This window comes from Nocardioides deserti (assembly GCF_014266025.1).
Lineage (GTDB): Bacteria > Actinomycetota > Actinomycetes > Propionibacteriales > Nocardioidaceae > Nocardioides > Nocardioides deserti.
In genome coordinates this window covers 171,618-229,288 of record NZ_JACMYC010000006.1, presented here as the reverse complement: position 1 = coordinate 229,288, position 57,671 = coordinate 171,618, and the positions used below count along the sequence as shown (strand labels likewise).

Annotated in this window: 52 protein-coding genes (2 of these 52 cut by a window edge); 30 read left to right on the top strand and 22 right to left on the bottom strand. The window is 73.8% G+C overall.

Annotated features, from left to right (window positions below):
• Positions 1-104 carry the 5' portion of an ABC transporter ATP-binding protein gene (locus H7344_RS12685; protein ID WP_229707105.1) on the bottom strand. Its footprint begins 640 nt before the window's first position, so only the first 104 of its 744 coding nucleotides appear in the window; the start codon lies at positions 102-104; the stop codon falls past the left edge of the window.
• Positions 105-393: 289 nt separating this feature from the next.
• Between H7344_RS12685 and H7344_RS12680 the strand changes: the two genes are divergently transcribed.
• Both H7344_RS12680 and H7344_RS12675 read left to right on the top strand, forming a co-directional pair.
• Entirely contained in the window at positions 394-1,626 is a 1,233-nt protein-coding gene (locus H7344_RS12680; protein ID WP_186346393.1) for a PucR family transcriptional regulator, read from the top strand.
• Between the two features lie 10 nt (positions 1,627-1,636).
• Complete coding sequence (locus H7344_RS12675; protein WP_229707104.1) at positions 1,637-2,542, top strand: ribonuclease Z; 906 nt, start codon at positions 1,637-1,639, stop codon at positions 2,540-2,542.
• Between the two features lie 253 nt (positions 2,543-2,795).
• Here H7344_RS12675 and H7344_RS12670 read toward each other — a convergent pair whose 3' ends face one another.
• The 6 genes from H7344_RS12670 to H7344_RS12645 form a co-directional block, all read right to left on the bottom strand.
• Positions 2,796-3,017: a hypothetical protein gene (locus H7344_RS12670; protein ID WP_186346391.1), complete on the bottom strand. Its 222-nt coding sequence runs from the start codon at positions 3,015-3,017 to the stop codon at positions 2,796-2,798.
• Positions 3,018-3,104: 87 nt separating this feature from the next.
• A complete protein-coding gene (locus H7344_RS12665) occupies positions 3,105-3,566 on the bottom strand; it encodes a hypothetical protein (protein ID WP_186346390.1) in 462 nt (153 codons plus the stop codon).
• 2 nt (positions 3,567-3,568) lie between these two features.
• Entirely contained in the window at positions 3,569-4,513 is a 945-nt protein-coding gene (locus tag H7344_RS12660) for an alpha/beta hydrolase (RefSeq protein ID WP_186346389.1), read from the bottom strand.
• A 43-nt stretch (positions 4,514-4,556) separates the two neighbouring features.
• Entirely contained in the window at positions 4,557-5,708 is a 1,152-nt protein-coding gene (locus H7344_RS12655) for an acyl-CoA dehydrogenase family protein (protein ID WP_186346388.1), read from the bottom strand.
• A 30-nt stretch (positions 5,709-5,738) separates the two neighbouring features.
• A complete protein-coding gene (locus H7344_RS12650) occupies positions 5,739-6,701 on the bottom strand; it encodes a phosphatase PAP2 family protein (RefSeq protein WP_186346387.1) in 963 nt (320 codons plus the stop codon).
• Positions 6,702-6,826: 125 nt separating this feature from the next.
• Complete coding sequence (locus H7344_RS12645; RefSeq protein WP_186346386.1) at positions 6,827-7,996, bottom strand: alpha/beta hydrolase family protein; 1,170 nt, start codon at positions 7,994-7,996, stop codon at positions 6,827-6,829.
• An 83-nt stretch (positions 7,997-8,079) separates the two neighbouring features.
• On the opposite strand from H7344_RS12645, the gene H7344_RS12640 reads away from it, so the two are divergent.
• On the top strand, positions 8,080-9,777 hold the full coding sequence (locus tag H7344_RS12640; RefSeq protein ID WP_186346385.1) for an ABC-F family ATP-binding cassette domain-containing protein: 1,698 nt from the start codon (positions 8,080-8,082) through the stop codon (positions 9,775-9,777).
• A complete protein-coding gene (locus H7344_RS12635; protein ID WP_186346384.1) occupies positions 9,774-10,823 on the top strand; it encodes a GNAT family N-acetyltransferase in 1,050 nt (349 codons plus the stop codon). Before H7344_RS12640 ends, H7344_RS12635 begins: the two co-directional genes overlap by 4 nt.
• Positions 10,824-10,854: 31 nt before the next feature.
• On the opposite strand, the gene H7344_RS12630 is transcribed toward H7344_RS12635, so the two are convergent.
• The gene (locus H7344_RS12630) at positions 10,855-12,177 is read right to left on the bottom strand and encodes a S1C family serine protease (protein WP_186346383.1); all 1,323 of its coding nucleotides are present in this window, start codon (positions 12,175-12,177) and stop codon (positions 10,855-10,857) included.
• Positions 12,178-12,278: 101 nt separating this feature from the next.
• Between H7344_RS12630 and H7344_RS12625 the strand changes: the two genes are divergently transcribed.
• Positions 12,279-13,892, top strand: coding sequence for a long-chain-fatty-acid--CoA ligase (locus H7344_RS12625; protein ID WP_186346382.1), 1,614 nt, complete (start codon positions 12,279-12,281; stop codon positions 13,890-13,892).
• Between the two features lie 322 nt (positions 13,893-14,214).
• Here H7344_RS12625 and H7344_RS12620 read toward each other — a convergent pair whose 3' ends face one another.
• Together H7344_RS12620 and H7344_RS12615 are read right to left on the bottom strand one after the other, a co-directional pair.
• Entirely contained in the window at positions 14,215-14,910 is a 696-nt protein-coding gene (locus H7344_RS12620) for an HAD family hydrolase (protein WP_229707103.1), read from the bottom strand.
• A complete protein-coding gene (locus H7344_RS12615; RefSeq protein ID WP_186346381.1) occupies positions 14,901-16,190 on the bottom strand; it encodes a citrate synthase in 1,290 nt (429 codons plus the stop codon). The genes H7344_RS12620 and H7344_RS12615 overlap by 10 nt, the downstream gene beginning before the upstream one ends.
• Before the next feature lie 333 nt (positions 16,191-16,523).
• On the opposite strand from H7344_RS12615, the gene rplM reads away from it, so the two are divergent.
• From rplM to H7344_RS12595, 4 genes are read left to right on the top strand one after another with little or no spacing between them, the layout of a single operon-like run.
• Positions 16,524-16,967: a 50S ribosomal protein L13 gene (gene rplM, locus H7344_RS12610; protein ID WP_186346380.1), complete on the top strand. Its 444-nt coding sequence runs from the start codon at positions 16,524-16,526 to the stop codon at positions 16,965-16,967.
• A gap of 36 nt (positions 16,968-17,003) precedes the next feature.
• The gene (gene rpsI, locus H7344_RS12605; protein ID WP_229707102.1) at positions 17,004-17,513 is read left to right on the top strand and encodes a 30S ribosomal protein S9; all 510 of its coding nucleotides are present in this window, start codon (positions 17,004-17,006) and stop codon (positions 17,511-17,513) included.
• 8 nt (positions 17,514-17,521) lie between these two features.
• Positions 17,522-18,865 carry a phosphoglucosamine mutase gene (glmM, locus tag H7344_RS12600; protein ID WP_186346379.1) on the top strand — a complete coding sequence of 448 codons (1,344 nt, stop codon included), beginning with the start codon at positions 17,522-17,524 and terminating at the stop codon, positions 18,863-18,865.
• 11 nt (positions 18,866-18,876) lie between these two features.
• The gene (locus H7344_RS12595) at positions 18,877-19,887 is read left to right on the top strand and encodes a GNAT family N-acetyltransferase (protein WP_186346378.1); all 1,011 of its coding nucleotides are present in this window, start codon (positions 18,877-18,879) and stop codon (positions 19,885-19,887) included.
• A gap of 1 nt (position 19,888) precedes the next feature.
• Here the strand turns inward: H7344_RS12595 and coaA are convergent, their stop codons facing one another.
• The gene (gene coaA / locus H7344_RS12590) at positions 19,889-20,866 is read right to left on the bottom strand and encodes a type I pantothenate kinase (RefSeq protein WP_222130591.1); all 978 of its coding nucleotides are present in this window, start codon (positions 20,864-20,866) and stop codon (positions 19,889-19,891) included.
• Between the two features lie 98 nt (positions 20,867-20,964).
• Here coaA and glmS point away from each other — a divergent pair, with 98 nt between their 5' ends.
• Entirely contained in the window at positions 20,965-22,809 is a 1,845-nt protein-coding gene (glmS, locus tag H7344_RS12585; RefSeq protein WP_186346376.1) for a glutamine--fructose-6-phosphate transaminase (isomerizing), read from the top strand.
• 58 nt (positions 22,810-22,867) lie between these two features.
• Positions 22,868-23,221, top strand: a complete 354-nt coding sequence (locus tag H7344_RS12580; RefSeq protein WP_186346375.1) for a holo-ACP synthase — start codon at positions 22,868-22,870, stop codon at positions 23,219-23,221.
• Positions 23,222-23,305: 84 nt separating this feature from the next.
• Here H7344_RS12580 and H7344_RS12575 read toward each other — a convergent pair whose 3' ends face one another.
• Positions 23,306-24,232 (bottom strand): hypothetical protein, encoded by a 927-nt coding sequence (locus tag H7344_RS12575; RefSeq protein ID WP_186346374.1) that lies wholly within the window; start codon positions 24,230-24,232, stop codon positions 23,306-23,308.
• A 303-nt stretch (positions 24,233-24,535) separates the two neighbouring features.
• Here H7344_RS12575 and H7344_RS12570 point away from each other — a divergent pair, with 303 nt between their 5' ends.
• Genes H7344_RS12570 through H7344_RS12545 form a run of 6 tightly spaced genes read left to right on the top strand, consistent with a single transcriptional unit; the run spans position 24,536 to position 30,259 of the window.
• Positions 24,536-25,912: an NAD(P)H-hydrate dehydratase gene (locus H7344_RS12570; protein WP_186346373.1), complete on the top strand. Its 1,377-nt coding sequence runs from the start codon at positions 24,536-24,538 to the stop codon at positions 25,910-25,912.
• A 39-nt stretch (positions 25,913-25,951) separates the two neighbouring features.
• Positions 25,952-27,097 (top strand): alanine racemase, encoded by a 1,146-nt coding sequence (gene alr, locus H7344_RS12565; RefSeq protein ID WP_186346372.1) that lies wholly within the window; start codon positions 25,952-25,954, stop codon positions 27,095-27,097.
• Positions 27,094-28,176, top strand: coding sequence for an alpha/beta fold hydrolase (locus H7344_RS12560; RefSeq protein WP_186346371.1), 1,083 nt, complete (start codon positions 27,094-27,096; stop codon positions 28,174-28,176). The genes alr and H7344_RS12560 overlap by 4 nt, the downstream gene beginning before the upstream one ends.
• Complete coding sequence (gene tsaE / locus H7344_RS12555) at positions 28,173-29,135, top strand: tRNA (adenosine(37)-N6)-threonylcarbamoyltransferase complex ATPase subunit type 1 TsaE (protein WP_186346370.1); 963 nt, start codon at positions 28,173-28,175, stop codon at positions 29,133-29,135. The genes H7344_RS12560 and tsaE overlap by 4 nt, the downstream gene beginning before the upstream one ends.
• On the top strand, positions 29,132-29,773 hold the full coding sequence (tsaB, locus tag H7344_RS12550) for a tRNA (adenosine(37)-N6)-threonylcarbamoyltransferase complex dimerization subunit type 1 TsaB (protein ID WP_186346369.1): 642 nt from the start codon (positions 29,132-29,134) through the stop codon (positions 29,771-29,773). The genes tsaE and tsaB overlap by 4 nt, the downstream gene beginning before the upstream one ends.
• A 24-nt stretch (positions 29,774-29,797) precedes the next feature.
• The gene (locus tag H7344_RS12545; RefSeq protein WP_186346368.1) at positions 29,798-30,259 is read left to right on the top strand and encodes a GNAT family N-acetyltransferase; all 462 of its coding nucleotides are present in this window, start codon (positions 29,798-29,800) and stop codon (positions 30,257-30,259) included.
• Here H7344_RS12545 and H7344_RS21215 read toward each other — a convergent pair.
• Positions 30,243-30,956: a GNAT family N-acetyltransferase gene (locus H7344_RS21215; protein WP_186346367.1), complete on the bottom strand. Its 714-nt coding sequence runs from the start codon at positions 30,954-30,956 to the stop codon at positions 30,243-30,245. The genes H7344_RS12545 and H7344_RS21215 overlap by 17 nt on opposite strands.
• A gap of 32 nt (positions 30,957-30,988) precedes the next feature.
• Between H7344_RS21215 and tsaD the strand changes: the two genes are divergently transcribed.
• Positions 30,989-32,044, top strand: coding sequence for a tRNA (adenosine(37)-N6)-threonylcarbamoyltransferase complex transferase subunit TsaD (gene tsaD, locus H7344_RS12535; RefSeq protein ID WP_186346366.1), 1,056 nt, complete (start codon positions 30,989-30,991; stop codon positions 32,042-32,044).
• Between the two features lie 99 nt (positions 32,045-32,143).
• On the opposite strand, the gene H7344_RS12530 is transcribed toward tsaD, so the two are convergent.
• The 3 genes from H7344_RS12530 to H7344_RS12520 form a co-directional block, all read right to left on the bottom strand.
• Positions 32,144-34,330 (bottom strand): MMPL family transporter, encoded by a 2,187-nt coding sequence (locus H7344_RS12530; RefSeq protein ID WP_186346365.1) that lies wholly within the window; start codon positions 34,328-34,330, stop codon positions 32,144-32,146.
• 75 nt (positions 34,331-34,405) lie between these two features.
• The gene (locus tag H7344_RS12525; RefSeq protein WP_186346364.1) at positions 34,406-35,542 is read right to left on the bottom strand and encodes a hypothetical protein; all 1,137 of its coding nucleotides are present in this window, start codon (positions 35,540-35,542) and stop codon (positions 34,406-34,408) included.
• Positions 35,539-36,093, bottom strand: coding sequence for a SigE family RNA polymerase sigma factor (locus tag H7344_RS12520; RefSeq protein WP_186346363.1), 555 nt, complete (start codon positions 36,091-36,093; stop codon positions 35,539-35,541). Before H7344_RS12520 ends, H7344_RS12525 begins: the two co-directional genes overlap by 4 nt.
• Before the next feature lie 163 nt (positions 36,094-36,256).
• Between H7344_RS12520 and H7344_RS12515 the strand changes: the two genes are divergently transcribed.
• The 3 genes from H7344_RS12515 (at position 36,257) to H7344_RS12505 (ending at position 39,119) form a co-directional block, all read left to right on the top strand.
• Positions 36,257-37,357: an S-(hydroxymethyl)mycothiol dehydrogenase gene (locus H7344_RS12515; protein ID WP_186346362.1), complete on the top strand. Its 1,101-nt coding sequence runs from the start codon at positions 36,257-36,259 to the stop codon at positions 37,355-37,357.
• The gene (locus tag H7344_RS12510; RefSeq protein ID WP_186346361.1) at positions 37,354-37,977 is read left to right on the top strand and encodes an MBL fold metallo-hydrolase; all 624 of its coding nucleotides are present in this window, start codon (positions 37,354-37,356) and stop codon (positions 37,975-37,977) included. The genes H7344_RS12515 and H7344_RS12510 overlap by 4 nt, the downstream gene beginning before the upstream one ends.
• A gap of 77 nt (positions 37,978-38,054) precedes the next feature.
• Entirely contained in the window at positions 38,055-39,119 is a 1,065-nt protein-coding gene (locus H7344_RS12505; protein WP_260989502.1) for a cobalamin B12-binding domain-containing protein, read from the top strand.
• A gap of 13 nt (positions 39,120-39,132) precedes the next feature.
• Here H7344_RS12505 and H7344_RS12500 read toward each other — a convergent pair whose 3' ends face one another.
• Positions 39,133-40,308 (bottom strand): class I SAM-dependent methyltransferase, encoded by a 1,176-nt coding sequence (locus tag H7344_RS12500; protein WP_186346359.1) that lies wholly within the window; start codon positions 40,306-40,308, stop codon positions 39,133-39,135.
• Between the two features lie 196 nt (positions 40,309-40,504).
• Between H7344_RS12500 and groES the strand changes: the two genes are divergently transcribed.
• Both groES and groL read left to right on the top strand, forming a co-directional pair.
• Positions 40,505-40,801 (top strand): co-chaperone GroES, encoded by a 297-nt coding sequence (gene groES, locus H7344_RS12495; RefSeq protein WP_166195350.1) that lies wholly within the window; start codon positions 40,505-40,507, stop codon positions 40,799-40,801.
• A gap of 92 nt (positions 40,802-40,893) precedes the next feature.
• Positions 40,894-42,516, top strand: a complete 1,623-nt coding sequence (gene groL / locus H7344_RS12490) for a chaperonin GroEL (protein WP_186346358.1) — start codon at positions 40,894-40,896, stop codon at positions 42,514-42,516.
• Between the two features lie 183 nt (positions 42,517-42,699).
• Here the strand turns inward: groL and H7344_RS12485 are convergent, their stop codons facing one another.
• From H7344_RS12485 to H7344_RS12475, 3 genes are read right to left on the bottom strand one after another with little or no spacing between them, the layout of a single operon-like run.
• A complete protein-coding gene (locus tag H7344_RS12485; protein ID WP_186346357.1) occupies positions 42,700-43,962 on the bottom strand; it encodes a hypothetical protein in 1,263 nt (420 codons plus the stop codon).
• Entirely contained in the window at positions 43,956-44,480 is a 525-nt protein-coding gene (locus H7344_RS12480) for a SigE family RNA polymerase sigma factor (protein WP_186346356.1), read from the bottom strand. Before H7344_RS12480 ends, H7344_RS12485 begins: the two co-directional genes overlap by 7 nt.
• Positions 44,481-44,532: 52 nt before the next feature.
• Entirely contained in the window at positions 44,533-46,044 is a 1,512-nt protein-coding gene (locus H7344_RS12475; RefSeq protein WP_186346355.1) for a glycosyltransferase family 39 protein, read from the bottom strand.
• Between the two features lie 97 nt (positions 46,045-46,141).
• Between H7344_RS12475 and H7344_RS12470 the strand changes: the two genes are divergently transcribed.
• Positions 46,142-47,047, top strand: coding sequence for a GNAT family N-acetyltransferase (locus H7344_RS12470; RefSeq protein ID WP_186346354.1), 906 nt, complete (start codon positions 46,142-46,144; stop codon positions 47,045-47,047).
• Positions 47,048-47,319: 272 nt separating this feature from the next.
• Positions 47,320-48,822 carry an IMP dehydrogenase gene (gene guaB / locus H7344_RS12465; RefSeq protein ID WP_186346353.1) on the top strand — a complete coding sequence of 501 codons (1,503 nt, stop codon included), beginning with the start codon at positions 47,320-47,322 and terminating at the stop codon, positions 48,820-48,822.
• Here the strand turns inward: guaB and H7344_RS12460 are convergent.
• Both H7344_RS12460 and H7344_RS12455 read right to left on the bottom strand, forming a co-directional pair.
• Entirely contained in the window at positions 48,807-50,084 is a 1,278-nt protein-coding gene (locus tag H7344_RS12460) for a hypothetical protein (RefSeq protein WP_186346352.1), read from the bottom strand. The two genes, guaB and H7344_RS12460, sit on opposite strands and share 16 nt — an antisense overlap.
• A complete protein-coding gene (locus tag H7344_RS12455) occupies positions 50,081-50,659 on the bottom strand; it encodes a SigE family RNA polymerase sigma factor (protein ID WP_186346351.1) in 579 nt (192 codons plus the stop codon). Before H7344_RS12455 ends, H7344_RS12460 begins: the two co-directional genes overlap by 4 nt.
• A 70-nt stretch (positions 50,660-50,729) precedes the next feature.
• Between H7344_RS12455 and H7344_RS12450 the strand changes: the two genes are divergently transcribed.
• From H7344_RS12450 to glpD, 5 genes are all read left to right on the top strand, one after another.
• Positions 50,730-51,836: a GuaB3 family IMP dehydrogenase-related protein gene (locus tag H7344_RS12450; protein ID WP_186346350.1), complete on the top strand. Its 1,107-nt coding sequence runs from the start codon at positions 50,730-50,732 to the stop codon at positions 51,834-51,836.
• Between the two features lie 26 nt (positions 51,837-51,862).
• Positions 51,863-52,321, top strand: coding sequence for a ribonuclease HI (gene rnhA / locus H7344_RS12445; RefSeq protein WP_186346349.1), 459 nt, complete (start codon positions 51,863-51,865; stop codon positions 52,319-52,321).
• Complete coding sequence (locus tag H7344_RS12440; RefSeq protein WP_186346348.1) at positions 52,318-53,142, top strand: carbon-nitrogen hydrolase family protein; 825 nt, start codon at positions 52,318-52,320, stop codon at positions 53,140-53,142. Before rnhA ends, H7344_RS12440 begins: the two co-directional genes overlap by 4 nt.
• A gap of 107 nt (positions 53,143-53,249) precedes the next feature.
• Entirely contained in the window at positions 53,250-56,024 is a 2,775-nt protein-coding gene (locus tag H7344_RS12435) for an alpha-amylase family glycosyl hydrolase (protein ID WP_186346347.1), read from the top strand.
• Positions 56,021-57,671, top strand: the 5' portion of a protein-coding gene (glpD, locus tag H7344_RS12430) for a glycerol-3-phosphate dehydrogenase (protein ID WP_186346346.1). The gene runs 95 nt beyond the window's last position; only the first 1,651 of its 1,746 coding nucleotides appear in the window; the start codon lies at positions 56,021-56,023; its stop codon lies beyond the right edge, outside the window. Before H7344_RS12435 ends, glpD begins: the two co-directional genes overlap by 4 nt.

The following is a 57,671-nucleotide window of genomic DNA, read 5'->3' as shown; positions in this document are numbered from 1 at the left end:
GTCTTGCCGGCGCCGTTCGGGCCGATGACGCCGTGGACCGTGCCGGGCGCGACCGCGAGGTCGACGCCGGTGAGGGCCTTGACGCCGCCGAAGGTGACCGTCACACCGCGCAGCGCCAGGGCCGTGGACCCGGTGACGGCACCGGTGGCGGCCGGGCTGCCTCCGGGGCTGCCTGTGGGGCTGCCTGTGGGTCTGTCGGGGCTGCTCGGAGACGGCGGCAACGGACCTCCCGGACGGACACCCCAAGGCGGGTCCTCGGGGTGTGACGCGCACCACCTTGGTGCCCGCGCACAGGATGCGCATTGGGCGCGACGCACAGATTCGGTTGGACGGGCCGCCCCGAACCTCGGTCGGGGCTGGTGCTCTTTGTGCGGGGAGTGCGAACGTGCCTTCATGCGCTCCGCCCACCCGACCGCCGGCGCGACGCCGGACGCGCCTGCGGCCGACGCCGCGGCGCAGGCGTGGGCGCTGCTCCTCGACCAGTCGGACACGATCGCGGACAGCATCACGCTGGCGCTCTTCGAGCGGGACGCGCACCTCTACGAGCGGATCGGCCCCGAGCTGCGCGTCGACGTCAGGGAGAGCACCCGCGTGCACATCCGTCGCGGTCTCGAGGTGCTGTCGGGACAGCGGCCGTCGGGCAACCAGACCGCGACCGACGTCTGGCGCGAGACCGGCCGGCGGCGCGCGCGGCAGGGCGTGCCGCTGGAGCTGGTGCTCAACGCCTACATGCTCGGCGCGCGGGTGCTGTGGGAGGCGCTCATCGCCCGCTCGGCGACCGCGCCCGAGGGCCTGGTCGACGACCGGGTGCTGCTCGCCGCCGGCGGCACGGTGTGGTCGAACCTCGACGTCCAGAACGCCGTCCTCATCGAGGCCTACCGCCGCGAGGCCGCCCGCCTCCAGCGCCACGACCTGCAACGCCAGCAGTCGGTGCTCGACGGGCTGCTCGAGGGCCGGGGTGCGGACCCGGACTTCGCCGAGGAGGCGCGCACGGTGCTCGACCTCGGCGCCGAGGACGCCGTCGCCTGCGTGGTCGCGCTCTACGACGACCCGCCGGACTCCCTCGGCCCCGCCGAGGACCGGCTCGACCGGCTCGGCGTCGTCGCCCGCTGGCACGTCCGCGCGGGGATCTACTTCGGCCTGCTGGCCGGGCCGCTGCCCGACGAGCCGGGGATCGCGGAGCTGTTCGAGCCGTACGCCGCCGGGCGGATGGGCGTGGCCGCGGCGCCCGACGGCCTCGCCGGCTTCGCCACGGCGTTCCAGCTGGCGTGCCGCGCCGCCGAGACGCTCCCGCGCGCCGGCCGCGGCGTCGTACCCGTCACCGAGCGGCTGCCCGAGGTCCTGCTCGCCGGCAGCCCCCAGGTCGCTCCACTGCTGCTCGCCCGCACCCTCGGCCCGATCCTCAACCAGCCCGAGGCGCAGGCCCGGACCCTGCTCGACACCCTCGCGGCGCTGCTGCGCCACGGCGGCTCGCCCACGCACGCGGCCGAGGAGATCTACTGCCACCGCAACACCGTGATCTACCGCCTCAAGCAGATCGAGCAGCTCACCGGCCGCTCGCTCGCCGACCCGCGCGACAAGCTGCTGCTCGAGCTCGCGATGATGGCGTGCGGTTCGGCCGGCTGAGCAGGTGAGCGTGCGCGAGCTGGTCGTGCTCGGCACCGCCTCGATGGTGCCGACGCGCACGCGCGCCCACCAGGCGGCGGCGCTGCGATGGGACGACGAGGTGGTCCTGCTCGACCCGGGGGAGGGGACGCAGCGCCAGCTGACCTTCGCCGGCCTCGGCGCGGCGAGCATCACCCGCATCTGCCTGACCCACCTGCACGGCGACCACTGCCTCGGCCTCCCGGGCGTGCTGCAGCGGATGGTCGTCGACGGGGTGACCCGGCCGGTCGACCTGTACTTCCCGGCGTCCGGGCTGCCCTACGTCGAGCGGCTGCTCGACGCGAGCGCCGCGGTCGCCACGCCCGACGTGCGGCTCCACCCCGTGTCGGCGGCCGGTCCGGTCGACGACTGGGGCGGGCTCGTGCTGAGTGCCGGCGAGCTCGACCACCGGGTCGAGACCTACGGCTGGCGGTTACAGGAGCCGGACGGCCGCCGGATGCTGCCCGAGGCGCTCGCCGCCCGCGGGATCACCGGCCCCGCTGTCGGCGAGCTGCAGCGGGCCGGGTCGCTCGTCGTGGACGGCCGCCGCGTGGCGCTCGAGGAGGTGAGCGAGCACCGGCCCGGACAGTCGTTCGCGTTCGTCATGGACACGCGGTGGTGCGACGGCGCCCTCGACCTGGCCGCCGGAGTCGACCTGCTCGTCAGCGAGGCGACGTACCTCGACGGCGAGGAGGAGCTCGCCGCCCGCTACGCCCACCTCACCGCCGGCCAGGCCGGCCGCCTCGCCGCCGAGGCCGGCGCCCGCCGGCTCGTCCTCACCCACTACTCCGCCCGTCATCCCGATGAGGAGCTCTTCGCCCGCGACGCCGGTCGTCACCACCCCGACGTCCACGCCGCCCGCGACCTCGACGTCGTCGCCGTGCCGACCCGGCGGTAGTCCGCCGTCGGCGGGCCGGCCGTGGTTCGGGGCCGGGGTCGTGTGCCCCGCCACGCGCCCCGGCTCGTCCTCCGGCACACGACCGCGACTCTGGGCGGAACACTTCGGCGCAATTGCGCGGTTTCAGCGGCTGACCGGGCCTGTTGCGCGACATCCCGGCGCAATTGAACGATCGTCGACGCCGCAGCCCTTGCACGACGACCCGCCAGCGCGCGGGGACGGGCAGGACCTGGCGCGGCGCCCGCGACGCCGGTCAGAGGCCGGAGCCGCCGCCGTGCATGCCGCGGGCGACCGCGTCGGCGGTCGCCTGGGAGACGGCCGGGTCCGCGGTCACGTCGCGGCCGGCCTTGCCGGGCAGGCGCGTGGTGGTGCCGTCGGCGAGCTGCTTCTTCAGCCGGCTCGACCGGCGCCAGTCGTAGACGAGCACGGCGACGACTGCGAACGCGAGGACCGAGAGAACCAGGACGAGCGTCATCGTGCCTCCGCGTGCGGGTGGGGGTGGTGCCGATGTCCAGGAGTCTCTCCTGCCGCGGACTGACCGAAACGGCAAGCTGCCGTTGGACTAGTCGTCAGCCGGGACCTCGTCGCCCGCGTCGTCGCCCGCGTCGTCGCCCGTGTCGTCGCCCGTGTCGTCGACAGTGACGGCTTCCTGGGCCGCGCGCCTCCGCTCGATGGCGGCGATCGCGAGCAGGGCGGCGGCGGAGGCCGCGGAGACGACGAGGCGGGACCGGCGCAGGCCGTGGTCGGTGAGCCAGCGGTGGAAGGCGACGTCGGCGCGTTCCCAACGCGGCATGGTCCGCCAGGTCAGCCCGGCGACGGCGGCGGCGGAGAGCCACTGGACGGCGGGTGGCGCGTGCAGCTCCGGGTCGCGAAGCCCGTCCAGGGTGGAGGCGGAGGTGGTGGCGGTGAGCCCGAGGCGGTACGCCGTGAGGGCGCGCGGCGAGAGGGTGGTCGGGTCGACCAGCCCGAGCGCGCTGGGCGCGACCGCGAGCACCACGTCGCGGGCGGAGAGTGCGGCAGCCACGGTCAACGCACCGCCCCGCCGTGCAGCACCTTCCGGAAGAGCGCGCAGGTCTCCTCGACGGCGGCCTGGGCCGCGGTCGAGTGGCGGCCCATGTCGACGAAGCCGTGGATGAGGCCCGGGAAGACCCGGTGCTCGACGGCGACACCGGCCTCGGACAGCGCCCGGGCGTAGGCGTCGCCGTCGTCGCGCAGCGGGTCGAGCTCGGCGGTGACGACGACCGCGGGGGCGAGCCCGTCGAGGCGGCCGTGCAGCGGGGAGAGCCGCGGGTCGCCGAGGGCGGAGGGGTCGCCGACGTACTGCGCACCGAACCAGTCCATCGTCGGGCGGTCGAGGAAGTAGCCCTCGGCGTTCTCGGTGTGCGAGGGGTAGGAGCCGCCCATGTCGGTGACGGGGTAGACGAGCAGCTGCGCGGCGAGCGGGCGGTCCTCGTCGCGGAACGCCTGCGCGACGACGGCGGACAGGTTGCCGCCGGCGGAGTCCCCGGCGACGGCCATCCGGTCGTCACCGCCCAGGTCGGCCAGCGAGTCCGAGACCCAGCGGGCGGCGGCGAGCGCGTCGTCCACCGCGGCGGGGAAGGGGTGCTCCGGGGCGAGCCGGTAGTCGACGGAGACGACGACGGCGTCGCAGAGGGTGGCGATCGTCCGGCACGTCAGGTCGTGGGTGTCGAGGTCGCCGATGACGAAGCCGCCGCCGTGGAAGAACGCCACGGTGGGTAGCGGGCCGGCGGCCGCGGGCCGGTAGACCCGCGCGGCCAGCGACCCCGCGGCGCCCGGGACGGTGATGTCCTCGACCGCGTCGACGGCCGGCACGGAGGCCGGGTCGCGCAGGTCGACGGTGAGCACCCGGAAGCCCCGGCGCGCGTCCTCGGGCGTCTGCTCGTACATGGGCGGGCTGCCGGAGCCAGCCATGAGCTGGAGCAGCACGTCGAGCTGGGGGTCGATCGGCACGGAGGATCCTCCTGGGAAGGGGCGAGGGACGGAGCGGTACGGGTCAGACGAAGGCGCTGATGCCGGTCTCGGCGCGCCCGATGAGCAGCTTCTGCACCTGGCTGGTGCCTTCGTAGAGGGTCATGACGCGGGCGTCGCGGAGGTACTTCGCGGGCGGGTACTCGTCGACGTACCCCGACCCGCCGTGCACCTGGATCGCGTTGTTGGCGGCCCGGACCGCGGCCTCGGAGGCGAAGAGCTTGGCCTTGGACGCCGCGACGCCGAACGGCTGCTCGCGGTCGATCAGGTCCGCGCACCGCCACACGAGCAGGCGGGCGGCGTCGGCGTCGAGCGAGATGTCGGCGATGAGGTCCTGCACGAGCTGGAAGCCCGCGATCGGCCGGCCGAACTGGGTGCGGGTGGTGGCGTAGGAGACCGCGGACTCCAGGCAGCCCTGCACGATGCCGACGCAGCCGGCGGCGACCGAGACACGCCCTTTGTCGAGGGTGGTCATCGCGATCTTGAAGCCCTGCCCCTCCTCGCCGAGGCGGGCGGAGGCGGGGACGCGGACGTCGTCGAGGAACAGCTCCGCGGTCGCCTGGCCCCGCAGCCCGAGCTTGCCCTTGATCTCGCGGGCCTCGAAGCCCGGCGCGTCGGTCGGCACGAGGAACGCCGTGACCCCGCGCGGCCCCGGCCCGCCGGTGCGCGCGAAGACGAGCGCGACCTGCGCCCAGGTGCCGTTGGTGATGAACAGCTTGCGGCCGGTGATGACGTAGTCGTCGCCGTCGCGCACCGCCCGCGAGGTGAGGTTGCCGGCGTCGGAGCCGGTGTCGGGCTCGGTCAGCCCGAAGCAGCCGAGCACCTCGGCGGACGCGATGCGCGGCAGCCACTCCTGCTTCTGCTCCTCGGTGCCGGCGGCGAGGATCGACTTGCCGACCAGGCCGTTCGAGACCGACACGATCCCGCGCAGGGCGGAGTCGGCGCGGCCGAGCTCCTCCATCGCGAGGACGTAGGTGAGGTAGTCGCCGCCCAGGCCGCCGTACTCCTCGGGGATGGTCAGCCCGAAGAACCCGATCTCGGCCATCGCCGGGATGATCGCGGTGTCGACGGCCTCGCGGCGGTCCCACTCGATCCGGTGCGGCACGGCCTCGCGCTCGAGGAACTCCCGCGCGAGGGCCCGGAAGCCCTCCTGCTCGTCGGTGAGGCTGAGGTCCATGCGGTCATCCTGCCCGGAGGTCGGTGGCGGTCAGGTGACCGGCGCGCGGTCCTGGCGCCGCTCCCACCAGCCGCAGCCGGCGAGCACCAGCCCGGCGAGCGCGGCGCCGGCGACGACGTCGATGACGTAGTGCTCGGCGAAGTAGACGAGCGCGAGCGACATCGCGAGGGGGTACGCCGCGAGCATCCACCGCCAGCGGGTCCGCAGGCGGAGGATCCCGTAGCCGGCGACGAGGAACGCGATCCCCGCGTGCAGCGACGGCATCGCGGCGACCGGGTTGCCGACGCCCTGCAGCACCAGGTCGAAGCGGCCGAGCCCGAGGTCGGCCCAGCCGCGACTGGTGATCCGGGTGACCTCGCCCATGTAGCCGTCGCGCGAGGCCATCCACGGGGGCGCCATCGGGTAGAGGATGTAGACGACCAGCGCACCGAAGTTGATCGCCAGGTAGCGGCGCATCCACCGCACCCACTCCGGCCGGCTGCGCAGCCACAGCACCGCGGCCAGCGTCAGGCCGGTGACGAAGTGCGAGGCGTAGACGGTCGTGAGCGCCACGTCGAACCACCGCGGCGGCAGGTCCCGCGTGCACGGGTCGCCGCACCACGCCGCCTGGAGGTGCTCGGTCGGCGTCGTCCCGCCGCCGAGCCACTCGTCGACGCGGATCGGCATCGTGATGTGGACCGGCAGGCCGAGCTCGTCGGTGAGGCCGCGGCTGTAGAAGTAGATGACCAGCCCGACCACCGGCGGCCACCAGTCCCGCAGGAACTGGAGGTGGTGGCGCCGTGGCTCCTGCACGTTCCAGGCGATCGTGGCCAGCCACAGCCACAGGAAGACCTGGACGGTGTCGTTCGGGATGCCGAGCAGCTGCGACCACACCGCCAGCGCCACGGCGTACGCCGTCATGGCGGCGACGCGCGGACCTCGCCGCGTGCGCCGCGCGGGCGCGGGCCCGGGGTCGGTCGTGGAGCGCTCCTCCTGCTCCTCGACCTGCGTCACGCGCCTCATCCTAAAGAAGGGTCTCGACGCTGTCCCGCCCTTACGGGTGGGACGTGTGCGACAGGTGGGGTGCAGCCTCTGCGCGGCGTGGGTCGGCCGGACCCACCCGGCTGGAGGGCTACCTGCTACTGCGCGCTGCGGCTGTCGGTGACGACGCCGGGCCAGGCCTCGACGAGCCCGTCGAGGGCGGGGGCGGTCTGGTCGGGGCCGAGGACCGAGCGCAGCTGGGCGACGACGACGTGCCGGACGGCCGGCCAGGCGTCGACGGACGCGAGCTCGGGGTCGATGCAGCCGTCGGAGGCGAGCCGCACGAGGTTCGCGGGGATCGGCACGCCGAGCAGCTCGGCGACCGAGAGCAGGCCGGCGTCGCCGTCGCCGACCTCGCACAGGTCGCTGAACGCGAGGTGGCCGGCGCCGCCGAGGACGACGATGCGCTTGGGCGCCGACATGGCGACGTACGCCTGCTCCATCCGCTCCTGGGGAACGATCTCGTCGGCGCCGCCGACGAGCAGCACCCCCGGCTGGGCGGGCACCTCGGTGGCGCCCTCGTCGAGCGCCCCGGTCGCGGCGCCGGCCATGCCGACCCAGGTGTCGACGCGGGCATCGGCGACGGCGAGGTTCTCGACCGCGCGGCCGCCGGCGGAGTGGCCGACCGCGCCGACGCGGGTCATGTCGACGCGCTTGTGCAGCCAGCTCTTCTTCGTGCGCGACGTGGTGCCGAGCAGCGTGATCGTGTCGCGCAGGTCCTGCACGTCGGTGGTGGTGCCGGCCTTGCCGCCGAGCACGGTGGTCATCGTGCGGCTGCGGTGGTCCGGCGCCGCGACGACGTACCCCCACGACGCCAGCGCCGCGGTCAGGAACGTCGACTGCTGGCGGAAGCCGGCGAACCCGTGGCTGAAGACCACGAGCGGGAAGCCGCGCCGCGCGATCGGTGCGCGCCGCACGCCGCCGCTGGGGTGGGTGACGGTGGCGCCGGCGGGGACGAGGCCCAACAGGTTGGGCGGGAGGTACTCGACGATGTCGTAGGTGCCCTCCGGCCTCCCCGCGACGTCGGCCGGACGGGTCGGGTACCAGACCTCGACCAGCGCACCCGACCGCAGCCGCATGGAGCGCTGGCCGACGCCGTACGGCCCGTCCTCCGCGTACGCCGTGGGGCTCGGGGCGGCCTCGTCGGCAGTGGCGGGCGCGGGGCCGGCGGGAGCCGCCGGGGCGGGGCCGGACAGCACGCCGAGGGCGAGGGCGGCGGCCGAGGCGGTGGTCGCGAGGACGCGCGTCGCGCGGGTGAGGCGGGTCACGTCCCGCACCGTAGGGGTCGGCGCGCGCCGGCGCAGGCAAAACGAGTCGCCCTCGGGCGCGGAGCAGCGGACAATCACCGTCCGTGGGACACGTGGACGTCGCCGGAGTGCGCTACGAGCTGCCGGACGGGCGGGTGCTGCTCGACGACGTGTCGTTCCGCGTCGGCGAGGGGCAGAAGGTCGCGCTCGTCGGCGCCAACGGCGCGGGCAAGACGACGCTGCTGCGGATCGTCACCGGCGAGCTCCAGCCGCACGCCGGGGTCGTGACGCGCAGCGGCGGCCTCGGCGTCATGCGCCAGCACGTCGCGCACGGCTCGACCAGCGTCGCCGACCTGATGCTGAGTGTCTCCCCGCCGCGGGTCCGCGGGGCCGCGGCGGAGGTCGACCGGCTCGAGCTGGCGCTGATGGAGACCGACGACGAGCGGACGCAGATGGCCTACGCGACGGCGTTGGCGGAGTACGCCGACGCCGGCGGCTACGACGTCGAGGTCACCTGGGACGTGTGCACGACGGCCGCGCTCGGGCTGCCGTACGACCGCGCGAAGTACCGCGAGCTGACCACCCTCTCCGGCGGTGAGCAGAAGCGGCTCGTCCTGGAGTTCCTGCTGCGCGGACCCGACCAGGTGCTGCTCCTCGACGAGCCCGACAACTACCTCGACGTGCCCGGCAAGATCTGGCTCGAGGAGCGGATCCGGGAGTCGGACAAGACCGTGCTGATGATCAGCCACGACCGCGAGCTGCTCAGCAACACCGCGACCCGGGTCGTCACCGTCGAGCTGGCGAGCGGCGGCCCGGGCGTCGGCAACTCGGTGTGGACGCACGCGGGCGGCTTCGCGTCGTACCACCAGGCGCGCACGGACCGGTTCGCGCGCTTCGAGGAGATGCGCAAGCGCTGGGACGAGGAGCACGCCAAGCTCAGGGCGCTCGTGCTCCGGCTCAAGGTCAAGGCGGAGTACAACGACGGGATGTCGAGCCAGTACCGCGCTGCGCAGACCCGGCTGCGGAAGTTCGAGGAGGCCGGCCCGCCGACCGAGCAGCCGCGCGAGCAGCAGGTCGCGATGCGGCTCAAGGGCGGCCGCACCGGCAAGCGCGCGGTCGTCTGCGAGCAGCTGGAGCTCACCGGGCTGATGCGCCCCTTCGACCTCGAGGTCTGGTACGGCGAGCGGGTGGCCGTGCTCGGCTCGAACGGCTCCGGCAAGTCCCACTTCCTGCGGCTGCTCGCCGCCGGTGGCAGCGACCCGGACGTGGAGCACCGACCCGTGGGGGAGGTCGAGGTCCGCCCCGTCGCGCACACCGGCCGGGCCAAGCTCGGCGCCAGGGTGCGGCCGGGCTGGTTCGTGCAGACCCACGAGCACCCCGAGCTGGTCGGCCGCACGCTGCTGGAGATCCTGCACCGCGGCGACGGCCACCCGGGTGGTCGCCAGGGCATGGGGCGCGAGCAGGCCGCGCGGGTGCTGGACCGCTACGAGCTCAGCGCGTCGGGCGAGCAGACCTTCGAGTCGCTCAGCGGGGGGCAGCAGGCGCGCTTCCAGATCCTGCTGCTGGAGCTGTCCGGCGCCACCCTGCTGCTGCTCGACGAGCCGACCGACAACCTCGACGTGCAGAGCGCCGAGGCGCTCGAGGAGGGGCTGGCCGCCTTCGAGGGGACGGTGCTCGCGGTGACCCACGACCGGTGGTTCGCCCGCGGCTTCGACCGGTTCCTCGTCTACGGCGCCGACGGCGAGGTCTACGAGTCCGCGGGCCCCGTCTGGGACGAGGGACGGGTGGCGCGGGCGCGATGACCGAGCACGGGAGCGGGCGCCTGCGGATCGTCCCGGTCGATCCGTTCGACGACGCCGCCCTCGAGGCCTGGCACGCGGTGTACGTCGCTGCGGCCGTGTTCGGCTACGAGGACACCGCGGCGCCCTGGCAGCTCGAGGAGGCCCGCGTCCTGCTGCAGGAGCCGACCTCCGACACCTGGGGCGCGGCCTGGGCCGGGGTGCTCGGGGACGGCCCCGGAGCGCCGGTGGTCGCGGCGGGCTGGATGGAGACCCCGCTGCGCGACAACCTCGAGCGGGCCGACGTGGAGGTGCACGTGCTGCCCGGGCACCGCCGCCGCGGGCACGGCACCGCGATGCTCCAGCACCTCGAGCGGGTCGCCCGCGAGCGCGGCCGCTCGATCCTGCTCACCGAGGCGCACCACACGTACGCCGCCGGGCCGGCCGGCGCGGGCGAGCCGGGCCCGGAGTTCGCCCGCGCCCGCGGGTTCACGCTCGGGCTGGGCGACGTCCAGCGTGAGCTGCGGCTGCCGGTGGCCGAGGAGCGGCTCGACCGGCTGGCCGCCGAGGCGGCGCCGCACGGCACGGCGTACACGCTCCGGTCGTGGGTGGGGCCGGTCCCCGACGAGCTGCTCGCCGGGTGGGCGGAGGTGACCGCGTCGCTGATGACCGAGGCGCCCGTCGGTGACCTCGCGCTCGAGCCGGAGCTGCCCGACCCCGACGGGGTGCGCGAGCGCGAGCGGGTCGTCGCGCGCCAGGGCCGCACGACGTACAACACCGCCGCCCTCGACGCCGACGGCGCCGTGGTCGCCTACACCGACCTGGCGACGACCGTGCACGAGCCGGGCCGGGCCTACCAGTGGGGCACGCTCGTGCGGCGCGCCCACCGCGGCCACCGGCTCGGCCTCGCGGTCAAGGTCGCCAACCTGCGGCTGCTGCAGGCGCAGCGCCCCGACATCACGCGGGTGACGACCTACAACGCCGAGGTCAACGACCACATGATCGGTGTCAACGAGCTGCTCGGCTTCCGCCCGGTGGCCCGGCTCGCCGAGCTGCAGAAGATCCTCTGAGGCCGGTTCACCCGTCGGGCCACTGGGCGGGTCAGTCGTCGGTGGCGTCGGAGTCGAGCTCGAGGTCGACCGTCTGCTCCTCGCCGTCGCGGACGAAGGTCACCGTGACCTCGTCGCCGGGCCGGTAGGAGCGGATGGTGGCGACCAGCGAGTCGGCGCTGGTGATCGTGCGGTCGTCGACGCCGGTGATCACGTCGCCGACCTCGATCCCCGCCTCGCCCGCGGTCGAGCCCTCGCCGACCTCCTGCACCTGGGCGCCCATGACGTCCGCGGTCGGCGCCTCCTCCTCCGGCTCCTGGCCGGGGAAGCCGCCGGGGCCCTCGGGCAGCTGCACCGAGCCGCGGGCGCCGGGGTCGCTGACGGAGATGCCGAGCCGCGCGTGCGTGGGCTCCTCGCCCATCTTCATCTGGTCGACGATCGGCAGCACCGGCGCCATCGGGATCGCGAAGCCGAGGCCGATCGAGCCGCCCTCGCCGCCGAGCCCGGTGGAGGAGGTGCGGATGGAGGAGTTGATGCCGATGACCTGGCCGGCCATGTTGACCAGCGGCCCGCCGGAGTTGCCGGGGTTGATCGCGGCGTCGGTCTGGATCGCGGGGTACGTCGTGGAGTTCTGCTCGTCGTCGGTGCCGACGTTGACCGGCCGGTCGAGCGCGCTGACGATCCCGCTGGTCACGGTGGACTCCAGGCCGAACGGCGAGCCGATCGCCACGACCTGCTCGCCGACGTCGAGCGCGCCGGAGTCGCCGATGGTGGCGGGCGTGAGGTCCTCGACGTCCTGGGCCTGGATGACCGCGGTGTCGGTGAGCGGGTCACGGCCGAGGATCTCGGCGCTCGCGCGGCTGCCGTCGCTGAACGCCACGGCGATCTCGCCGCCGTCGGCCGCGAGCTCGATGACGTGGTTGTTGGTCAGCACCAGCCCGTCGGAGCTCAGCACGATGCCCGAGCTCGATCCCGCCTCCTGCGTGCCGCGGACCTCGATCTGCACGACCGAGGGCAGGACCGCTGCCGCGACCTGCTCGACCGAGCCCTCGGGTGCCGGGTCGTCGGAGGTGCTCACGACGGGGGACGCCGCGACCGCGCCGCTGCCGCCCGCCGTGCCGTCGTCGTCGTACGCCGACCACAGCGCGGCGCCGCCGACGCCCGCACCGCCGCCGACGACCAGCGCACCGGCGAGGACCGCGGCCGCGAAGCCCTTGCGTCCACGCGCGCGGTCGCTCGCGGCGGGCTGCGGCGACGGCGACCCCGGAGCAGTGCCCCAGCCGGCCGGCGGACCCGACGGCGGAGGGCCGGCCGGGTAGGCGTGCAGCGGGGCGGTGTCCTGCGGGTCGTGCGAAGGGCGGTCGTTCTCGATCATGGCTCCACGGTGCCCAGGGTGCCTGTGACGATCCTGAGACGCGGCTGGTCGCTTGGGCAGAAGGGGTCGACGGCGCCTGTGATGTGGACCACAATCGCGCCATGACTGCCACCGCACCTCCGACCGGCCTCGACAGCACGGCCCCCGACCCGGTCTTCGTCGACGACCGCCTCGCCCACTGGGCCCACACCACGCCCGACGCCGAGGCGATGACCTACCTCGGCCGCACCTGGACCTGGGCGCAGTGGGACGAGCGGGTACGCCGTGCGGCCGGCGCCCTGCAGGGGCTCGGCGTGGGGCGCGGGGACGTCGTGGCGTTCCTCGACAAGAACCACCCGGCCTGCGTGGAGCTGTCGCTGGCGGCCGGCTCGCTCGGCGCCGCGAACGCGATCGTCAACTGGCGCTCCTCCGGCGACGAGGTCGAGTACGCCGTCAACGACTCCGGCGCGAAGGTCCTGGTCGTGGGCAGCGAGCTGGTGGCCACGGTCGAGGCGATCCGCGACCGGCTGCCGCAGGTGGAGCACGTCGTCGAAGTGACGCCCGAGGGCACGGACGGCGACGCGTGGGAGGCGCTGCTCGCCGGCGCGACGCCCGTCGACCGGCGGCCCGAGGTGGAGCCGGACGACGTGTGCCTGGTGATGTACTCCTCCGGCACGACGGGCCGGCCCAAGGGCGTCATGCTCACCCACCGCAACATGGTCAGCCACACGATCAACGCCCACGACGGCTGGGGCTTCGAGCCCGGCGACAAGTCGATGGTCGCGATGCCGCTCTTCCACGTCGGCGGCTCGTCGTACGTCCTGTTCGGCATCCACGACGGCATCCCCAGCGTGATGACCCGCGATCCCGACGGGATGTCGCTGGCCGGCGCGATCCTCGCCGGCGCCAACCGGACCTTCCTGGTGCCCGCGGTGCTCGCGCAGGTGCTGCAGTCCGGCGAGGACGCGGTCAAGCTGTTCGGAGCGCTGAAGACCTACACCTACGGCGCCGCGCCGATGCCGCCGCCGCTGCTGCGCGCCGCGATGCAGGCCTGGCCGGACACCGACTTCATGCAGGTCTACGGCCTCACCGAGGTCGCCGGCGTCGCCACCCACCTGATGCCGGAGGACCACCGCACCGCGGAGTCGTCCGGCCGCCCGGAGCGCCTGGTCTCGGCGGGCAAGGCGGTGCCCGGCGTCGAGATCCGGATCGTCGACCCCGCCACGCTCGAGGACCTCCCGGTCGGCACGCACGGCGAGATCTGGCTGCGCACCCCGCAGCTGATGAAGGGGTTCCTCAACAAGCCGGAGGCGACCGCGGAGGTGATCGTCGAGGACGGGTGGTTCCGCACCGGGGACATGGGCAAGCTCGACGAGGACGGCTACCTCTTCGTCGAGGACCGGCTCAAGGACATGATCATCAGCGGCGGCGAGAACATCTACAGCCCCGAGGTCGAGCGGGTCCTGGCCGAGCACCCGGCGGTCATGGAGGTCGCGATCATCGGCGTCCCCGACGACACCTGGGGCGAGTCGGTCAAGGCGGTCGTGGCGTTGAAGCCGGACGCGTCGGCGACCGAGGAGGAGATCATCGCCTACTGCCGCGAGCACCTCGCGCACTACAAGTGCCCCCGCAGCGTCGACGTCCTCGAGGCGCTCCCGCGCAACCCGACGGGCAAGATCCTCAAGCGCACGCTGCGGGCGCCGTACTGGGAGGGACGCGCGCGCGGTGTGAACTGACCTCCGGACCGGTCCGGTGGGGAACGTGCGCGGACCGCGGCGCCCACAGGCCGGTAACAGTCGCCCCACAAGCACCCCGACACCACTCCACCCGCTGCCACGGTGCCCGCGAGGACTGGGCACGACCAGCAGGGGCAGCGGGGGAGTGGTGTCGCCATGGGCGCACGCATGCAGGGGTTGCTGGCCACCGCGGTGGCCGGCGACGTACGGTCCGGGTGCGGTAGGCGGCGCCTGACGCCCGTCGTCGGGGTAGTAACGGTCGGAAACGTCCGTGACTACCCCGGCGACGGACGTTTCTGCCCGTTACTACCCCGCGGTCGGGTCAGACGGTCAGGCCGAGCGACCGGAGACGCAGCCGGGTGTCGTCGGCACCGGTGAAGAGGACGCCGGCCATGCCGAGCGCGTCGGCGGCCTCGATGTTGGCGGCCCGGTCGTCGACGAAGGCCAGCGAGTCCAGCGGCAGGCCCATCCGCTCCGCGACGAGCTCGTAGGCGCGCCGGTCGGGCTTGGCGACCCGCTCGGTGCCGGAGACGACCACGCCGTCGAGGAGGGCGACGACCTCGAAGCGCTCGGGCGCGTGCGGGTAGAGCTCGTCGGACCAGTTGGTCAGCCCCCACTGCGGCACGCCGGCGGCGCGCAGCCCACGGACGAGGTCGGCGGTGCCGGGCACCTCGCCGAGGAGGGAGGCGGCGAAGTTCGCGCGGTACGCCAACGCGTGCTCCAGCCAGTGCGGGTGCGTGCGGCGTACCTCCGCCTCGGCGTCCTCCCACGTCCCACCGGAGTCGGGCCCGTGGTTCCACGCCAGGAAGTCGAAGTCGGGCGCGGTCAGGAACCGGCGCGCCTCGTCCTCGCCGACCCCCGCCGCGATCGCGGCCAGTGGGTCCCAGTCGATGAGGACGTTCCCGAAGTCCCACACCACACCCCGGACCGCGCCCTGGATCGGGCCCCGGACGCGCACGACCCCGGACGGCGAGCCGTCCGGGGTCGTGATCGGGTCCGGGTCCTGCGTCAGGCCCACCGCTCGGAGGCCGGGGTGAACGTGAGCCCCCGGTCGCCGGTGTAGATCTGCTTGGGACGGGCGATCTTCTGCTCCTTGTCCTGGGTCAGCTCCAGCCACTGGGCCAGCCAGCCCGGGGTGCGGCCGATCGCGAACAGGACGGTGAACATCTCCGGCGGGAACTGGAAGGCCTCGTAGATCAGGCCGGAGTAGAAGTCGACATTCGGGTAGAGCTTGCGCTTGACGAAGTACTCGTCCTCGAGCGCGATCTTCTCCAGCTCCAGCGCGATGTCGAGCAGCGGGTTGGTGCCGGTGACCTCGAAGACGTCGGTCGCGGCCTTCTTGATGATCCGGGCGCGCGGGTCGTAGTTCTTGTAGACCCGGTGGCCGAAGCCCATGAGCCGCTCGTTGCCGTTCTTCACGCCCTCGATGAAGGCGGGGATGTTCTCCTTCGAGCCGATCCGGCGCAGCATCCGCAGGACCGCCTCGTTGGCGCCGCCGTGCAGCGGGCCGAAGAGCGCGCCCACGCCGGCCGAGACCGCGGAGTACGGGTCGACCTGCGTCGAGCCGACCGAGCGCACGGCATTGGTCGAGGCGTTCTGCTCGTGGTCGGCGTGCAGGATGAACAGCACGTCGAGCGCCTTGACCAGCCGCTCGTCGGCGTCGTACTTCGACTCGCTCATCTTGAACAGCATCGAGAGGAAGTTGGCGGTGTAGCCGAGGTCGTTGTCGGGGTAGACGTACGGCTTGCCCTGCGCGTGGCGGAACGACCAGGCGCCGAGGGTCGGCATCTTCGCGATCATCCGCACGATCTGCATGTGGCGGTTGTCGGCGTCGGAGATGTTGCGCGCGTCGGGGTAGAACGTCGACAGGGCCCCCACCGACGCCATCAGCATCCCCATCGGGTGCGCGTCGTAGCGGAAGCCCTGCATGAACGTCTTGACGTTCTCGTGCACGAACGTGTGGTAGGTGATCTCGTGCACCCACGCGTCGTACTGCGCCTTGTCGGGCAGCGAGCCGTGGATCAGCAGGTAGGCCACCTCGAGGAAGTTCGACTTCTCGGCCAGCTGCTCGATCGGGTACCCGCGGTACTCCAGGATCCCCTCGTCACCATCGATGTAGGTGACGGAGCTGCGGCACGAGGCGGTGTTGACGAAGCCGGGGTCGTAGACGGCCAGGCCCGGAGCGTCCTCCCCGGACTTGATCTTCCCGAGGTCCGCGGCCTTGATGGTGCCGTCGGTGATCGGGACGTCGTACTCCTGTCCGGTGCGGTTGTCGCGGACGGTGAGAGAGTCAGTCACGTCACCAACCTAGACCGGGGACGGGAGTCGCGTTAACCCGGTGTCCCGCGACCCGGTACGGGAGTCAGTGCCGGACCCGGGTTCAGCCCCCGGATCTGCGCCCGGATCAGTGCCCGGGCCGGAGGCCGCGTTTTGACCCTCGGGTCCGCGCCGCCGTAGTCTTGCCGGTCGCGACTCCTGCCGCGCTCGTCCCCTCTCGTGGGGCGGGTGCAGATCCGGACGCCGAGGCCCTCCGGGGGCTCGGGCGAGCCGGGCCGTGTTCGTCAGAAGCCGCAGCAGCACCACCCGCACGGGACCGCCGTGCGGGCACCACGAACGAAGAGAGCCTCAGCCGTGCGTACGTACGCCCCGAAGCCCGCTGACATCCAGCGCGAGTGGCACGTCATCGACGCGACCGACATCGTCCTCGGTCGCCTCGCCGTGCAGTCCGCCAACCTCCTGCGCGGCAAGCACAAGCCGATCTTCGCGCCCAACGCCGACACCGGCGACTTCGTCATCGTCATCAACGCCGAGAAGGTCGCGCTGTCGAGCAACAAGAAGACCACCAAGATGGCCTACCGCCACTCCGGCTACCCGGGCGGCCTCTCGGCCACCCCGGTCGGTGAGCTCCTCGAGAAGGACGCGCGCAAGGTCATCGAGAAGGCCGTCTGGGGCATGCTCCCCAAGAACCGCCTCGGTCGGCAGATGCTGAAGAAGCTCAAGGTCTACAGCGGCCCGAACCACCCGCACCAGGCCCAGCAGGCCGTCCCGTTCGAGATCACCCAGATCTCCCAGTAATCGACTGCCCTACCGAAAGTCTGAGTGAGGATCACCGTGGCTGAGACCACCGACACCAACACCGAGGTCGAGGAGACCTACGAGGTCAACGAGCAGGGCGTCGCCTACAGCTCGGAGAGCGCGCCGTCCGCGGACGCGCCGGCCCGTCCCGCGACCATCGCCCCCGGCGCGGCCACCGGCCGTCGCAAGGAGGCCGTCGCCCGCGTCCGCATCGTCCCCGGCACCGGCCAGTGGACCGTGAACGGCCGGACCCTGGACTCCTACTTCCCCAACAAACTGCACCAGCAGGTCGTGAACGAGCCGTTCGCCGCCCTGCAGCTCGAGGGTCGCTTCGACGTCATCGCCCGCATCCACGGCGGCGGCATCACCGGTCAGGCCGGCGCGCTGCGCCTCGGCGTGTCCCGTGCGCTGAACGCGATCGACGTCGAGGCCAACCGCCCGACCCTGAAGAAGGCGGGCCTGCTGACCCGCGACGCTCGTGTCATCGAGCGCAAGAAGGCCGGTCTGAAGAAGGCGCGCAAGGCGCCGCAGTTCAGCAAGCGCTGACGTCCCACGTGGGTCGTCTGTTCGGCACGGACGGGGTCCGGGGCCAGGCGAACGGTGTCCTCACCGCTTCGCTGGCCCTGGACCTCTCCGTTTGTGCCGCCCGGGTGCTGGTCGACCACGGCGAGTACAAGGGCTCCCGCCCGCTCGCCGTCGTCGGCCGTGACACCCGGATCTCGGGCCAGTTCCTCGAGCACGCCGTCGTCGCCGGGCTCGCCTCGGCCGGTGTCGACGTGGTCCGCGTCCGGGTCGTGCCGACGCCCGGCGTGGCGTACCTGACCGACGCGCTCGGCGCGGACGTCGGCGTCGTCATCAGCGCCTCGCACAACCCGATGCCCGACAACGGCATCAAGTTCCTCGCCCGCGGCGGGATCAAGCTCGACGACGCGCTGGAGCGCGAGATCGAGTCGCTCATGGGCCAGCCGTGGCAGCCCCCGGTGGGCGGCGACGTCGGCCGCGTGACGCCGTACGCCACGCCCATCGAGGAGTACGTCGACCACCTGGTCGCCACCGTGCAGCCGCTCCGGGGGCTCAGGGTCGTCCTCGACTGCGCCCACGGCGCCGCGTCGGTCGCGGGCCCCCGCGCCCTCGAGGCCGCCGGCGCGACCGTCGTCGCGATCAACGCCGCGCCCGACGGGCTCAACATCAACGACGGCGTCGGCTCCACCCACCTCGGCCCGCTCCAGGCGGCCGTCATAGAGCACGGCGCGGACGCGGGCTTCGCGCTCGACGGCGACGCGGACCGCTGCCTGGCGGTCGACGCCTCCGGGCAGGTCGTCGACGGCGACCAGATCCTGGCGATCCTCGCGCTCGGCCTTCGCACCGCCGGCCAGCTCAAGGACGACACCGTCGTCGCGACCGTGATGAGCAACCTCGGCTTCGTCAACGCGATGCGCGACGCGGGGATCGAGGTGCGCCAGACCGCGGTGGGGGACCGGTACGTCCTCGAGGAGATGAACGCCCACCACTTCTCCCTCGGCGGCGAGCAGTCCGGCCACGTGATCATGCGCGACCACGCCACCACCGGCGACGGCATCCTCACCGCGCTGCACGTGCTCGAGCAGATGTCGCTGACCGGGCGGTCGCTGGCCGACCTCGCGTCGGTGATGACCCGCTTCCCCCAGGTGCTCGTCAACGTGCCGGGCGTCGACAAGACCCGCACCGACGACGAGGTGCTCGCGGCCGCGGTCGCCGAGGAGGAGGCCGCGCTCGGCGACTCCGGTCGGGTGCTCCTGCGGCCCTCGGGCACCGAGCCGCTGGTCCGCGTGATGGTCGAGGCCGCCACCGAGCAGGTCGCCCGCGACGTGGCCGACCGGCTGGCAAATGTGGTGCGGGAGCGGCTGGCGCTCTCGTAGCGTTGCGCGGCGTGCTGGACCTCGCTGCGACCGTGACCGAGATCGACCCCGCCGACGAGCGCGCCCTCCGCGCCTGGTGGGAGGTCGGCGAGGCCGCGTCGCGTGAGCGTGCGTACGACGCCTGGCCGACGTGGGAGGTCGCCCGCGTCGCCGTCCCGCGCCCGCGGCCCGACCTCGACGTGGTCCTCACGGTCGCCACCGACGCCGACGACCGGGTCGTCGGCGCGGGTCGGCTGCACCTGTTCCGCGCGGACAACCCGCAGCTCGCCGACCTCGAGGTGTACGTCGTGCCCGACGCGCGCCGGCAGGGCGTCGGGTCCGCGGTGCTCGCCGACCTCGAGGCCCGCGCGGTCGCCGACGGCCGCACCGCCCTGGTCAGCACGACCTACGCCCCGGTCGGCGCGGAGAGCCCTGGGACGATGTTCTGCGCGGCACGGGGCTACCCCGTGGCGAGCCGCGAGGAGACCAAGCTGGTCGACCTGCGGACGGCCCCGGCCGGCTGGGGCGAGCTCGACCGCCGCGAGGCCGACCGCATCGCGGCGTACTCCGTGGTCGGCTTCGAGCGCCGCGTCCCCGACGAGCACGTCGAGGCGTTCTGCGCGATGCTCTCGGTCTTCTCCTCGATGGTCCCCACGGGCGACCTCGAGCTCGGCCCGGCGTCGTGGGACGCCGAGCGGCTGCACGCCACCGAGCAGCGGTTCCTCGACAGCGGCCGCACCTGGGTCGGCGCCCTCGCGGTCGCTCCCGACGGCACCGCCTGCGGCTTCACCGAGCTCTCCGTCCACGACGTCGACCCCCGCCACGCCTCCGTCGGCGGCACGCTCGTGCTTCCCGAGCACCGCGGCCACCACCTCGCCCTCGCGATGAAGCTGCACAGCCACCGCCGGCTGCTCGAGCTGTTCCCCGGTTGCGAGCACGTCGAGACCGGCAACGCCGGCGTCAACGCCGCCATGAACGCCGTCAACGAGGCCATGGGCTACCGCGTCGTCGAGCGGGCGCTGGACGTGCAGAAGAGGGTCTGAGCTACAGCTTGCGCAGCCGCACGTAGCGCACGGAGTGGTCGCGGTCCTTGCGCATGACGAGCGTGGCGCGGGAGCGGGTGGGGAGGATGTTCTGGACCAGGTTGGGGCCGTTGATCGTGTCCCAGATCCGCTCGGCCTCGGCGACCGCCTCGTCGTGCGTGAAGGCGGCGTACTTGGCGAAGTAGGAGCCGGGGTCGCGGAAAGCGGTCTCGCGGAGGCGGAGGAAACGGGAGACGTACCAGTCGCGGATCTTGTCGCGGCCCGCGTCGACGTAGACGCTGAAGTCGAAGAAGTCGCTGACCGCGAGGCTGGTGCGGCCGTCGTCACGGACCCGGGCGGGCTGGAGGACGTTGAGGCCCTCGACGATGACGACGTCGGGCCGCTTGACGACGACCTTCTCGTCCTCGACGACGTCGTAGACGAGGTGGGAGTAGACGGGCGCCTCGACCTCGTCCTTGCCGGACTTGATGTCGACGACGAAGCGGAGCAGCGCGCGGCGGTCGTAGGACTCGGGGAAGCCCTTGCGGTGCAGGATGCCGCGGCGCTCGAGCTCGGCGTTGGGGTAGAGGAAGCCGTCGGTGGTCACGAGCGCGACGTTCGGGTGCTCGGGCCAGTGGGCCAGCATCTGCTGGAGGACGCGGGCGGTGGTCGACTTCCCGACCGCCACCGAGCCGGCCACGCCGATGACGAACGGCGTGCGCGGCGGCGTACGCCGGTGCAGGAAGTCCTCCTGCCTGCGGTGCAGGCGGCCGGCCGACTCGACGTACAGGCTCAGCAGGCGGCTCAGCGGCAGGTAGACGTCGCGCACCTCGTCGAGGTCGAGCGAGTCACCGAGGCCGCGCAGCGTGCGGATCTCCTGCGCGCTCAGGGGGCTCTCCGCGCCGGTGCCGAGGGCGGCCCAGGCGCTGCGGTCGAGCTCGATGTACGGCGAGGACTCCTTGGGGTGCTCGTCGGCGGAGACGGGACCGGCCCCGGTCATGGGACCCGTCGAGCCGGACGACCCAGGCGACATGCCGCGATTGTTGCAGCCGCGCGACGAAGCGGGGCGCGCGGTCCCACGTCGTTAGAGTGACCCCCATGTGCGGGATCGTCGGGTACGTCGGGGACAAGCAGGCCCAGGACGTCGTCATCGAGGGCCTGCGCAGGCTGGAGTACCGCGGGTACGACTCTGCCGGCATCGCCCTCGTCGACGGCGGCACCATCGCGTCGGCGAAGAAGGCCGGGAAGCTGGCGAACCTGGAGAAGGTGATCGCCGAGGCGCCGCTGCCGGCCTCGACGACCGGGATCGGGCACACCCGCTGGGCTACCCACGGGGCGCCGAACGACGTGAACGCGCACCCGCACCTGGGATCGACCGGGCGGGTGGCGTTGGTGCACAACGGGATCATCGAGAACTTCGCGGACCTGCGTGCGCGGCTCGAGGCCGACGACCACGTGCTCGTCTCCGAGACCGACACCGAGGTCGCGGCGCACCTGCTGGAGCTGCAGGTGGAGTCGGGCGTGGACCTGACCACCGCGATGCAGCGGGTCTGCCAGCAGCTGGAGGGTGCGTTCACCCTGGTCGCGGTGGACGGGCAGGACCCGTCGCGCGTCGTCGCGGCGCGTCGCAACTCGCCGCTGGTGGTCGGCCTGGGCGAGGGGGAGAACTTCCTCGGCTCGGACGTGGCGGCGTTCATCGAGCACACCCGTGAGGCGCTGGAGCTGGGCCAGGACCAGGTCGTGACGATCACGCGTGAGGGCGTCGAGGTCACGACGTTCGACGGGGCGCCCGCGGAGGGCACGCGCTACCACGTGGACTGGGACCTGTCGGCGGCGGAGAAGGACGGCCACGACTGGTTCATGCGCAAGGAGATCTTCGAGCAGCCCCGCGCGGTCGCGGACTCGCTGCTGGGTCGCCACGCGCGCAACGGGTTGCTGCAGCTCGACGAGATGCGCCTCTCGGACCAGGAGCTGCGCGACATCGACAAGATCATCATCATCGCGTGCGGGACGTCGTTCTACGCCGGGCTCGTGGCGAAGTACGCCATCGAGCACTGGACCCGCGTGCCGGTCGAGGTCGAGCTGGCCAGCGAGTTCCGCTACCGCGACCCGATCCTGGACTACTCCACGCTGGTGGTGGCGATCAGCCAGTCGGGAGAGACCGCGGACACGCTGCAGGCGATCCGGCACGCGCGGCTGCAGCGCTCGAAGGTGCTGGCGATCTGCAACACCAACGGGTCGACGATCCCGCGGGAGTCCGATGCGGTGATCTACACCCACGCCGGCCCGGAGATCGGGGTCGCGTCGACCAAGGGGTTCCTGACCCAGCTGGTGGCGTGCTACCTGCTCGCGCTGTACCTCGCGCAGGTCAAGGGCACCCGCTACGGCGACGAGATCAGCGAAATCATGCGTCAGCTGGAGTCGATCCCGGACCAGATCGCGGCGGTGCTCTCGCGTGCCGACGAGGTCTACGAGCTGGCGCGGGCGCACGTGGACACGCGGTCGGTGCTGTTCCTGGGCCGCCACGCGGGGTACCCGGTCGCGCTCGAGGGGGCGTTGAAGCTCAAGGAGCTGGCCTACATCCACGCCGAGGGGTTCGCGGCCGGTGAGCTCAAGCACGGCCCGATAGCGTTGGTCGAGGAGGGGCTGCCGGTGCTGTGCGTCGTACCGCCCCGGGGTCGGGACCAGCTGCACGAGAAGATGATCTCGGGCATCCAGGAGGTCCGGGCGCGGGGTGCGCGGACGATCTGCCTGGCCGAGGAGGGCGACACCTCGATCGAGCCGTACGCCGACCACCTGATCCGCCTGCCGCGGGTGCCGGTGCTGCTCCAGCCGCTGGTCGCGGTCGTGCCGCTGCAGCTGTTCGCCTGCGAGCTGGCCACCGCGATGGGCCACGACGTCGACCAGCCCCGCAACCTCGCCAAGTCCGTCACGGTCGAGTGAGGGTCGTCAGGCTCGTGGGGTTCATCAGGCCTGTGGGGCTCGCGAAGGTGGTCCGCGCGTGCCGGTGATCGGCGTCGGCATCGACGTCGTCGACATCGAGCGGTTCGGCGAGTCGCTGTCCCGCACCGCCGGCCTCTCCGCGCGTCTGTTCACCCCGGCCGAGGCGTCCCGCCCGCTCGCGTCGCTTGCCGCTCGGTTCGCCGCCAAGGAGGCGCTCGCCAAGGCCCTCGGCGCCCCCGTCGGCATGTCGTGGCACGACGCCGAGGTGGTCTCCGAGTCCTCCGGCCGGCCGCTGTTCGAGATGCGCGGCTCCGTCCGCGCCCGGGCCGACGAGCTCGGCGTCGCCTCCGTCCACCTCTCGCTCTCCCACGACGCCGGCGTCGCCTCGGCCGTCGTCGTGCTGGAGTCCTGAGGCGTCCGGTTTCCGCCTCGTGCCAGCGGGTTCTCCTCGGGGCCGGGCCGGGCCGGCGGTGGGGGTCGTGTGCCTGAGGACGCGTCAGGCCGCGGCGTCAGGCACACGACCCGGGACGCCGAGCGCCACCAGGTCGCGTGCGAGCTCGTCCGGCTCGTGCAGGAGTTCGTACGCCGTGCACCGCACGACGACGCGGTCCCGCGCGATCAACCGGCGTGCCCGACGGATGTCCTCCATCCACTGCCGGACCTCCATGTGGAATGCGCCGTCGACCTCCAGGACCAGCGTCGTCCCGTCCGGCAGCCGCCACTCGCAGTCGGTGAAGCGGCGCTGGCCGGCGGAGTCGATGCGCTCGACCTGACGGTTCGGCAGCGGCATGCCGTGCGCGCGGCACATGCGATTGACCGCGCGCTCCGCCGCCGAGTGCGCTCCCGCGCCGGCGTGGCTGATCGTCGCCGACAGCGGCCTGCTTCGCCGCAGCGGCCGGAGGACGTCGATCCACTCGACGAGCCGTGTCGAGGTGGTGAGCCGCTGCTGGATCGTCGCGGCGACCAGTCCGTGCGCGGCGCGTGCGTCGGCGACGTACCCCGCGTGCAGGAGCACCGCCGGCTCGAGCCGGCAGGTCGGCGGGCCGACCCGTGGGGAACGCAGCAGGTCGAAGGGCCGGCGGCTGCGGAAGAACCGGACGCCGCGCACGGGCTCGAAGGCGAGCTCGTCGTCGACCAGCACCGTGACGACGGGCGTCTCCCAGCCGGTGAGCCCGTGCCGGGCCGCGGCGGTCAGACCACCGAGCATGCTCCGGTGCCCGGCGTGCAGGACGGCCATCCACTGGCGCTGCTCGGTCGTCAGGGTGCCGGTGACCGTGGCGACGACCCGGGGAGTGGGCAGCATCCACCGGCCGGCGGCGACCTGGTTCCGCACACGGTCGGCATCGATCCCGTGAGTGAGCAGCTGTCGGCGTGCGACCAGCCCGTGCTGCTCGGTCAGCAGCCGCTCGAGATCCGGGTCCATGCCACGAGGGTGATCGAATCGGGCGTCGGACGTCGGCGCTCATCCACAGCCCGTCCTCGACCTGAGGGTCGTGTGCCTGGAGACGCGCCGGCACGCGTCGAGAGGCACACGACCCTTGGGTGGGCGCTTGCGGGGACGCCGGGGACGCCGGGGCGGCCGGCTGGGTGCGGTCGTGTGCCTGAGGAAGCGCCGGCCCGCGTCGTGAGGCACACGACCCCGCAGCGGGACGGAGCGAGGGCCAGGACGGGGGAAGCGGACAGGACCCGGCCGCAGCACGAGCACGAGGCGGATAGCGTCGCGCCCATGCGGTACGCCCACACGGTCGAGCAGGTGCGTCAGGCGGAGCGGGACCTGATGGCGCGGGTGCCGGAGGGGACGTTCATGCAGCGGGCGGCCCACGGGCTGGCGCATGCGGTGGTGGACCTGCTGGGCCAGGCGTACGGCGCACGGGTGCTGCTGCTGGTCGGGTCGGGGGACAACGGGGGCGACGCGCTGTTCGCGGGCGCGCTGCTCGCGAGGCGCGGGTGCGGCGTGGAGGCGGTGCTGCTGGGCGAGCGGGTCCACGAGGGCGGCCTGGAGGCGCTGCGACGAGCCGGCGGGCGCACCGTCGACGAGCCGACCAAGCGCCCCGACGTGGTGGTCGACGGGATCGTCGGCATCGGGGGCCGTCCGGGGCTGAAGCCGGAGGCGGAGCGGGCGCTCGCGCAGGCCGAGGGTGTGCCGGTGGTCGCGGTCGACGTGCCGTCGGGGGTCGACGTCGACACCGGTCGGGTGGACGGGTCACACGTGAGCGCCGACGTCACGGTCACCTTCGGCACGCACAAGGCCGCGCACCTGGTCGACCCGGCGGCGGAGGCGTGCGGGGCGGTCCACCTCGTCGACATCGGCCTCGACCTGACACCCGCGGAGATCGAGGCGCTCCAGGCCGAGGACGTCGCGCGGCTGGTGCCGCGCCCGCGGCCGCAGGACCACAAGTACACCCGCGGTGTCGTCGGCGTCCGGGCCGGCTCGGCGGAGTACCCGGGCGCCGCCCTGCTCAGCGTCGCCGGCGCCGCCTGCGGCCTCGTTGGGATGGTGCGGTACGTCGGCGACGACCCGGTCGCGGACCGGGTCCGCCAGGCGCACCCCGAGGTGGTCGGCGCCGGCCGCGTCCAGGCGTGGGTGGTCGGGTCCGGCGGCGGTGCGCACGCCGACGAGGCGCTCGCGGCGACGCTGGCCGACGAGGTGCCGACCGTCGTCGACGCCGACGCGCTGAAGCACGTGACGAGCGGCCCGCGCGACCTCGTGCTCACTCCGCACGCCGGCGAGCTCGCCGCGATGCTCGGCCGCGGCCGCGCGGAGATCGAGGGCGACCCGTTGGGGTGGGCTCGGCACGCGGCTGAGCACTACGGCGCGGTCGTGGTGCTCAAGGGCCGCCACACCGTGACCGCGCGGCCCGACGGGCGGGTCCGCGTGACGACGACCGGCAACCCCTGGCTGGCGACGGCAGGTGCGGGCGACGTGCTCGGCGGGCTGGTCGGCGCGCTGCTGGCGGCGGGGCTCGAGCCGTTCGACGCGGCGAGCGTGGGCTCGTGGCTGCACGGCGCGGCGGCCACGCTCGCGAGCGCGGGCGGGCCGCTGGTGGCGACCGAGGTGGCCCGCGCGCTGCCCGCGGTGGTGAGGGACCTCCCGCAGCCCTGACCGCACCGCCGACCCGGCACGGTGGGAGGATGGGGGGTCATGAGCCCCCTGCCGGTCCCGCGCGCCGAGGTGGTCGTCGACCTCGCGGCGCTCCGGCACAACGTGCGCACGCTGGCCGAGCACTGCGGCGCCGCGATGATGACGGTGGTCAAGGCCGACGGGTACGGCCACGGCATGGTCGAGGTCGCCCGGGCCGCCCGCGACGCCGGCTCGAGCTGGCTGGGCGTCGCGACGATCGACGAGGCGCTCGCGCTGCGGGCGGCCGGCGACACCGGACGGGTGCTGTGCTGGCTCACCGTCCCCGGTGAGGACCACGACGCCGCGATCGCCGCCGGCGTCGACGTCACGGCGTACTCCCTCGCCGAGCTGGCCGAGGTCGAGGCCGCCGTTGCCCGCACCGGCACGCCGGCCCGGCTCCAGCTGAAGATCGACACCGGCCTGTCGCGCGGCGGGTCGACGTACGCCGACTGGCCGGCGCTCGTCGAGGCCGCGCGCGCCGGGGAGGTCGCTGGCCGCTGGCGCGTCACCGGCATCTGGACCCACCCGGCCTCGGCCGACGAGCCGGACGACCCGGCCAACGACAGCCAGGAGCAGGTCTTCCGCGACGCGCTGGACCTCGCGGCGGCGGCCGGCCTCGAGCCGGAGGTGCGTCACTTCGCCAACAGCGCGGCGGCGATCCTGCGGCCGAGCGCGCGGTTCGACCTCGTCCGGTGCGGCATCGCGTCGTACGGCCTCGACCCCGCCCCCGGCCACACCCCCGACCTCGGGCTGGTGCCCGCGATGACCGCCCGCGCGACGCTCGCGATGGTCAAGGACGTCGCGGCCGGCTCCGGCGTCTCCTACGGCCACACCTGGGTCGCGGACCGGCCGACCACGCTGGGCCTGGTGCCGGTGGGGTACGGCGACGGCGTGCCGCGCTCGCTCAGCAACCACGCGTCCGTGGGGATCGCCGGGAAGCAGCGACCCGTCCGCGGCCGCGTCTGCATGGACCAGCTCGTGGTGGACCTCGACGGCGACCGGCCCGAGCCGGGCACCGACGTCGTCCTCTTCGGCACCGGCCGCGACGGCGCGCCCACCGCGCAGGACTGGGCGGAGGCGGCGGGGACGATCAGCTACGAGATCGTCACCCGGTTCGGCGGCAGCCGGGTCACCCGCACCCACGTCGACACGGAGGTGCGCGCGTGAACCCGCGGCGGACCCTCGGGTTCACGGCCCTCGGCGCGGCCGGGCTCGCTGCGGTCGGCACCGCCTTCGGCGTCACCCACCACCGCCGCGCGCTCTCGCGCCGCCCCGGCCCGCCGCCCGAGGACCATCCCGACGTCCCGCTCGGCTCGCTGCGCGCCGCCCCGCTGACGGTCGTGGCCGACGACGGCGTGCCGCTGCACGTCGAGGTCGACGAGCCGGAGCACACCCCGACCGGGGCTGCCTCGGACGTCACGGTCGTGCTCGTGCACGGCTACGCGCTGACCCTCGACTGCTGGCACTTCCAGCGCCTGCACCTGCGCCGCGCCGGCGTCCGGACGGTCCTCTACGACCAGCGCTCGCACGGGCGGTCCGGCCGCTCCGACGTCGAGCACGCGACCATCGACCAGCTCGGCCGCGACCTGGGCCGCATCCTCGACGAGGTCGTCCCCGACGGCCCGGTGGTGGTCGTCGGTCACTCGATGGGCGGGATGACGGTGGTCGCCCTCGTCGAGCAGCAGCCCGAGCTGTTCGGCGACCGGGTGGCGGCGGTGGGCCTGGTCAGCACGACGGCCGGCGGGCTCGACGTCGGCCGGCTGCTGCTGCCGGTGGTGCCGGCCAGGATCGGCTTGCCGCTGGCGGAGCGGACCATCGCGACGCTCGCCCGGCGGCACACCAGCGTCGACCGGCTGCGCCGGCTGGGCAAGGCGGTGGCGATGGTCGCCACGGACGTGTTCGCGTTCGGCGACGACGTGCCGGCGGCGTACGTCGAGTTCGTCGACGCGATGCTGTCGGCGACGCCGTACGAGGTGGTCGCGGAGTTCTTCCCGGCGTTCGGCGGGCTGGACAAGTTCGACGCGGTCGAGGTGCTCGGCCGGGTGCCGACGACGGTCGTCTGCGGCACCGCCGACCGGCTGACGTCGATCGGCCACAGCCGCAAGCTGCACGCGCGGATCCGCGGGTCGCGGCTGGTGGAGGTCGAGGGAGCCGGGCACATGGTGGTGCTGGAGCGGCACGAGCAGGTCGACGCGGAGCTCGACCGGCTGCTGGCCGCGGCGGGGGAGAAGGAGCTGGCAGGGTGAGCGACGTCCAGGTCGAGCGCGTGGGGCCGGAGGCGGCCGCGCAGGTGCTGCGGGTGGTGCAGGAGGCCTTCGCCGCCCGGCCACCGCTCGACCCGCCGGCCGACGCGCTCAGCGAGACCGAGGAGTCGATCGCCGCGCTGCTCACGCCGCACGGCGGGCTGCTCGCCTCCCTCGACGGCGACCCCGTCGGCGCGCTGGTCCTCGACCCGGTCGGCAACACCGTCTACCTGCGCCGCTTCGGCGTCGTGCCGTCCGCGCAGGGGCACGGCATCGCCGGCCGGCTCATCGACGCGGTCGTGGACCACGCCGAGGGGTACGACGACGTGACGGTCGTGGCGCGCGAGGAGCTGCCGCGGACCATTCGCTTCTGGGACCGGCAGGGGTTCCGCGAGATCGACCGGCGCTCGCCGCTGGTCGAGATGCGGAGGCCGCTGCGGACCGCCGTCTTCCAGGCGCCCACGCCCGACGCGATGCACGCGCTCGGCCGCTCGCTCGCCGGCCAGCTCGCCCCCGGCGACCTGATCGTGCTCAGCGGCGAGCTCGGTGCCGGCAAGACCACGCTCACCCAGGGCATCGGTGCCGGCCTCGGCGTGCGCGGCCAGATCACCTCACCGACGTTCGTCATCGCCCGCGTCCACCCGTCGCTGGTCGACGGCCCCGCGCTCGTCCACGTCGACGCCTACCGGCTCGGCGGCATGGAGGAGCTCGACGACCTCGACCTCGACACCGACCTGGACACCGCGGTCACCGTCGTGGAGTGGGGCGAGGGACTGGCCGAGGGGCTGACCGACTCGCGGCTCGAGGTCCGCATCGTGCGCGCCGAGGCCGACGAGGTGCCCGACGGGTCCCACAGCACGGCCTCGCTCGACGGCGTCGACGACGTGCTCGACCCGCGCCGGGTCGAGATCACCCCGGTGGGCCCCCGGTGGCACGCCCTCTCCTTCCGAGGACTCGGATGACCCTGCTGCTTGCCCTCGACACCGCCACCCCCTACGTCACCGTCGCGCTCCACGACGGCCAGGACGTCGTCGCCGAGCTCGTCTCGGAGCGCTCGATGAAGCACGGCGAGCAGCTCGCGCCGCTCGTCGCGGCCGCCCTCGACCAGGTCGGCGCGGTCCGCCAGGACCTCACCGCGGTCGCCGCCGGCGTCGGCCCCGGCCCGTTCACCGGGCTGCGGGTCGGGCTGGTCACCGCGCGGACGCTGGGGTTCGTGCTGGACGTGCCGGTGTACGGCGTGTGCTCGCTCGACGTGCTCGCCGTCGAGGCCGCGGACGGCGGGATCGGCACGGACTTCTGCGTGGCGACCGACGCGCGCCGCAAGGAGGTCTACCTGGCGACGTACGACGCCGACGGCACGCGGCTGGACGGGCCGGTCGTCGAGCGCCCGGCCGTCGTGGCGACCGAGCGGCCGGTCGTCGGCGAGGGCGCGGTGCTCTACCCCGACGCGTTCCCCGACGCCCGTGGCCCGGTCCGCCCGAGCGCCGGCTGGCTGGCGCGGGTGGTGACCGAGGAGGGGGCCGAGCTGCTCGACCCCGAGCCGATGTACCTGCGGCGGCCCGACGCCGAGATGCCCGGCGAGCCCAAGCCGGTCTCGTGAAGGCCGTCTCGTGAGGCCGGCCTCGTGAGCGTCCGCACCGCCACGCCCGCCGACCTCGACGTGGTCGCCGCGCTCGAGGACGAGTGCCTCGGCGTCGACGCCTGGTCGCGCGGGCTGGTCGAGGCCGGGCTGGCCGGCGAGGTGCCGACGGTGGTCTACCTGGTGGCCGAGGCCGACGGCCCCGGCAGCGCGGTGGTCGGCCACGCGGTCGCGAGCATCGTCGCCGACATCGCCGAGCTCCAGCGGATCGCGGTCACGCCGGCCGCTCGGCGCGGCGGCCACGCGACCGCCCTGCTGGACGAGGTGGTCGCGCGGTCCAAGGCGGACGGTGCGGAGCGGTTGCTGCTCGAGGTCCGTGAGGACAACGCCGGGGCGCTGGCGTTCTACGCGGCGCGGGGGTTCGTCGAGGTCGACCGCCGTCGGCGCTACTACCGCGACGGGGCGACCGCAGTCGTCCTGCGCCGCGGGCTCAGGAAGGGCTGCTGACCGGGCCGGAGCAGAACGTGTGCTCGGTCCGGTACGCCAACCGGTCGTAGACCCGCAGCGCCGGCCCGTTGTCGGTGTAGACCCCGAGCGTCGCCACGTGCGGCGCCCGGTCCATCGCCCGCCGGGTGAGCCCCTGCGACAGGGCCAGCCCGAGGCCGCGGCCGGTCGCCTCCGGCAGCACCGAGACGGCCCGCAGGTGCCCGCTGCCGTCCGGGTCACGCCGTACCGCTCCCACGCCGACCAGCCGCCCCTGCTCCCGCACGCCCAGCCAGCCCTCGATCCCCGGCGTGCCGGGCCGGCCGAACGTGTCGGGCTGGGCGATGTCGAGCACCGCGTCGATCGCCTCGTGGTCGGTGACCTCCTCGAGCGGCACCACCGGTGGGGGAGCGGGCGTGGTGCAGCGCATCCAGTGCCAGTGGCCGCGGACCTCGTGGTGCCACGCCGCGGGCAGCGCGTCGCGCGCGGCCTCCTCGACGGTCAGCCGCTCCGGCAGAAGGTGGTCGGCGAGCTCCGCGAGCAGCGGGCCGAGGTCGCCCGCCGGGCCGAGGGCGACGGTGTGGCGCGCGTTGTGGACCACGACCGCGTCGCCGTGCACCCACGCGACGTCGTACGTCGCCGGGCCGACGGTGTGCCGCACGAACGGCACCGGGCCGGCCGCCGCGAGCCGCTCCAGCCCCGCCCCCGACACCTCGCGCACGCCGGTCATCCTCCACCGCGCACAATGGAGCCGTGACGGACGCCCCCCTCGTGCTCGGCATCGAGACCTCCTGCGACGAGACCGGCGTCGGCATCGTCCGCGGCCACGAGCTGCTCGCCGACGCGGTCGCCAGCAGCGTCGACGAGCACGCCCGCTTCGGCGGCGTCGTGCCGGAGGTCGCCAGCCGGGCCCACCTCGAGGCGATGGTGCCGACGATCGAGCGCGCCTGCGAGACCGCCGGCGTCCGCCCCTCCGACGTCGACGCGATCGCGGTCACCAGCGGACCCGGCCTCGCCGGCGCCCTGCTCGTCGGCGTCGCCGCGGCCAAGGCGCTGGCGATCGGGCTGGACAAGCCGCTGTACGGCGTCAACCACCTCGCCGCCCACGTCGCCGTCGACCAGCTCGAGCACGGCGCGCTGCCCGAGCCGTGCGTCGCGATGCTCGTCAGCGGTGGCCACTCCAGCCTGCTGCGCGTCACCGACGTGACCGGCGCCGATGGCGGTGTCGACCCGATGGGCGCGACGATCGACGACGCGGCCGGCGAGGCGTTCGACAAGGTGGCGCGGTTGCTCGGCCTGCCGTTCCCCGGAGGGCCGCACATCGACCGGGCCGCCCGTGAGGGCTCCTCGGTGTACGTCGACTTCCCGCGCGGCCTGACCTCGCGCCGCGACCTCGAGCGGCACCGGTTCGACTTCTCCTTCTCCGGCCTCAAAACCGCGGTGGCCCGGTGGGTCGAGGCGCGCGAGCGGTCCGGGGAGCCGGTCCCCGTGGCCGACGTCGCGGCGTCGTTCCAGGAGGCCGTCTGCGACGTGCTGGTCCGCAAGGCACTCGACGCCGCCTCGTCCGAGGGCATCGAGGACCTGCTCATCGGCGGCGGCGTCGCTGCCAACTCCCGCCTGCGCCACCTCGCCGAGGAGCGGGCCGCCAAGCTCGGCATCCGCGTCCGCGTGCCCCGCCCCGGCCTGTGCACCGACAACGGCGCCATGGTCGCCGCCCTCGGTGCCGAGATGGTCGCCCGCGGCCGCACGCCCTCGTCCCTCGACCTGCCCGCCGACTCCTCGCTCCCCGTCACCGAGGTGCTCGTCTAGGCGCTCGGCTCCGCCCGACGTACGCCGCGGGGCCGGCCAGGAGCCGTTACATGTGCCGCGGCGGCCCCAGATAGGCCCCGGGACCGCCGCGCAGGCCGCCTACATGCCGGCCGAGACCTCAGCGCCGCGGTCGGACGAGCCGGCGTCGGAGCCCGAGCCCGACCCGGGGCTGCGCTTCTGGTCCGCGTGGCCGGGCCACCACGCGGCGTGCCCGATGAGCGCGGTGAGGGCGGGGGTGAAGAACATCGACATGACGAACGCCGCGATGATGATGCCGAACGACAGGGCGAAGCCCATCGACATCATCAGGCTGTTGCCGCTGAGCATCAGCGAGGCGAACGTGCCGGCGAGGATGACGCCCGCGGCGGCGATGGTCGGGCCGGCGTGCTTGAGCGCTTCGGCCGCGGCCGCCCGGGGGTCCTTGCCCTCGCGGGCCTCCTCGCGGAGGCGGGCGATCATCAGGATGTTGTAGTCGGTGCCGAGCGCGGTGACGAACAGGTAGATGTAGATCGGCAGCATGAAGATCAGGCCGCTCTCGCCGCCGATGTGCTGGAAGACGATGACCGTCGCCCCGAGGGTCGCCGCGAAGCTCAACCCGACCGCGGCCATGAGGTACAGCGGGGCGACCAGGCTGCGCAGCAGCAGGGCGAGGATCAGCATGATGACGAGCGCGGCGACCGGGAAGACGACCGTGTAGTCGCGGACCATCGCCTTCTGGAGGTCGGCGAAGATGCCCGGCGTACCGCCGACGAACGCCTCGGTGCCCTCCGGAGCGGCCTCGTGCGCCTGGTCGCGGATGGGGCCCTTGACGTCCTGGAGAGCCGCGTCGGAGACGGGGTCGTTGTCGAGCACCATCATGAACTGAGCGGTCGTGCCGTCCTCCGACGGCGTGCCGGGGTAGACCTGCGCGACGCCCTCGGCTCCCTCGAGGTCGGTGCGGAACTGCTCGAGGGCGTCGGGCGCGAGCTGTCCGTCGGAGGACTGCAGCAGCACCGGCACCGGCTCGCTCGCACCGGCGGCGAAGTGGTCCTGGAAGGTCTCCAGCGCCTGGGTCGACTCGACGTCGTCGGGCAGGCTGGAGTTGAAGTCGAACGACGGGTTGAACCCGAACGCGAAGACCGCGAGCAGCGCCAGCACCGCGCCCGAGCCGAGCGCGAAGGAGCCGGGCCGCCGACCCAGGCTCGTGCCGGCGCGGGCGAAGCGGGCCGCCTCGGGCTCCTCGCGCCACTTCTTCGACGGCCAGAAGAGCGCGCGCCCGAGGACCGTGACGACGGCCGGCACGAGGGTGAGGGCGGCGACGAGGGTGACCGCGACCGCGATCGCCAGCGCGGGGCCGATCGCCTTGAAGACGCCGAGCGAGCTGAGCACCAGCGCGAGGAACGCGACGATGACCGCGCCGCCCGCCGAGGCGATCGCCTCGCCGGCCCGCTCCAGCGCGTGCACGACGGCGGCGCGGGTGTCGGCGCCCTGGCGCAGCCGCTCGCGGTAGCGGAAGAGGAAGAACAGGATGTAGTCGGTGCCGATGCCGTAGAGGACGACGACCAGGATCGTCTCGATCGAGGAGTCGGCCTTGAGGTCGAAGGCCTCGTTGGCCCAGCCGATCAGCCCGGTGGCCACCATCGACACCAGCGTGACGACCACGATCGGCATCAGGCAGATGATCACGCTGCGGAAGATGATCGCGAGCAGCGCGACGATGAGCACGATGGTCGCGATGCCCACGATGGCCAGCGCGCGCTCGCCCGACTCCTGGGAGTCCAGGCCCTGCGGCACGGAGCCGGTCGTGGTGACCTCCAGGCCGCTGCCCTCGGCGAGCTCGGCGAGGTCGGTCCGCATCTCCTCGGCGTCCTCGAACGCCTGTGGGTCGAAGCCGGTCGCGTCCTCGGCCAGGCCGACGATCCCGAGCAGCAGCTCGCCGTCCTCGGAGACGTTGGGCTCGCCGTCGGGCCCGACGACGACGACCTGCTGGACGAAGGTCTCCTCGCCCAGACGCGGGCCGAGCTCCTCGGCGATCCGCCCGGCGGCCGCCTGGTCCTCGACGGTCAGCTGCCCGCCGCCCTCGCGCTCGAAGACCAGGAGAGCGGCGGGCGACGTCGCACCGGGGAACTTCTCCTCCTGCAGCTCCACCGCCTTGATCGACTCGTAGTGGTCAGGCAGGAACTCCGACTCCTCCTGCGTGGTCTCGAGCGTCGGCGCCAGGGAGACGACGGCGACGGCGAGCACCACCCAGGCGGCGATGACGAACCAGGGACGACGGGAGGCAAGTCTGCCGAGCGCGCTGAACACGGCGAACAACGTAGTGCTGCGCACCGACGCCGCGCCTCTCCTTTCCCTGCATCCCGGGGGAACACCAGGGGAACGTCAGGGTCCGGTCGGCAGGAGGTACGGCGACACCGGCATGCCCCACTTCTCCTCGTCCACCCCCGGGGCCGGCCCGGCGAGCACCTCCTCGGTCCTGTCGACGCCGATCCGCACCAGCGACCACTCGGTGCCGCGCTGGACGTTGACGAGCACGTGCTCGTCGTCGACCCAGACGTGCTCGGGCATCCAGTCCACGCGGCGCATCTCGTGGACCAGCACGCCGGTGGCGGCGTCCTTGAGCCGCAGCGAGTTCGGTCCGAGACCCTCGGCGAAGGTGGTGGCGACGTACCGGCTGTCGGGGGAGAAGAGGTACTGGTTGTCGTTGCAGTCCTCCCAGGCGGCCTGCCCGCTCCCGGCGGACCACACGCCGCCGCAGCTGTGGATGTCGTCGGGCGCCGGGCCGACCAGGCCCGCGACCAGCGAGTCGTCGGGGGAGAGGGCGACGACCTGGGGGATCTTCGGCAGGAACGGCTCGGCCGCCCCGTCGGCCGGCACGAGGTACGTCGACCCGGACCCGTCGGCCAGGACCACCCCGCACTCGTCCGGGCAGGTCCCGGCGATGCCGACCGGTCGCGGCCTCCGGCCGAGGCCGGCCGAGGACAGCCGCTCGATCTCCCCGGACGCTGCGTCGAGGAGGACCGGCTCGCCGGTGTCGAGGACCCAGGCCGCGTGCCGGCCGTCGTCGTCGACCACGAACGAGGCCGGCCCGGTGGCCGGCCAGGTCGTCTCGAGCGAGCCGTCGGCGTCGTGCAGCGACACGACCTCCGCGCCCTGGCGCGTCCCGGCGGCGACGTACCCCTCGCCCAGCGGCGCCCAGGCCCGGACCTCGGAGACGCCGCCGAGGGGGACCTCGGTGCCGTCGAGCAGGTGGACGGTCCCGTCGGTGAGCCACCCCGTAGGTGCCACGGCGGGCTGCGGAGCCGGTACGACGGCGGTGTCGTCGCCGCCGCCCAGGCCGAGGGGCAGCAGGACGGCCGCGACGAGGGCGGCGGCGACGCCGGCGCCCACGGAGCGTCGCCGGCGGCGGATGGTGCGGGCGGTGGCCTTGACGTGGGCGAGCGTCAGCGGCGCCTCGGTCAGGACGTCGGCGCGGGAGCGGAGGCCCTGCTCGAGGCGCTCCTCGGTGCGGTCGGTCATCGCTCCTCCTCCCGGGAGGTCGGGTCCAGGCTCGGGTTCAGGTGGGACGGGGTGCGCTCGCGCAGCGCGGCGAGTGCGCGGCTGCACTGGGACTTGACGGTGCCGACGGAGATGCCGAGCACGTCGGCGGTCTCGGCCTCGGTCAGCTGCTCGTAGTAGCGCAGGACGACGACGGCGCGCGCCCGGCGCGGGAGGCCCTGGACGAGCTCCCAGACCTGCGCGGCCGTGCCGTCGTCGTAGGACTCCAGCACCGGCTCCGGCTCGGGCACCGTGTCGGTGGCGTGCTCGCGCCGCTTCCAGCCGCGCCGCCACAGCGAGGTGTGCTCGTTGACGAGGACCCGGCGGGCGTAGGCGTCGATCGCGCCGCGGTCGCGGACCTTGTCCCAGGACAGGTACAGCTTGGCCAGCGAGGTCTGCAGCAGGTCCTCGGCGGCGTGCCGGTCGCCGGTGAGGAGGTACGCCGTGCGCAGCAGTGCGGGCTGCCGCGCAGCGAGCCACGCGGTCAGCTCGGCGTCGCGCGTCGCCCCGCGCGTCGCTCCGCGATCGGTCATGCGCCCAGTGTCGGCGTCGGTCGCCGCGGGCAGCTCCCGGGTGGGTGGCATGCGCCCTCCGTCCTTCGTCTCCTGACCTCAGGACGCGAAGCGCCGACGGATGGTTGCAGCCGCGGTCCTAGGGTGGCCGCGGACCAACCCCACGAAGAAGCAGGAGCAGCACATGCAGCAGGTCAAGGCGGTCGTCGCACGAGCAGAGGGAGCGCCCGTCGAGGTGGTCACGATCAACGTGCCGGACCCGGGCCCGGGCGAGGCGGTCGTGAAGATCCAGGCCTGCGGGGTCTGCCACACCGACCTGCACTACCGGCAGGGCGGGATCAACGACGAGTTCCCGTTCCTGCTCGGCCACGAGGCGTCGGGGGTCGTGGAGGCGGTCGGCGAGGGCGTGACCGGCGTGGCGCCGGGCGACTTCGTCGTCCTCAACTGGCGCGCGGTCTGCGGTGAGTGCCGGGCGTGCAAGCGCGGCGAGCTGCAGTACTGCTTCAACACCCACAACGCGAAGCAGAAGATGACCCTCGAGGACGGCACCGAGCTGTCCCCGGCGCTGGGCATCGGGGCGTTCGCGGAGAAGACGCTGGTCGCCGCCGGGCAGTGCACGAAGGTCGACCCGTCGGCCCGCCCGGCGGCCGTCGGCCTGCTCGGCTGTGGCGTGATGGCCGGCATCGGCGCCGCGATCAACACCGGTGCGGTGACCCGCGGCAAGTCCGTCGCGGTCATCGGCTGCGGTGGCGTCGGCGTCGCCGCGATCGCCGGCTCCGCGCTGGCCGGCGCGAGCCCGATCATCGCCGTCGACATCGACGCCCAGAAGCTCGAGGCCGCCCAGAAGCTCGGCGCCACGCACACGATCGACTCCTCCAAGGAGGACGTCGTCGCGCGGGTCAAGGAGATCTGCGGCGAGGTGTACGACGGCGCGGAGGGCGCCGACGTCGTCATCGAGGCCGTGGGACGTCCGGAGACCTGGGAGCAGGCCTTCTACGCCCGCGACCTCGCCGGCACGGTCGTCCTGGTCGGCGTGCCGACCCCGGACATGACGGTGCCGCAGCTGCCGCTGATCGACGTCTTCGGCCGTGGCGGCTCGCTGAAGTCCAGCTGGTACGGCGACTGCCTGCCGACCCGCGACTTCCCGATGCTCGTCGACCTCTACCAGCAGGGCCGGCTCGACCTGGATGCGTTCGTGACCGAGGAGATCGGCATCGACGACGTCGAGGCGGCCTTCGAGAAGATGCACCACGGCAACGTGCTCCGCTCGGTGGTGGTCCTGTGAGCCTGCGGGTCGACCACGCGGTCGTCAGCGGCACCTTCAGCCTCGACGGGGAGACCTTCGACGTCGACAACAACATCTGGGTCGTCGGCGACGACACCGAGTGCGTCGTCATCGACGCGCCGCACTCGGTCGACGCGATCCTGGACGTGGTCGGCGACCGCACGGTCAAGGCGATCCTGCTGACCCACGCCCACGACGACCACTGCCGGGTGGCCCCGGAGCTGCGCGAGCGGGTCAACGGCGGCGCGGGCGCGCCGATCCTGCTCCACCCCGACGAGCGGCCGCTGTGGGAGCTCACCCACACCGACCGGCTGTGGGACGTCGACCTCGACGACGGCTTCGAGATCTCCGTCGGCGGCGCGACGCTGCGGGCGCTGCACACCCCCGGCCACGCGCCCGGTGCGATCTGCTTCGCGGCACCGGACCTCGGGTGCGTCTTCACCGGCGACACGTTGTTCAACGGTGGCCCCGGCGCGACCGGCCGCTCGTTCAGCGACCGACCGACGCTCGAGGCGTCGATCCGCGCGAAGCTCTTCGCGCTGCCCGACGAGACGGTCGTCCACACCGGACACGGTGACGACACCACCATCGGCGCGGAGAAGCAGACCCTCGGCGCCTGACCCGCCCCGCACACCCGGCCCGACCCGACGCCGGCCCCGGAGGACCACTCCGGGGCCGGCGTTGGATCGCTCCAAGCATGAGCACCCGCGGTCCGGGGGAATCGGTACGTGTGGACGCACCTCGGGAGCAGTACTGGGTGGCCCTGCGGAACGGTGACCGGGCGAGCGCGCTCGACGCCGTCAAGCGGATGCACGAGGACGGCCGCACCCACCTCGAGATCATCGACGAGGTCCTCGTCCCCGCCCAGGAGCGGGTGGCCGGCCTGTGGCTGGCGGGGGAGTGGAGCGCCGAGCAGCAGCGGCTCGCCACCTCGATCAACGAGGGCCTCGTCCACTGGCTGTGCTCCTTCAGCCCGCCGCCGCCCTCGGACCGCCCGCTCGTCGTGGTCGCCACCGTCGAGCGCGAGGAGCTGCCGGCGCTGGTGCTCGCCGAGGCGCTCGGCGCCGCCGGCTACCGCACCACCGTCGCGGGCGGTGACGCCGCCGCCGAGGACCTCCTGCGCCAGGTGCTCACCCGCAAGCCCCGCGCCCTGCTGGTCAGCGTCGCCCGCGCGTCGTCGCTGGCGCGGCTCAAGCCGCTGCTCGGGCACGTCCGCGCGACCGGCATCCCGGTCGTCGCGGGCGGTGCAGCCTTCGGCGGCGACCCGCAGCGCGCCACGGCGGTCGGCGCGGCGGCGTACGCCGCGTCGGTCGGCGACGTCCTCGCCCTGCTCGAGCAGCTGCCGCGCCGGCTGCCTCCGGCCACGCCCGAGCCGCCGAGCCCGGCCGACCTCGAGGCGGCCTGGTTGAACGACTTCCGCCACGAGATCACGCCGTACGTCCTGCGCGCCCTCGCCGCCCGCCACCCCGCTCCGCGCCGGGCGCGCTGGTGGGCGGAGCTGGAGGACCTGGTCGACCACGTGCTCGGCTGCCTGGCCGCCTCGCTCGTCACCGGCGACGAGACGATCATGGTCGAGGCGCGCGACTGGCTCACGCGCGTGCTGGAGGCGCGCGGTGCCGGCGCGGACCTCGTCGCGGAGGTCTGGGAGCTCCTGGCCGTGCCCCTGCGCGGCCACCCGCTCGCCCGGGTGCACCTGGCCGGCTCCGCGGCGCCGGGCGGCGCCACCGACGGCGGCCAGACCGACGGCCTCACGACCGTCTGAGGGCCTGCCTGCGTCAGGCCAGCGGCCGGACCAGCAGCGCGGTGCCGGCGCCGGCGACGCGGGTGAGCACGAGCGTGCCCTCCTCGTCGCCGCTGAGCGCCAGCCGCTTGCGCAGCTGCTCGGGCACGACGTCCACGCCGCGCTTCTTGATCGTCAGCGTGCCGATGCGTCGCTCGCGCAGCGCGGCCCGCAGCGCCTTCTCGCGGTACGGCAGCTCCTCGAGCACCTCGTAGCCGCGGGCGAGCGGCGAGCGGTACGCCGCGTCGCCGGTGACGTAGGCGATGTGCTCGTCGACGAGCCCGCCCTGCACGGCCGCCGCGACGGCGGTGACCAGCCCGGCGCGGATGACCGCGCCGTCGGGCTCGTAGAGGTACCGGCCGACCGGGCGCACGTCGACGCCGTCGCCCAGCGCAGGGGCGTCCTCGTCGGTGACCGTGGCGAGGCCGCCGTCCCCGATGACCGTCGCGCGCCGGGCGGTCGTGGCCAGCCCGCCCGACCACAGCGCGGCCTCCTTGACCTCACCGCGGTCGCTGACCCACTCGGCCTCGACGCCGGACGGCACCAGGTCGTGCGGGATGCCGGGGGCGACCTTGACGCACGAGTCGCGGCGCAGGAGCCGCTCGACGAACGACCACGGCGGCGTCCAGTCGTCGACGTCGAACGTGCGGCCGCGCGCGCCGCGGCGGGCCGGGTCGGCGAACGCCACGTCGAAGGGGGAGGGGTCGACGGTCGTCGCGTCCGCGACCACCACCGCGCCGGGCAGGTCGAGCGCGGCGAGGTTGGCCTCGGCCACCGCGACCCGCACCGGGTCGAGGTCGACGCCGGCGCACGTCAGGCCGGCCCGGGCCGCAGCGATGAGGTCCCCGCCCACGCCGCAGCCGAGGTCGACGAGGGTCCGCGCGGCGTACGCCTGGAGCCGCGCGGCACGGTGGGTGGCGACGGCGAGCCGGGTGGCCTGCTCCAGGCCGTCGGGGGTGAAGTACATCCGCGCGGCCAGGTCGCCGAACTTCGCCTCGGCCCGCACCCGCAGGCGCGCCTGGGTGAGGGCGGCGGCCGCGTGCTCGGCGTCGGCCTCGCGGCGCAGCGTGGTCTGCGCGAGCAGCGGGTCGACGTCGACCAGCCCGCCGGCCCGGTCGAGCAGGCGCTGCCCGGCGTCGGTCAGCAGCCAGCGGAAGGCGTCGAGGTCCACGGTCGGATCCTCGCAGGGCAGGGGTCCCTGGCACTCGCGCGAGGTGAGTGCTAGTTTCTGTCCTGGCACTCTCCCTGTGAGTGTGCCAGCGCTTGCGCACCACGCACGACCCCCGCGACGGCGTGCGAGGGACCGCAGGCACCAGACGTGCACCACCCACCTGAGACACCTGAGTTTGAAAGTGGAGGTCGACATCGTGTCGGTCAACATCAAGCCCCTCGAGGACCGCATCGTCGTCAAGCCGCTCGACGCCGAGCAGACCACGGCCTCCGGCCTGGTCATCCCGGACACCGCCAAGGAGAAGCCCCAGGAGGGCGAGGTCGTGGCCGTGGGCCCGGGCCGCTTCAACGACGACGGCGACGAGCGCGTCCCCATGGACATCTCCGTGGGCGACAAGGTCATCTACAGCAAGTACGGCGGCACCGAGGTCAAGTACTCCGGCGAGGAGTTCCTGATCCTCTCCGCCCGCGACGTGCTCGCGATCGTTTCCTGATCTCTCCCGGGTCGTGTGCCTGACGACGCGCTTCGGCGCGTCCGACGGCACACGACCCGGTCCTCTTTCCCGCACCACCTGCTAGGAGAGTCATGCCCAAGATCCTGGAGTTCGACGAGTCCGCCCGTCGCGCGCTCGAGCGCGGCGTCGACGCGCTCGCCAACGCCGTCAAGGTGACGCTCGGCCCCAAGGGCCGCTACGTCGTCCTCGACAAGAAGTGGGGCGCCCCGACGATCACCAACGACGGCGTGACCGTCGCCCGTGAGATCGAGCTGGACGACCCGTTCGAGAACCTCGGCGCCCAGCTCACCAAGGAGGTCGCCACCAAGACGAACGACGTCGCCGGTGACGGCACCACCACCGCGACCGTCCTCGCCCAGGCGATGGTCCACGAGGGCCTCAAGGCCGTCGCGGCCGGCGCGAACCCGATGGGCCTCAAGCGCGGCATGGACGCCGCCGCGGAGGCCGTCGGCAACGCGCTGCGCGATGCCGCCCGCGAGGTCGAGACCCGCGAGGACATGGCCTCGGTGGCCACGATCTCCTCGCGCGACAGCCACATCGGCGACCTGCTCGCGCAGGCCTTCGACAAGGTCGGCAAGGACGGTGTCATCACCGTCGAGGAGTCCAACACCATGGGCACCGAGCTCGACTTCACCGAGGGCATGCAGTTCGACAAGGGCTACATCAGCCAGTACTTCGTGACCGACCCCGAGCGGATGGAGGCAGTCCTCGACGACCCCTACATCCTGCTGCACCAGGGGAAGATCTCCTCGGTCTCCGAGCTGCTCCCGCTGCTGGAGAAGGTCATCCAGGCCGGCAAGCCGCTGTTCATCCTCGCCGAGGACGTCGAGGGCGAGGCGCTCTCGACCCTGGTCGTCAACAAGATCCGCGGCACGTTCAACGCCGTCGCGGTCAAGAGCCCGGCGTTCGGCGACCGCCGCAAGGCGATGATGCAGGACATCGCGACCCTGACCGGCGGTCAGGTCGTCGCCCCGGAGGTCGGCCTCAAGCTCGACCAGGTCGGCCTCGAGGTGCTGGGCCAGGCCCGCCGCGTCGTGATCACCAAGGACAACACCACGATCGTCGACGGCGCCGGTGACGCCGCCGAGGTCGAGGGCCGCGTCAACCAGATCAAGGCCGAGATCGAGTCCACCGACTCCGACTGGGACCGCGAGAAGCTCCAGGAGCGCCTCGCGAAGCTGGCCGGCGGCGTGTGCGTGATCAAGGTCGGCGCCGCCACCGAGGTGGAGCTGAAGGAGAAGAAGCACCGCATCGAGGACGCCGTCTCCGCGACGCGCGCCGCGATCGAGGAGGGCATCGTCCCCGGCGGTGGCTCCGCGATCATCCACGCGGTCTCCGTCCTCGAGGGCGACCTCGGCCTCACCGGTGACGAGGCCGTCGGCGTGCGCGTCGTCCGCAAGGCCGCCGACGAGCCGCTGCGCTGGATCGCCGAGAACGGTGGCGAGAACGGCTACGTCGTGACCACCAAGGTCCGCGAGCTCGGCGTCGGCAACGGCTACAACGCCGCCACCGGCGAGTACGGCGACCTGGTCGCCCAGGGCGTCCTCGACCCGGTCAAGGTCACCCGCTCCGCGCTGGTCAACGCCACCTCGATCGCGGCGATGCTGCTGACGACCGAGACGCTCATCGTGGACAAGCCCGAGGAGGAGGACGAGACCGCGGCCGCCGGCCACGGTCACGGTCACGGCCACTGAGTGACCCGCTCCTCTCGAGCACCCCAGCACCACCCGGCGGCGCCGGTCCCCAGCAGGGGGCCGGCGCCGTTCGGCGTACCAGGACGCGCCTCCCACCCCGAACCGGCCTCGTGCTGCTGAGCGTGCGGCGGGGCGCACGCTGGGCAGCATCAGACCGCGCAGGTCCGCCGCCGGAGAGGCGGGTCAGCCGACCCAGTCGCCGACGTGCTGGGTCGCGCCCCGGCCGCCGTTGACCGCCGTCGACCAGGAGAACCAGGCGCCGGGCCGCTGCCCGGACCACCCCGAGCCGAACCGGCCCACGTCGCCGCCGATCCGCCACAGCCGGGCACTGTCGAGCTCGTAGAAGTACGTACCCGCCCGCTCGCCCGGGCCGTACGCCGTCACCAGCACGCCGTCGTCGCTCGCGCCCGCCAGCTCGATCCCGTCGTCCTGGATCGTCACGACCGGCTCGCCGGTGTCGGTGAGCACCTGCACCCGGTCGTCGCGGACGTCCCCGGTCCGGCCGCAGTACTGCGACAGCGCGACGACCTCGCCCACACGTGCCATGCCCAGCTGGTTGCAGCGGTCGCCGGAGCGCGGGTCGAACGTGCGGCGGTCCCCGTCGGGGTCGACCACCGTGAGCGAGTCGTTCGGCTCGTTGTGCGTCCCGGTCCAGGCCGTGCCTTCCGGGCCGACGGTGAAGTCGCCGACGACCTCGCCCTCGTCGCGCACGTCGTCGCCGTCGGTCAGGGAGAGCGACCAGAGGTCGAACCGCTGGATCTCCCCACCCGTGTCGACGCCGACGTGGAGCCGGCCGTCGTGCACGTCCGCGGCGTACGCGACCTCGGCCGGCAGGTCCCAGCGCACGGTGGACCACGAGCGGTCTGCCCGGTCGTAGACGACCGCCGCCAGCTCGTCGCCCTGCGCCCGCTGGCCTCGGAAGACCAGCCGGTCCTCGTCGGCGGCGAGCAGGTCCTCGACCTGCTGACGCCCGCCCGGCAGGACGTCGCGCCCGCCCGTGGCGGGGTCGACGAGCGTCACCAGGCTGTCGTTGGCCAGGCCGCGTGGTCCCTCCCGCTCCACGAGCAGCCCGTCGGGCGTGGCGCCGACCAGGTACGTCCCGTTCGCGCGGTCGAGGTCGTCGTTGGCGAGGGCGGCGACCTCCCGCAGCTGGTCGCCCGGGGTGGCCGGCCGGGCATCGGCCAATGTCAGGACCGGCCCGACGGGGCGGTTGTCGCTCCCGGGGTCACCGGCCACGCGGGCGGCGTCGCCGTCCCCGGGACCGGCGACGAGCGCGGTGACGGCCACGACCCCGGCGACCGCCGCGGCGGCACCGGCACCGGCGACGGTCGCGCTGCGGCGGCGTACCCGCGCCCGCCCGCCGGCCAGCACCTCCGCAACCTCCACGCCACCCTCGGGCGGGTGGGCGGCCGTCTCGCGCAGCAGCTCGCGCAGCTCGTTCACCATGTCAGGCTCCTCTCGGTCTCCAGGGTCGAGCGCAGCGACGAGAGAGCGCGGGAGGTCTGGCTCTTGACCGTTCCCTCGGTGCACCCCAGGGCCGCGGCCGTCGCACGCACGTCGAGGTCCTCGAAGTAGCGGAGGACGACGCATGCGCGCTGTCGCTCGGGCAGGTCCGCGAGCGCCGACAGCAGGGCTGCCCGGTCGGTCACGGCGGCGGCGACGTCCTCGCCGGAGCCGACCGTCGGGTCGTCCTCGCGAGGCACCTCGGTGCTCGAACGACGCCGGCTCGCGTCCAGGAACGCGCTCACCACCGCCTTGCGGGCGTACGCGAGCTCACTGCCGTCGCGCACCAGCCGCGGCCAGCGCACGTAGAGGCGCACCAGCCCCTCCTGGACGTGGTCCGCGGCGCGGTCCCAGTCGCCACACAGCAGGTACGCCGTCCGGCGCAGGCGCGCCTGGGAGGACGCGGCGAACTCGGTGAACGCCTCGTCCGACGCCGCGTCCCGCCGTCTCGTCAGCTGCATGCGTGGGAAACGCATCGAGCGGTCGTCGGGTTGCACGGCGCCGCCCACCGGTTCAGCAGACCGGCTCGAGCGGCGGCCGGTCCAGCCCCTCGAGCAGGTAGACCGGCCGGTCCGAGCAGCCGGTGCCGTGCCGCTCGTAGCGCGCCCGCACGGCGTCGTACAGCTCCTCGGCGCCGGGGGCTCCCCACGCGCCCCACGGCACCCACTGCACCAGCCAGGTCGGGGCGTCCGGCCCCTCGACGAGGGAGCGCAGGTCGTCGTAGCCGCGGTCGAGGGTGCGCATCGGCAGGCTCCACAGGTGCGGGTACGGCGTCGGCAGGCCGCTGCGCAGCTGGAGGTCGGCGCGGCCGCCGAAGACGACCAGCGTGTCCTCGGGCTCGGCCACGGCTGCGACCGCGGTGCCGGTGTCGGCCTCGCTGAACTCCTGGAAGTCCAGCGCGTTCCAGCCCACCCAGCCCAGCAGGCACACCAGCGAGGACACGGCGCTGAGCCCGATGACGGCGCGCATCGCCCGCCCGCGGCCGGTCCGGTGGCGGGCCAGCAGGGCGGCGCACAGCGCGGTCGCCGGCACCAGCCCGAAGAGGTAGTCGCGCCAGTAGCTCCCACCCATGACCAGCGCGGCCACGTCGGCCAGCACGATCGCCAGCGTCGCCGCGGTCAGCACCGGGTCGGCCCGCCACTCGCGCCGGACGTGGACGAGGAACCCGCCGATCACCGCGACCATGCCGGCCGCCAGCGCCACGAACGCGAGCGTCACCGCACGGGCGGTCGGCGCGTCGGAGGAGCTCTCGCTCAGCACGTCGTTGGCGTCGAGTCGGAAGCCGTAGACGGCGTACCAGACCTCGGCCAGGTCCACGTCCGCCGCCCGCGCCCAGAGGACGGTCGCGAGGACGGGTACGGCGGCGCCGGCGACCGCGGCCGCGGCGAGCCGGAGCGTCGTGCGGCGGTCGACCCGCCCGGCGAGGTGGCCGGCCAGGAGCAGGGCGGCACCGAAGACGAGCGCGCCGACGAGGTTCTGCTTCATCCCCAGCGCGGTCGTCGCGAGCAGCCCGGCCCCCGCGGCCAGTGGCGCGGACCGACGGGCCAGCGCGTCCAGCGAGAGCAGGATCGAGCCGAGCAGGAACGGCAGCGCGAGGATCTCGCCCTTGACCGCCACCGCGTCGATGACGGTGTTGGTCAGCAGCGCCGCCACCGCGACCGCCGTCCAGCGGGCGCTGCGCTCGCTGCCGACCCGGCGCGCGACCGCGGCCGCACCGAGCACCGCGAGCGCGCACGCGAGAGCGCCGACCAGGCGGATCGCGTGCTCGCCGCCGATGCGGTCGCTGAGGCCGAACACGGCCACGACCAGCGGGTGTCGGTCGACGAAGAGGTCGCCGTACACGCTGTCCGGTCGCGGGTCCCAGCCCCGCGCGACCAGGGTGAACCCCGCCTCGTCGGCGCGCAGCGGGCGGGTCAGCCCCGGCAGTCGCAGCAGGAACGCGAGCGCCGCCGCCACCGGCACCGTCCACCTCGAGTCGACCACGGCCTCGACCCGCTGGGAGAAGGCGTGCCGGCGCTCGAGCATGCGCCCAGGTTCCCAGACCGCTCCGGACCAGCCGCCGTAGCACCGGCGAAACACCACGGACCCTGCTGGGCAACGTCGCACGTCCACGCTGAGCCGCATGTTGTGGCGAGTGCGGACGACCCTTCCCGACCGACCCGGTGCGCTGGCGGTGCTCGCCGAGCACTGCGGGCGGGCCGGCGTGAACATCCTCGGCCTGCAGATCTTCCCCGGGATCGAGGCCGTCACCGACGAGCTGGTGCTCAGCACGCCGGCCGGGTGGGGCGCCTCCGGCACCGCGCACCTCGTCGAGCGCGCCGGCGGCCGGAACGTCGTCGTCCAGCCGTGCACCGAGGCGGCGCTCGGCGACCAGCCCACGCGCTACGTCCAGGCCGCCCGCACCATCCTCGCCTCGCCGATGTCCTTCCCCGAGGTCCTCGCCGTGCTCTTCGACGCCGAGGCGGACCCCGTCGACCCCGACGGCCCGCCGCAGGACGTCATGGAGCTGACCGTGGGCGGCGTGCAGGTGCAGGTACGTCGGACCGCCGCGTTCACCGCCACCGAGCACGCCCGCGGGTCGGCGCTGGCCGACCTCGTGAGCGACGTCCTGCAGCGGACGAGGACGGACTCGGCGATCGCGGTGTCCCCGGGCCGCCGGCTCGGCGGCGGCACCACGCCCGAGCACGTCGTCGACGGAGACTCGATCTCGGCGGTCGTCGACGGCGTCGTCGTTGGCCTGGCCACGGTGCAGGCCTCCCTCGCCGACGACCCCGCTGCCCGTCCGGTCGTGCTGCGGGTCGACCCCGCCTGGCAGCGTCGCGGCATCGGCACCCGACTGCTCGTCGACGTCGCCCGCCTCGCGCACTCGCGGGGCGCGCAGGAGATCGTCCTCACGACCCGCTCCGACAACCAGGCGGTCCTCCCGATGGTGCTCGCCGCCGGCATGCGGGGCCGGATCCGCCTCGCCGGCGACGTCCTCACCGTGCGCGTCCCCGTCCGCGACCTCCGTCCGCTTCCCGCCGCCTGAGCCGGTTGGTCGAGCAGCGAGGCGCCCGGCGCGGAGCGTGTCGGAACCCCGCGGGCCGTGAGCCAGCCTGTCGGCTCACCAGCCTCCGCAGCCCCAGCAACCTCACGACGGACGCGATCCCTGCACATATCGGGGCAGATCTGCCCCGATATGTGCAGCGGTCACCGGTTAACCGGTGACCCCGACGCGCCCACCCAGGCACCGAACCGCAACCCAGTCCGCCTCGGCCACCGGAAGAAGGAGGGCCGGGTGGGCGCCAGTAGGCTGGTGGGGTGGAGCTCCCGGACAAGTTCGCCGCCCTCGGTCTCACCTACGACGACGTCCTGCTGCTGCCGGGGTACTCCGACCTGGCGCCGTCGGACATCGACACGACGAGCCGGTTGACCCGCGAGATCAGCCTCAAGGTGCCGCTGGTCAGCGCTGCGATGGACACCGTGACCGAGTCGCGGATGGCGATCGCGATGGCGCGGCAGGGCGGTCTCGGCGTGCTGCACCGGAACCTGTCGATCGAGGACCAGGCCTACCAGGTGGACCTGGTGAAGCGGACCCAGACGGGGATCATCTCCAACCCGGTGACGATCGGGCCGGACGCGACGCTGGAGGAGCTGGACCGGCTGGCGGGGGAGTACCGCGTGTCGGGCTTCCCGGTGGTCGACGGCGACCAGCGGCTGCTGGGCATCATCACCAACCGCGACCTGCGGTTCACCCCGGTCGCGGAGTGGGCCACCACGAAGGTCGACGAGGTCATGACGACCGAGGGTCTGGTGACCGGGCCGGCTGGCATCTCGCGTGACGACGCGACGGTGCTGCTGCGCCGCCACAAGAAGGAGCGGCTGCCGCTGGTCGACGACCAGGGCCGCCTGGTCGGGCTGATCACCGTCAAGGACTTCGTGAAGTCCGAGCAGTTCCCGCACGCCTCGAACGACGCGTCCGGCCGGCTGATGGTGGGTGCCGCGATCGGTTACTTCGGTGACGCCTGGGAGCGGGCGACCACGCTGATCGACGCCGGCGTCGACGTCCTGATCGCGGACACCGCGCACGGGCACGTCCGGCTGCTGCTCGACATGGTCCGCCGGCTCAAGACCGATCCGGCGACCAAGCACGTGCAGGTCATCGGCGGCAACGTCGCCACGCGGGACGGCGCGCAGGCGTTCGTCGACGCGGGCGCGGACGCCGTCAAGGTCGGCTTCGGCCCCGGCTCGATCTGCACGACGCGGGTCGTGACCGGCGCCGGCGTACCGCAGGTCACCGCGGTCTACGAGGCGTCCCTGGCGTGCCGACCCGCCGGGGTGCCGGTCATCGCCGACGGCGGCCTCCAGCAGTCCGGCGACATCGCCAAGGCGCTCGTCGCCGGAGCCGACAGCGTGATGATCGGGTCGCTGCTGGCCGGGTGCGACGAGTCGCCGGGCGAGCTGATCTTCGTCAACGGCAAGCAGTACAAGGCCTACCGCGGCATGGGCTCGCTCGCCGCGATGAGCAGCCGCGGCAAGAAGTCCTACTCCAAGGACCGCTACTTCCAGGCGGAGGTCGTCAGCGACGACCTCATCGTGCCGGAGGGCGTCGAGGGCCAGGTCGCCTACCGCGGCCCGCTGGCCGCCGTCGCCCACCAGCTGATCGGCGGCCTGACCCAGTCGATGTTCTACATCGGCGCGCGGACGGTGCCCGAGCTGCAGGACAAGGGCAAGTTCGTGCGGATCACCTCGGCCTCGCTCAAGGAGAGCCACCCGCACGACGTGCAGATGACCGCCGAGGCGCCCAACTACAACGGCCGGTAGACCAGCACGGCGGCGCGGAACGGTGCGTCGCCGTCGCTGAGGACGGCCACGTCGTACCGCTCGCCGGCCAGCAGCAGCGTGTCGACGCCCGTGCCCGGACCGACGGAGCCCTCGCCGGTGTAGCGGGTGGACTCGCCCCGGTCGCGCCCGCCGGACCACCGCAGGTGGACGCGGTCGCCCTGCGAGACCAGCCCCAGCAGGACGTCCTCGTCGGCCTCGACCTGCGTCGTGAACGGCTCGCCGGGCTCCGGCTGGCGGCGCACCTCGTCGAGCTCCCAGCGGCGCCCGTCGTGCTCGACGACCTCGGCGACGTCCTCGCCGAGCGCCTGCACCTCCGCCGGACGACGCTCGTACGCCGCCACGCCGACCACCACGTCGGCGGACTCCACCAGCGGGCCGTCGGGTCCGTCGGTCACCCACGCGCGCACGGTGTGCTCCGCGGGCCGGTCGTCGGTGTGCGCCCAGGTGCCGCCGCGGCCGGCGTCCGGCCCGTCGTCGCAGCCGCCGCTGCTCCAGCCCTCGCCGTCGACCTCGACGTGCAGCACCGCGTCGTCGCCGACCCCCCGGCAGTGGTCGGTGAACCGGAGGTCGCCGAGCGCGCCGGTGACGCTCAGCTCGACCTCGGCCACGCCGGGCTCGGAGAAGGCGCCGGCGAGCAGCGGCTCGCCGGCGACCTCGTCGCGGAAGACCGCGGTGCCGTCGGTGACGCCCGGCGCGAGCCCACCGGTCGCGGCGTAGAGCGCGACGCTCACGCGGGTGGACTCGTCGGCGCCGTCGAGCCGGACCTGGAGGCGGGCGGGGCCGTGGACCAGGGACGGCGCGGACAGGCCGTCGTCGAGGACCCGCGCCACCGGCTCGCCGTCGGCGAGCAGGGTCGCGGTGCCTTCACCGAGGTCGCGGGCGACCAGGGTGACGGCGCGCTGCTCCTGGTCGTCCGGCAGGTCGACGCGCTCGCCCGGGGCGACGCCGTCGGCGTCGACCAGCTCGTAGGGGAACCCGTCGAGGCGCAGCTCCTGCGGCACGTCCAGGCCCAGCACGACCGGCCCGGCGACGTCGGGGGTCGGGTCAAGGCGCAGGCCCGAGACGCCCGCGACGCCGCCGACCAGCACGACGACCGCCGCGACGGACGCGACCGCGGTGCGGCGACGGCGTACCGCCCTGACCCGCTGGTGGACGGCTGCCGACCGCAGGTGGGCGCCGGTGTCGTCGACGTCCTCGCGGTGGGCGAGCAGGGTCTCGCGCAGGTCGTCCAGGGTGCTCATGCCGGGTCCTCCGTGGTGCTCGCAGGAGCGGTGCTCGGGAAGGCGAGCGCGGGGTCGATCCGCAGCTTCGCCAGGGCCTTGCTGGTCTGGCTCTTGACGGTGCCGGTGCTGATGCCGAGCAGCCGCGCGGTCTCGGCCTCGGAGAGGTCCTCGACGAAGCGCAGGACGACGACGGCGCGCTGCCGTCGGGGCAGGCGGCCCATCGCCGTCCACAGGTCCTGGCGCTGGTCGACGCCGGCCTCCACGCCCGCGGCCGGCGGCGGCTCGGGCGGCTCGGCCCAGGGCTGCTCGCCGTTCCAGCGGCGCCGCCACCAGGACGCGAAGGTGTTGACGAGGATCCTGCGGACGTAGGGCTCGGGGTTGCCCTCGATGCGCGACCACGCGAACCACGCCTTGGCCAGCGCTGTCTGCAGGAGGTCCTCGGCCAGCGCGGCGTCACGGGTCAGCAGGTACGCCGTGCGCAACAGGTCGGTCGAGCGGGCCGCGACGAACGCGTCGAAGTCCGGCGCTCCGCCGGGGTGTGCGCCCACGTCTGCTCCCGAGGTCGTCGACCGCTCGCCGGTCAGGGTGTCCATGACCACCTCTACCGGGCGGCACCGACGAACGGTTGCCCGGGGTGTCGGACTTCCTCGGTAGGGTTCGACGGTGACCGAGATCGAGATCGGCCGGGCCAAGCGGGCGCGGCGCGCCTACTCCTTCGACGACGTGGCGATCGTGCCCTCCCGGCGCACGCGCGACCCCGAGGAGGTCAGCACCGACTGGCAGATCGACGCCTACCGGTTCGACATCCCGGTGCTCGCGGCGCCGATGGACTCGGTGATGTCGCCGGAGACCGCGATCGCCTTCGGCCGGCACGGCGGGCTCGGGGTGCTCAACCTCGAGGGCATCTGGACGCGGTACGACGACCCGGCGCCGCTGCTTGAGGAGGTCGCCGGCCTCCAGGGGCACGACGCGACCCGCCGGCTCCAGGAGATCTACACCGAGCCGGTGAAGGCCGAGCTGATCACCGAGCGGCTCCGTCAGGTCCGCGAGGCCGGCGTGACCGTCGCGGGCTCCCTGTCGCCGCAGCGGACCAAGGAGTTCGCCAAGACGGTGGTGGACGCGGGCGTCGACATGTTCGTCATCCGGGGCACGACCGTCTCGGCCGAGCACGTCTCGTCCCAGGCCGAGCCGCTGAACCTCAAGGAGTTCATCTACGAGCTCGACGTCCCCGTCATCGTCGGCGGCTGCGCGACCCACCAGGCGGCGCTGCACCTGATGCGCACCGGTGCGGCCGGCGTGCTGGTCGGCTTCGGCGGCGGCGCGGCCCACACGACCCGCACCGTGCTCGGCGTCGCCGTGCCGATGGCCTCGGCCGTGGCCGACGTCGCCGCGGCCCGCCGCGACTACCTCGACGAGTCCGGCGGGCGCTACGTCCACGTCATCGCCGACGGCTCCATCGGCCAGTCCGGCGACCTCGCCAAGGCGATCGCCTGCGGCGCCGACGCGGTCATGGTCGGCTCGCCGTTCGCGCGGGCCACCGACGCGCCCGGCCACGGCTTCCACTGGGGCACCGAGGCGCACCACGCGGACCTGCCGCGCGGCCAGCGGGTCCACCTCGACACCGTCGGCACGCTCGAGGAGATCCTCTTCGGCCCCTCCCGCGTCGCCGACGGCACGATGAACCTCATCGGTGCGCTCAAGCGCTCGATGGCCACGACCGGCTACACCGAGGTCAAGGAGTTCCAGCGGGTCGAGGTCGTCGTCGTCTGACGGCGGGCGCCGACTACCCTCGGCCCGTGAGCGAGCAGCCCGTCACCATCCACACCGACGGGGCGTGCGTGCCCAATCCCGGCCCCGGCGGCTGGGGAGCGCTGCTGCGGCAGGGTGTCCACGAGCTCGAGCTCTGCGGTGGCTCGGCCGAGCAGACCACGAACAACCGGATGGAGCTCACCGCGCCGATCGAGGCGCTCGAGGCCCTGAAGCGCCGCTCGGTCGTGCACCTCTACACCGACAGCACCTACGTGCGGAACGGCATCACCTCCTGGGTCATCGGCTGGCAGCGCAACGGCTGGCAGACCAAGGCCAAGGAGCCGGTGAAGAACGCCGACCTCTGGCGCCGGCTCGTCGCCGCCTGCGCCGAGCACGACGTCGAGTGGCACTGGGTCAAGGGCCACAACGGCGACGAGGGCAACGAGCGCGCCGACCGGCTCGCAACCCGCGGACTGGCCGAGGCGGTCGCGGCGGCCCGGGCATGACCCGGCAGGGAGCCCGGCAGCCGGCTCCGCTGCTGGTGGCCGCCGGGCAGGCCGAGGCGGTCGCCGGCGACCTCGCCGCGAACGTCGCCACCGCGGCCCGACTCGCCGCCGACGCCGGCGACCGGGGCGTGCGCGTGCTGGTGCTGCCCGAGGCGTTCCTGACGGGGTACGACGCCTCCGCGTTCGACGGCCCGCTCCCGACGGCCGAGCGGCTGGCCGGCCCCGAGCTCGACCCGCTCCGCGAGGTGGCCCGGGCGGCCGATCTCGTCGTCGTCGCGGGCACCGCCCTGCAGCGCGCGGACCGCCGTACGTTGTCCTCGGTCGTGGTCCGCCCGGACGGCGAGGTGACCGTGCCGTACGACAAGCAGCACGTCGACCCCTCCGAGCTGCCGTGGTTCGCAGCCGGCGACCACGGCTGCTCGATCACCGTCGACGGCGTCGAGCTGGGGCTGAGCATCTGCTACGACGGCTGCTTCCCCGAGCACGCCCGGGCCGCGGCGGTCGACGGCGCGCTCGGCTACCTCAGCTCCGCGGCGTACTTCCCGGGCGGCGAGCACCGGCGCGACCTCTACTACGCGGCGCGTGCGGTGGAGAACTCCTTCTACGTCGTCTTCTCCGGCCTCACCGGCCGGTGCGGCGGCAGCTCCTTCATCGGCGGCTCGGCGGTCTACGACCCCGAGGGCCGGCCGCTCGAGCGGCTCGGCGAGGAGGAGGGACTGGCCGTGGGCGAGCTGGACCCGGCGCTGGTCGAGGCGACCCGCGCGCGGCACTCGATGCACCACGACCACCTGGCCTCGCTGGGCGCCCGGGTCCGCGGCTGAAGGCTCGCGCGACCTTCCCCCACCTGGTGGTTGTCGGCTGTCGGCGGACCGCTCTAGGGTCCTGGCTCTCACCAGGTCGTGTGAGCGCCATCACTCGGGAGGCTGTCGTGCGTCGTACCGTCCCATCCACCCTCGTCGCCGGCGCCGCTGCGCTGGCGCTGCTCTGGCCGACCGCGCCGGTCTCCGCGGCTCCCGCTCCTCCGGCCGAGGGCGACCGCCGCGACCCCGGCCGCGGCATCGCCCAGCCCGCGCTGCGCGCCGGGATCACCGACGACAGCTTCTACTTCGTGATGGCCGACCGGTTCGCCAACGGCGACCCGGCCAACGACACCGGCGGCATCGACGGCGGCCGGGACGAGCACGGCTTCGACCCGACCGCGAAGGGCTACTTCAACGGCGGCGACCTCGACGGCCTGCGCGCGCAGCTGGACTACATCGAGGGCCTCGGCACAGACGCGATCTGGCTGACCCCGGTGTTCAAGAACAAGGCCGTGCAGCTCGAGGACGGCCCCTCGGCGGGCTACCACGGCTACTGGATCACCGACTTCACCCGCATCGACCCGCACCTGGGCACCAACGCCGACCTCACCGAGCTCGTCGACGCCGCGCACGACCGGGGCATCAAGGTCTTCTTCGACATCATCACCAACCACACCGCCGACGTCATCGGCTACGAGGAGGGCGCGCGGACGGCGTACGTCCCCAAGGACGTCGAGCCCTACCGCACGGCCGACGGCACGCCGTTCGACGACCGCGACCACACCGGCGGGCGCGCGTTCCCCGAGCTGGACCCCGCCACGTCGTTCCCCTACACGCCGGTGCTCGAGCCGGGCGAGGAGGACCTCAAGGTCCCGGCCTGGCTGAACGACCCGACGCTCTACCACAACCGCGGCAACACGACGTTCACCGGCGAGGACAGCCAGTACGGCGACTTCTTCGGCCTCGACGACCTGTTCACCGAGCACCCGCGGGTGGTCGACGGGATGGTCGACATCTACCGCACCTGGGTCGAGGACTTCGGCATCGACGGCTTCCGCATCGACACGATGAAGCACGTCGACGACGCGTTCTGGCAGGAGTTCGGGCCGGGCCTCCTCGACTTCGCCCGCAGCCACGGCAAGCCGGACTTCTTCATGTTCGGCGAGGTCGCCCTCGACGGCAGCGACGCCGCGGCCAAGGCGTTCACGTCGCACTACACGACCCACAACGGGATGCAGGCGATCCTCGACTTCCCGTTCCAGTGGGCCGCGCGCGACTTCGTGTCCAAGGAGGGGAGCGGCCGGGCGCTGGCGCGGTTCTTCCGCGACGACGACTGGTACACCGACGCCGACAGCAACGTGCACTCCCTGCCGACCTTCCTCGGCAACCACGACATGGGCCGGTTCGGCCACTTCCTCGCCACCGACGACCCCGAGCGGACGCCGGAGGAGATGCTGCGTCGCGACCTCCTCGCGCACGAGCTGATGTACCTTTCGCGCGGCAACCCGGTCGTCTACTACGGCGACGAGCAGGGCTTCACCGGCACCGGCGGCGACCAGCTCGCGCGGCAGACGATGTTCGCCAGCCAGGTCCCCGAGTACGTCGACGACGACCAGCTCGGCTCCGAGGAGACGCCGGCCACCGACAGCTTCGACACCGACCACCCGCTCTACCGTGCGGTCGCGGCCCTCGACCGGCTGGTCGAGCGGCACCCCGCCCTGCGCCGCGGCGCCCAGCAGGTGCGCGTGGCCGGCGAGGACGCCGTCGCCTTCTCCCGCATCGACCGCCGCCAGCAGCGGGAGTACGTCGTCGTGCTCAACACCGCCGAGCAGCGCCGGTCCGTCCGGGTGCCGACGTGGGTCACCGCCGGCGGCTTCCGCAAGGTCCACGGCGAGGGACCGGCGACGCGCCGCAGCGCCCGCGACGGCGACCTCCGCGTGACCGTGCCGGCGCTCGGCGCGGTCGTCTACGCCTCGACCCAGCGGATCCCGGCTTCGCGCAGGGCACCGTCGATCCGCCTGGCCAAGCCCTCGCCGACGAAGGTCGCCCGCAGCCGCACGAAGGTGACCGCGAAGGTCGGCGGCGACTCCTTCTACGAGGTGACCTTCCAGGCGAAGGTCGGGAAGGGACGCTGGCGCGACATCGGCACCGACGACTCCGCGCCCTACCGGGTCTTCCACGACACCCGCGACCTCGCGACCGGCGCGAAGGTGACCTACCGCGCGGCCGTCCTCGACAACCGCGGCCACAGCCGGACCAGCGGGGTCCGCACGACCCGGGTGGCGCCGCCGACGGTCGACGTCACCACGTCCGGCGAGGACGGCACGGTGAGCAACGTCGACCCCGTCACGGTCACCGCGACGGTCGACCCGGAGCGGCCGGGCCAGTCGGTGCGGTTCGAGCGGCGCGTCGGGGACGGCGCGTGGCAGGTGCTCGGCACCGACACCAGCTCGCCGGCGTACACGCTCCGCGACGACGTCTCCGGGCTGCCGCTCGGCACGCGGGTCCGCTACCGCGCCGTGCTGCTCGAGCCCGGCACGCCGCGGGTCGTCGGCGGTCCCGTCGCCGTCACCACCGCGGCGCCGACGCCGGCCCGCGAGAGCGTGACGGTCGCCGGCAGCCTCCAGGACGAGATCGGCTGCGCCGCCGACTGGGATCCTGCGTGCGAGGAGAGCCGGCTGGCCTTCGACCCGAGCGACGGCCGGTGGCACGCGTCCTTCGAGCTGCCCGCCGGCAGCTACGAGTGGAAGGTCGCTGTCGACGGCTCCTGGGACGAGAACTACGGAGCCGGGGGAGCGGCCGGCGGCGACAACCTGGTGCTCGATGTCCCCGAGGGTGGAGCGACCTACCGCTTCACCTGGGACCAGGTCAGTCACGAGCCGTCGGCCACACTGGAGCCATGAGCTCGCCCGGCGCGCCCGTCCGTCCCGACCCGAGCGCGCTGGGCCCCGCCGCCCGCGAGGCGGCCCTCGACCGGCTGGCCGCCCCCGACCACGAGCTCGACGTGCTCGTGGTCGGGGGCGGTGTCGTCGGCGCCGGGGTCGCGCTCGACGCCGTCACCCGCGGCCTGTCCACCGCCCTGGTCGAGCAGCGCGACCTCGCCAGCGGCACCAGCAGCCGCTCCTCGAAGCTCGTGCACGGCGGCCTGCGATACCTCGAGATGCTCGACTTCGGCCTCGTGCGCGAGGCGCTGCACGAGCGGGGGCTGCTGCTCACCCGGCTCGCGCCGCACCTGGTCCGGCCGGTGCCGTTCCTCTACCCGCTGACCCACCGCGGCTGGGAGCGGCCGTACGTCGGCGCGGGGCTCGCGCTGTACGACGGCATGGCCGCGCTCGCGCCCGGCGGCTCCGGCCTGCCGCGGCACCGGCACCTCACCCGGCGGCAGGTCGCCCGGATGGCGCCGGACTTCCGCGCCGAGACCGTCACCGGCGCGATCCGCTACCACGACTGCCAGGTCGACGACGCCCGCCTGGTGCTCACCCTCGCCCGCACCGCGGCGGCCCACGGCGCGGCCGTCGCGACCCGCACCAAGGTGACCGGGTTCCTCCGCGAGGGCGAGCGGGTCGTCGGGGTCCGCGCGACCGACCTCGAGACCGGCCGCGAGATCGAGGTCCGGGCCAGGGCGGTCGTCAACGCTGCCGGTGTCTGGACCGACGAGGTGCAGGAGATGGTCGGCGGCCGCGGCGCGCTGCACGTCCAGGCCTCGAAGGGCATCCACCTGGTCGTGCCGCGCGACCGGATCCGCTCCGAGGCCGGGTTCATCGTCCGCACAGAGACCTCGGTGCTGTTCGTCATCCCGTGGGGCCGGCACTGGGTCATCGGCACCACCGACACCGCCTGGGACCTCGACAAGGCCCACCCGGCCGCGAGCCGCACCGACATCGAGTACGTCCTGGACCGGGTCAACGCGATCCTGCGCGAGCCGCTCGACCACGACGACGTCGAGGGGGTGTACGCCGGCCTGCGGCCGCTCCTGCGCGGGGAGTCGGAGACCACCTCGAAGATCTCGCGCGAGCACACCGTGGTCACGCCCGTCCCCGGGCTCGTGATGATCGCCGGCGGCAAGCTGACGACGTACCGCGTCATGGCGCAGGACGCCGTCGACGCCGCCGCCCACTCGCTGCGCACCACCGGGAACCTGGCCGTGCGGCCCTCGATCACCGACCGCGTCCCGCTGCTCGGCGCCGACGGCTGGGAGGCGCGGACCAACCAGCGGGTGCTTCTCGCGCGACGGTCCGGGCTGCACGTCGCGCGGATCGACGCGCTGCTGGGGCGGTACGGCGCGCTCGTCGACGACCTCCTCGCGCTGATCGAGCAGCGGCCGGAGCTCGGGCAGCCGCTCGAGGCCGCGGACGAGCACCTCGCGGCCGAGGTCGTGTACGCCGTCACCCACGAGGGCGCCCGCCACCTCGACGACGTCCTCACCCGCCGCACCCGCATCTCCATCGAGACCTTCGACCGCGGCACCCGCGCCGCCGCCGGTGTCGCCGCGCTGATGGCCGCCGAGCTCGGCTGGGACGACGCCCGCACCGCCGACGAGGTCGACCACT

Bases quoted from the DNA above. Each gene is read 5' to 3' on its own strand.
- H7344_RS12515 (WP_186346362.1), top strand. From the start codon at position 36,257: ATGCAGCAGGTCAAGGCGGTCGTCGCACGAGCAGAGGGAGCGCCCGTC.
- H7344_RS12480 (WP_186346356.1), bottom strand. From the start codon at position 44,480: ATGCAGCTGACGAGACGGCGGGACGCGGCGTCGGACGAGGCGTTCACC.
- H7344_RS12575 (WP_186346374.1), bottom strand. From the start codon at position 24,232: ATGGACCCGGATCTCGAGCGGCTGCTGACCGAGCAGCACGGGCTGGTC.
- H7344_RS12630 (WP_186346383.1), bottom strand. From the start codon at position 12,177: ATGATCGAGAACGACCGCCCTTCGCACGACCCGCAGGACACCGCCCCG.
- H7344_RS12625 (WP_186346382.1), top strand. From the start codon at position 12,279: ATGACTGCCACCGCACCTCCGACCGGCCTCGACAGCACGGCCCCCGAC.
- glmS (WP_186346376.1), top strand. From the start codon at position 20,965: ATGTGCGGGATCGTCGGGTACGTCGGGGACAAGCAGGCCCAGGACGTC.
- coaA (WP_222130591.1), bottom strand. From the start codon at position 20,866: ATGACCGGGGCCGGTCCCGTCTCCGCCGACGAGCACCCCAAGGAGTCC.
- groL (WP_186346358.1), top strand. From the start codon at position 40,894: ATGCCCAAGATCCTGGAGTTCGACGAGTCCGCCCGTCGCGCGCTCGAG.
- H7344_RS12440 (WP_186346348.1), top strand. From the start codon at position 52,318: ATGACCCGGCAGGGAGCCCGGCAGCCGGCTCCGCTGCTGGTGGCCGCC.
- H7344_RS12655 (WP_186346388.1), bottom strand. From the start codon at position 5,708: ATGGACCTCAGCCTCACCGACGAGCAGGAGGGCTTCCGGGCCCTCGCG.
- H7344_RS12525 (WP_186346364.1), bottom strand. From the start codon at position 35,542: ATGACCGACCGCACCGAGGAGCGCCTCGAGCAGGGCCTCCGCTCCCGC.
- H7344_RS12455 (WP_186346351.1), bottom strand. From the start codon at position 50,659: ATGGACACCCTGACCGGCGAGCGGTCGACGACCTCGGGAGCAGACGTG.
- H7344_RS12485 (WP_186346357.1), bottom strand. From the start codon at position 43,962: ATGGTGAACGAGCTGCGCGAGCTGCTGCGCGAGACGGCCGCCCACCCG.
- H7344_RS12475 (WP_186346355.1), bottom strand. From the start codon at position 46,044: ATGCTCGAGCGCCGGCACGCCTTCTCCCAGCGGGTCGAGGCCGTGGTC.
- H7344_RS12505 (WP_260989502.1), top strand. From the start codon at position 38,055: ATGAGCACCCGCGGTCCGGGGGAATCGGTACGTGTGGACGCACCTCGG.
- H7344_RS12470 (WP_186346354.1), top strand. From the start codon at position 46,142: ATGTTGTGGCGAGTGCGGACGACCCTTCCCGACCGACCCGGTGCGCTG.
- tsaB (WP_186346369.1), top strand. From the start codon at position 29,132: ATGACCCTGCTGCTTGCCCTCGACACCGCCACCCCCTACGTCACCGTC.
- H7344_RS12570 (WP_186346373.1), top strand. From the start codon at position 24,536: ATGCGGTACGCCCACACGGTCGAGCAGGTGCGTCAGGCGGAGCGGGAC.
- H7344_RS12635 (WP_186346384.1), top strand. From the start codon at position 9,774: ATGACCGAGCACGGGAGCGGGCGCCTGCGGATCGTCCCGGTCGATCCG.
- H7344_RS12680 (WP_186346393.1), top strand. From the start codon at position 394: ATGCGCTCCGCCCACCCGACCGCCGGCGCGACGCCGGACGCGCCTGCG.
- alr (WP_186346372.1), top strand. From the start codon at position 25,952: ATGAGCCCCCTGCCGGTCCCGCGCGCCGAGGTGGTCGTCGACCTCGCG.
- H7344_RS12520 (WP_186346363.1), bottom strand. From the start codon at position 36,093: ATGACCGATCGCGGAGCGACGCGCGGGGCGACGCGCGACGCCGAGCTG.
- H7344_RS12460 (WP_186346352.1), bottom strand. From the start codon at position 50,084: ATGAGCACCCTGGACGACCTGCGCGAGACCCTGCTCGCCCACCGCGAG.
- H7344_RS12670 (WP_186346391.1), bottom strand. From the start codon at position 3,017: ATGACGCTCGTCCTGGTTCTCTCGGTCCTCGCGTTCGCAGTCGTCGCC.